We start from the raw sequence: 56,481 nt of genomic DNA, 5'->3' as shown, positions 1-56,481 counted from the left end.
GGGTCAATCTGTGGCTGCAGAAATATATCGCTGGCACCGATTATGTCATCGAAGGCCTCGAGAATATTCCGCACGGTGCTTATATTGTAGCGCCCAAGCATCAGTCGGCGTGGGATACGTATGCTTTTCTGCCGCAGCTTGACGATCCGGTGCTCATTCTCAAGCGTGAGCTTATGCGCATACCGCTGTTTGGCTGGTATGTTGCCAAGATGGAGATGATCCCCGTTGACCGCGGATCACGCGTGAAAGCGCTGCATTCCATCACCAAGGGGGCTCAGAAGGCGATCGCTGAGGGCCGCCAGATTCTTATCTATCCTGAAGGGACGCGTCGCTCGCCCGGTGCGCCGCCGCAATACAAATACGGCATTGTGCATCTTTATGAAGCGCTCAACCTTCCGGTTCTGCCGATTGCGCATAATGCCGGGCTTTATTGGCCGCGCCGTAAATTCCTGCGTTTTCCGGGAACCATTCGTTGTCGCGTCCTGCCGCTGATCCCGGCAGGGCTTGAGAAAGAAGAATTCCTGCGTCGATTGATCGAGACGACGGAAAACGCCTGCGATGACCTTCTGGTCGCAGCAAGCCGTGACGCAAATGCTCCGCCGATGCCACCGACAGCCGTTCAGCGGCTTAAAGAGCTTGGTGAATAATCCTCACAACAACCCAATCATCCCCATCCGCTCTGTTTCGTCTGACGAGAATGACAATTCGCCGCGTTTTGTTGAACTTTCGTTTTTCTTGCACGCAATCATGAAACCCGTTATCAGAGCGCGACACGAAAGGACCCATCATGAATATTGATGCTATCTCCATCGGCAACAATCCGCCAGAAGACGTCAACGTGATCATCGAAGTGCCGGTCGGCGGACAGCCGATCAAGTACGAGATGGACAAGAAGGCTGGCGCCCTGATTGTGGACCGTTTCCTCTATACGCCTATGACCTATCCGGGCAATTACGGCTTCGTGCCGCACACGCTTTCGGAAGATGGCGACCCGATCGACGTTCTGGTTTGCAATACCCGTCCCTTGATCCCTGGTTGCGTGATCAATGTTCGCCCAATCGGCGTTCTGGTCATGGAAGACAATTCCGGCAAGGACGAGAAGATTATTGCCGTTCCTTCGCCAAACCTCACGCAGCGTTATGCAAAGGTGCATGATTACTCCGATCTTCCGGAAATCACGCTCAAGCAGATCGCGCATTTCTTCGAGCACTATAAGGATCTGGAACCTGGCAAGTGGGTGAAGATCGGTGACTGGGGTGATGAAGATTACGCGCGCAAGTTCATCGTTGAAGCGATTGAACGCGCCAAGGGCAAGTAATCTCTCTTATATGTTTTAAACAAAAACGCCCGGATGAAAGTCCGGGCGTTTTTGTTGGCTGGGTACGTTGTCGGCCTCTTACAGAAGGGCCGGAAGTAGCGTCGTCCACATAAACTGGCGGATGAAGAAGATAATCAGCAAAAGCACGACCGGTGAAATATCGATGCCACCGAGATTGGGCAGGATATTGCGGATTGGGCGCAGAACCGGTTCGGTGACTTTGTAAAGAAATTCACCGATGGATGCGACAAACCGATTGGAAGAATTGACCACGTTGAACGCATAGAGCCATGAGAAAACGGCGCTTGCGATGATGATCCACGTGTAGATATCGAGCGCCAAATCAATGGTGCGAAAAAATGCGATCATAAAAATAGTCTCCTTGAAAGCCTGCCGAGATGTAGCGGTTGCATTGGGCGAGAACAAGGGTTGAGGCATCGTTCAGTTCAAATTTTCAGTCCGGGACTATGGCTTGCTCCTTCGAAATCTGAACTTGTCGTAGAAAATAACAATCAGCGCTCATCACGCTTATGGTTTTCAATGTTTTGGCGCACAAGGTCTGTCACATGCTCCAGCGCCGGATCGCGTACACGCATATTGCGCAGGTGTTCGAGCGTGTTTGCAACATAATCGACATTGGCGCCGGATTCGCCACGCGCCGTGGCGACGATTGCTGCCGCATCCTGCGCTGTGAGTGATCCCGCATATTGGGTATGACGGCGGTCTGCAACATAGGTTACGGCTTTCACGTCGCGACCATCAGCAAGGCGCAGGCCAAGCCATTTTTCATGATAAACGTTGTTCGACATTTCGCGTTCGCGCAAATAGACCATAACTTCCTCCGTCATATCGCCCGGAACACGGAAAGCGATGCCAAGGCACGACCCTCCTGCATCCAGTCCCAGCACAAGGCCGGGATGGTCTGGTGTTCCGCGATGGACGTGTGAATAGATGCACAGGCTGCGACGATAACCATGCAGGCGTGCACGCATGGTTTCGACATGCGCAAAGCCCGGCCTCCACATCAATGAGCCGTAACCAAATACCCAGAAATCGTTCATTCGTTGTTCGTCGGTCTGCATTGTCATGATGGACATCAATATATGTTCTATTATGGCGAGTTTTTATCGGGATTCTCAGGATATAACTCTTTTTTATTCGGCGAAACTTTGCATGACTCATTCCTGCCATAATATGAACACCACTTGGCGGGAACAGAAACAGATATAATCGTTTATGCGTATTGGTGACGTGTTCCGATACGTCTGATACTTATGATGAAACGGGGCTTTTTCGATGGTGCATGCTGGAATTGAATACAAGAAATCCAGAAAGCGCCCAATCACGATTGCGGTTATCGTCCTTGTGCTGGTTGCTGCCTATACGGCAGGCTGGTTCTATGTGGCAGGCAAGATTGAAGCGCGCGCCAAGGCCGATATGGCCAAGCTTGCTTCGCAGGGTGTCGGCGTGCAGTGCGAAGATCTGCATATGGGCGGCTATCCATTGCGCGTGAATGTGATTTGCTCCAGCGTCTCATGGCAGAAGCCCTCTGAAGGCATGTCATTGCGTGCCGGTCGCTTTACGTCCGGTTCACCGGTCTATGCGCCGTATTCGCTCAGCAATGCACTAACTGGTCCGGCCTTTGTCGAGTTTCCCGGTATCAAGCCGCTTGAAGTCAACTGGAATACATTCACCTCCAACACGCGTCTTGAACGACCCTTCCCGACCGAGATCGAGTTGAATGCGCGCGATGTTCAGGTCGGCTTGCGAACCGAAACCACGAAAACGGAACAGATCAGCAAGCTTGAGCAGATGAATTTCCGCATGAGCAGCGAAGATGACCAGCTTAAGATCAATGGACGTTTTGCGGCGCTGAAGCTTGAGCCATCCGTTATTGGCAATGCCAAAAGCCCCGAAATTGATGGTCTGGTCGATATGGAAGTTGCCAATGCCGCAACATTCCTGGCTCCCAGCCCGTCGCCGTTCAATGAGCGCATGCGCGGCCATAGCGGCTTGATCAATCAGGCATTCTTATCGATGCCCAATGGTGCCATGCTTTCGGTTTCAGGACCGTTTTCGATCGATATGGAAGGGGAGATTGATGCGGACCTTAAGGTTACGATGATCAATCCCCAATCCTTTGCGCAGGCTGGACAGACGGTTTTCCCGGAGCAGGGCGGCAATATCGCGACTGTTCTGTTTGCTCTTTCTGCCATGCCGAAAGACGAAAACGGCAATCCCGTTATCGAGATTGCAGTTCGCAAGGGAAAAGCCAGTGCCGGATTTATTCCGCTTGGCCGGTTGCCCAGTCTGTAGCCTTAGCCTTTTGGCGGGTTCGCTGCCTGACGGCCGAAGTTTGGTGCGTCGACTTCCTGACCTGCATCGATGATGCTGCGACGAATAGCACGCGTGCGCGTGAAGAGGTCGAAGAGTGCGTCGCCATCGCCCCAGCGGATTGAGCGTTGCAGCGATGCAAGATCTTCCGAAAAGCGCGCCAGCATTTCAAGGATTGCATCCTTGTTATGCAGGCAGACATCGCGCCACATGGTCGGATCGGATGACGCCAGACGTGTGAAATCACGGAAACCGGAAGCTGAATATTTGATGACTTCCGATTTTGTGACCTGTTCCAGATCGCTGGCTGTGCCAACGATGTTATAGGCGATGATATGCGGCAGGTGCGAGACGATGGCCAGCACCAGATCGTGGTGCTGCGGGTCCATCTGGTCAAGGCGCGAGCCGCAGGCCGTCCAGAAGGCGGAAAGCTTATCGATGGCCGTTTGGTCCGTGTCAGGCAGGGGCGTGAGAATGCACCAGCGATTGGTGAACAGCTCTGCAAAACCCGCATCGGGCCCCGAATATTCCGTTCCGGCCAGCGGGTGGCCCGGAATGAAGTGGACGTTGCCGGGCAATTCCGGCTGCATCTGCGCAATTACCGATGCCTTTGTCGAGCCGACGTCGGTGACAATGGCACCGGGCTTCAGATGTGCTGAAATCTGTTTTGCAACGGTGCCGGACGACCCTACCGGCACCGAGATGATCACAAGATCAGCGTCTTTGACGGCTGCCGCACTGTCAGTAAAGTAGCTGTCGCCGAGGTTTAGCTCCTCGGCGCGTTTGAGTGTTTCGGCACTGCGTGTGGCAATGGCGATATGATTGGCCAGTCCCTCACGACGGATGATGCGCGCCAGCGACGAGCCAATAAGGCCGATGCCAATAAGCGCGATTTTCTCAAAATGGGTTGTAGACATTGCTCTATTTTAAAAACTCAGTGAGAGCGGCGATAACGCCGCGATTGGCCTCTTCCGTGCCGATGCTCATGCGCAATGCATTGGGGAAGCCGTAGCTGCCAACGCGTCGCAGGATGTAACCGCGCTTCGAAAGATACGCATCTGCCTTGTCTGCCGAATGTTCGGCATCGTCCGGGAAATGGACCAGCAGAAAGTTGGTCACTGACGGGGTGACACGAAGACCAAGCTTTGTGAATTCTTCAACCAGCCATGACCGCCATTTTTCGTTGAATTCGGCCGATTTTTCCACATGAGCGCGATCGCGGATTGCTGCTGCACCCGCAGCAATGGCTGCCGAATTCATGTTGAAGGGGCCACGGATACGATTGACCGCATCAATGATGTGCAAGGGCGCATACATCCAGCCAATCCGCAGGCCCGGCAGGCCGTGAATCTTCGAAAAGGTGCGCGTCATGACGACGTTTTCGTTTGACGATACCAGTTCAAGGCCGGATTCATAATCGTTGCGGCGCACATATTCGGCATAGGCTCCATCAAGAACCAGCACGACATGTTTCGGCAGGCCGGCATGCAGGCGGCGCACTTCCTCAAACGGCAGATAGGTGCCGGTCGGGTTGGCAGGATTGGCGATGAAGACCATTTTTGTGTGTTCTGTAACGCCAGCGAGGATCGCATCGACATCAAGACGCTCGTCTTTTTCTTTCACCGTCACAGGCGTTGCGCCTGCGCCAAGCGTCTGGATTTTATAAACGGCAAAGCCATGCTGGGTGATGATGGCTTCATCACCCGGTGCCAGATAGGTCTGGCAGAGAAGGCCGAGCAACTCATCTGAGCCATTGCCACACATGATATTGCCGATGTTCAGGCCCTGCGATTCAGCAATGGCTTCGCGCAGCACAAGTGCCTGTCCGTCGGGATATATCGCCAGATGATCGGCCCAATATCGATAGGCGTCAACCGCATGAGGGCTGGGACCGATCGGGGTCTCGTTGGAGGAGAGCTTATAGACCTTTGCTACGCCTTCAACATGTTCCTTGCCTGGCACATAGGCTGCAATGTCGAGCAGACCGGCTTTAGGCTGGGGACGGGAGAGGTTTTGCATATTGGTCATGATTTTGGCTCCGCCAAAAGGACTGATGTTAAGGTTACGCAGCGGGCATAAACCGCCGCAGCGTTCAAGTCGAGAAAAACCTTGCTGTCAAAGCGTGCAACGCTATTTTTGGGGTTCTTGCGTCGGGGTTTTTCTCATGCCACTGACCGGTGTTCCCTGTGGCGCCAGAACCGGCACAAAGACGCGGCGCGATGAACGTTGTGCAACAGGCAGCCCTTGATAAAGCCGCTTTTGTGCCTCTACGACCAGGACGCCTGCAAAAAGCGGCCAGAACTTGCGTCCCAATCCTTCAACCGCCATGCATGGGCGCATCATCCAGCGGCGTTTGACAGGTGGAAAATGCAACGCATTGCTGATCGTGTTGACGCTGAAATTGGCTTCACGCAGCAAGGTTATAAGCTGGGTGCGGCTGTAAGGCCGACCGCTGCCAAATGGGGTGCGGTCCAGACGTGCCCATACGCCGCGCCGGTTGGGAACAACGATCACCAGCCTGCCATTGGGGGCGAGCACGCGCCACATTTCTTTGAGCGATTCAGCGGCATTTTCCGAATATTCCAGCGCATGAACCATCAAGATGCGATCAATGGAGGAATCCGGCAAAGGCAGCTCTTCATCAAAAACCAGCGCGGTCGCCGATTTTTCCGGGTTTGGCCATGCAATTGCGCCCTGACCCGCTGGCATGAAAGCAAAGCTGCGTTCGGTGTCCGCGCTGAAACGGTCGAGATAAGGCAGACTATAGCCAAGGCCGACAAGGCGCTCTCCCGGCACACGTCCCCAGAGCGCTGCCAGCGCCATGCGGATGGAGCGCTCAGTCAGATGACCCAGCGTCGTATCGTAAAAAGAGCGCAGTTCGATGATGTCTGTGTGCATGGGATTCACGCTATATCAAATCAATCAAATGGCAAATGGCAAATGGTGCAATTGTGCGAAAGCATGGTATAGAGCGTGCCTTTCAAAGCAATTTTATGCTTAAAAATCAGGAGACGCAGCAGATGCCTCAGGTCGGCGGCAAAACCATTGACGTGCTTTTCAGCCCGGAGGAAATTGCTGCGCGCAATCTCGCGCTTGCAAAGGAAATTGCCAAGCGCGATTTTCACAATCTTCTGACGATTTCGATCCTCAAGGGATCCTTTATCTTCGCAGCCGATCTTATTCGCGCCATGCACGATGCAGGGGTTGAACCGGATGTCGAATTCATCACTGTTTCCAGCTATGGCAAGGGCACGACCAGCACGGAAGTGCGTTTGCTGCGCGATATAGACAGCGATGTAAAAGATCGCGATGTGCTGCTGATTGATGACATTCTCGAATCAGGCAAGACGCTCAAATTCGTGCGGGAACTGATGATTGAACGTGGTGCGCGCAGCGTCAGCATTGCTGTGCTGCTTGATAAGAGCGTGCGCCGCAAGGTCGATCTTAATGCCGATTTTGTTGCTTTCGAATGCCCCGACTATTTCGTTGTCGGCTATGGCATGGATGTTGGACATTCCTTCCGCCAACTGCCTTATGTCGGGCATGTGAAGGAATAGTACCAAATTTCGAGCTGCTGTTTTGGTATCAATCGAACTGCAACAGCCGCTGGAGATATTCCTTCTCCATCTGTGGCGTCAGCGCGTTGCCAAGCTTGCGGCGGATTTCGTCAAGAATTTCGCGTGCGCGCTGAATATCGATTTCGCCCGGAATCTTGACGCCATCACCGTCGGACAAACCATTGCTGCCTTGTTGACGACCAAGCGGATCACGGCCATTTTGACCACTTTGGCCCTGACCATTCTGTCCCATGGCCTGTTGCATTTGTTTCATCATATCACGGCCGCCGCGACGCAGGGCTTCGAGCGCGCTGCCTTGCTGATCACCTGCTTCCGAGCCTTCGTTGCGGCCCAGTGCATCGGCAGCATTGCCCATTGATTTGTCCGCATCAGAAAGATCCTGATTGGGATCAATGCCCATGCCCTTGAGGTCCTTGTTGAACGTTTTGAGTTCGTCTTGAAGGGCCTGTTGCTGCTGTTGCAGCTTGCGCATGGCTTCAGCGAGATCTGTCGGTATATCGCTTGGCTGCCCACCTTGTTGTGACTCGCCTCTTCCCATAGAGCCGTTATCGCCGGGAAGCTGATCATCCCAGAATTCACCTTCACCATTGCCATATTGCTGCTGCTGCATCTGCTGATCGAGTTTGAAGGTCTCGTTCATCATCTGCTGCTGGCGGCGCATCAGATCGCCCAGCTTGTTCATCTGCTGCTGCATCTGATTGGCCTGGCCCTGACCTTGTCCCTGCTGGCCCGGTTGCCCCTGTTGACCCATCTGAAGATTGTTCATCAGGTCTTGCAGCTGCGACAGAAGCTGTTCAGCCTGATCTCGCGAACCCTGACGCGCCAGATTTTCAATCTGGTCCATCATGCGCTGTAAATCTTTGTCGGTCAGCATACGGGCATTCGGGTCTATTGGCTGATTACGGGCATTGGGGTTCTGTTGCTGACGCTGGGCGAATTCACGCAGAAAATCCTGCATTGCCTTGCGCAGTTCCGCAGTCAGCTTTTCTATCTGTTCCTGTGAGGCGCCATTTTGTAGTGCGCTGCGCAATGCTTCCTGTGCCTGACGCAGGCGGCGTTCTGCTGCGGACAAATTGCCGTCTTCGATGCCAAGCGCCACCTGCCACATATAATCAGCCGTATCACGCAAGGAATCGTCGCTGGTTGCGAGCTTGAGCCGCGTGCGGATGGTGACGAGACCAAGGTAATGGGCTTTGTCCTTTATCGTCTCTTCCGGGCGGATCATGAGTGCTGAAAGCATATCGCGCACATGGTCGCGCTGCGTGGCGTCAAGGGCGAGAATGCGTCGCTGCTCGGCAACGGCCTTGGCCAGTGGATTGGCAAAGGGGCGTTCGGGCAGGGTGATGATCTTGGTTTCGCTGCGCGCACTCTTGCCGCCAGCATCGGTCACAACCAGCGTGAGCGCTACCTTTTGACCGGCCCATGGATGCTGGGTCAGGTCCTTGGATGTTGTCGCTTCTTTTGTTCCACGGCGCGGCAATGCAAGCGGCAGATCAGGGGCGTCGTAAAGAGGAACCGTTTCCTCGTCTTCGTGGTCGATATTAAGGGGTACAATTTCGCCATAGGCTTTTGCCGCACCGTAATCGTCGGTAATTTCATAGCTGAGCTGCAATGTGCCGTTCAGCGCATGGCTCGGCTCTTTGGTAAAATGGATGGTTGGCGGATTGTCGGGCGTGACGGAAAAACTCCAGTGCGCATCAGTGCCGGACAGCATCAGCGTCTGATCCTGTTGCAGATCGTAACGGAAGTTACGGCTGCCATCGACAAGGTCCTGCTGGTTTTCGCCTTCTTTGGCGGCAACGGGCTGAATGTCACTGCGATGGCCGGTCGAATCGGTCGTGGTCAGCCGTTCAGAACGGCCACCGATGACCCGGATATTGACGATGCTGCCCTGCGGTACGGTGATGGGTTTGGCGGTGGCTGCCGCATCTGTCGTGGTGCTGAGGAAAACCGGCGCGCGGTCCGTATATTGCGGTGGCGTTACCCATGCATCAATGCGCGCAACGGCTGTGGTGCCACCGGCGCGAATATGAAATGCATCCGCAATACGACCGCTGTTCGGGCTAAGACTATAGGCAGAGGCGGTCACAAACAGCAGCGCCACGATGGCACGCAGCGCAAAAGGATCGCGTTCTGGAATGCGCGGGCGGGGAACACCTGATTGCAGATTTTTCAGCCGCTCAGCCATGCGGCGCTTATGTTCCTGCCAGAGAGCGATGGCAAAAGGGTCCTTGCTGCCGGTCGCCATTTGGCTGGTCTGCACGGCCAACGGCTCGTGGATCAGGCCATTTACATCTTCAATGCGTGCGGTGATGGTATTTTCATCAGGCAGGCGAAAGCGGAACGGCAGACAGAGCGCAACCAGTGCTGCAAAGGCAAAGAACCCAAGCACACCCAGATGCAGCCAGCGCGGCATGAGTGCAAAAAGCCCAAGCCAGCTTAAGCTTGCAAAAAGCGCAATCAGCAGAATCAGCGGCAGAACGAGTGGCCATAGGCGCTCGAAACTGATTGTCAGAAAATTTTGCAGGCGAAGGCGGCGCAGGGCAGCGCCTTCACCGGAAAACAGGCGGAAAAACGCATCGCGCTTGCGGGCTGGCAAGTCTTTGCTGTCTTTTCTCTGTTTTGTCATCGTGGCTTTCTGATGCGTGTAACGCCTATGGGTTGTTCATAGAATAACACGCATCATGGCAAAGACGAGGCTTTCGCTTTAATTTATAACCAGTCCGGCACGGAATCGAGCGCAAGCAGCTCTTCATAGGTCCGGCGTGGGCGAATGACGTGATAGCGGTCGCCATCAACCAGCACTTCGGGGATCAGAAGGCGGCTGTTATAGGTACTCGACAGAACCGCGCCATAAGCACCTGTCGTGCAGACGGCAATCAGATCGCCCGGAGCAGGCTTTGCCACTTCGCGGTCAAGGCCGAGATAATCGCCGGTTTCACACACAGGGCCGACAAAATCAGCGCGGATGCGTGGGGTACTATCCTTGGCTTCCATGACTGGCTTGATGTCGTGGAAAGCTTCGTAAAGGGTCGGGCGAATGAGATCGTTCATTGCCGCATCAACAATGATAAAATTCTTGGCGTCGCCTTCTTTTACGAAAATGACTTCTGTTATCAGAAGACCGGCATTGCCGACGATCAGACGCCCCGGTTCAAATACGGTTTTAAGGCCCAGCGGCTTGATGTGCTTTGCGACGATTTCCGCATAGGCTGCGGGCAGCGGCGGCGGGTTGTTGTCGGTGCGATAGGGAATGCCCAAGCCCCCGCCAACATCGACGTGGCGGATATTGTGACCATCAGCGCGCAATTCCTCAACCAGCTGCGCCATCAGCGCAAATGCGTTGTCGAATGGCTCAAGATCAATGATCTGGCTGCCGATATGCATGTCGATACCGACAACATCGATACCCGGAAGACTTGCAGCTCGTGCATAGGCCTGACGGGCTTTCACACGGGGAATGCCGAACTTGTTTTCGGATTTTCCGGTTGAGATTTTGGCATGGGTCTTGGCATCAACATCGGGATTGATGCGAAGCGAAACGGATGCAACCTTGCCAGCCTTGAGCGCGCGCGCCGAAAGAATTTCCAGCTCGGGTTCGGATTCGACATTAAAGCAGTAAATGCCTGCTTGAAGCGCGAAATCCATTTCATGCGGGGTTTTGCCAACGCCGGAAAACACGATTTTGTTCGCCGGAATACCGGCAGCCAAAGCGCGGCGGATTTCGCCTTCCGAAACCGTGTCGGCGCCTGCGCCAAGCTTGGCGAGCGTTTTCAGCACGGCCAGATTGGAATTGGCCTTCAGCGCGTAAGTGACCAGCGTTTCCATATCGGCAAAGGCTTCGCTGAAGACGCGGAAATGGCGCTCAATCGTGGCACGCGAATAGACATAGAACGGCGTGCCAACTTCTTTTGCGATGTCGGGCAGGCTTACATTTTCGGCGTGAAGAACGCCGTTGCGATATTCAAAATGATTCACGGGAAACAATCCGAATGGGGGATTACAGGATTTTGTCGAGGATGAAGGGCTTGTCTTCCTTCGGTTTCTCTACCGTGCGCCCCTGTTCATTGGTGATCATCTGCGCAGGCGGCGGCTCAAGCGGGCCTTTTCGTCCGCAAGCGGCAAGAGTGGCAGCAAGGGCTGCGATCAGAAGCACGGAAGAAATGGCGGAGCGGCCTGTCATCAGCTTTGGTTCCCGGAATTTGTCCTATGGGGCTGGTCTAACCCAAAATGCTTGAAAGTGAAATCACTCCTTCAGGAGCGATTTCACCACGATCGTTAGCTTATGCCTTTGCGATGCGATTTTTCCAGTAAGAAATCTGGTTTCGCACCTGTTGTGGTGCAGTGCCACCGAATGACTGGCGGCTTTCGACCGACTGCTCGACCGTCAGATAGCCGAAAATCGCATCGGTAATGCCCGGATTGATCGACTGAAGATCTGCGAGCGTGAGTTCTGCGAGGTCAATCTGCTTGCTTTCAGCCAGAGCCACGGCGCGGCCCGTCACATGGTGCGCATCGCGGAATGGAAGGCCCAATTCACGCACCAGCCAGTCAGCGAGATCCGTTGCGGTGGAATAGCCGGAACCGGCTGCTTTTTTCATGGAAGCGACATTGACGGTCAGGTCACGCACCATGCCAGACATGGCAGCGATGGCGAGTTCCAGATTTTCGGCAGCGTCGAAAACCTGTTCCTTGTCTTCCTGCATATCTTTTGAATAGGCGAGCGGCAGACCTTTCATGATGGTAAGAAGGGCTACCAGCGAGCCATTGATGCGGCCCGTTTTGGCGCGCACCAGTTCGGCAGCGTCCGGGTTCTTCTTCTGTGGCATGATCGATGAGCCGGTCGAGAAAGCATCAGACAGGCGCACGAAATTGAATTGCGGCGTTGACCAGATGACGATTTCTTCAGCGAGACGCGACAGGTGCCCCGCACAGATGGCGGCAAGCGACAGGAATTCGAGCGCATAGTCGCGGTCAGAAACGCTATCAAGCGAGTTGCGGGTTGGTTCGCGGAAACCAAGTGCCTGCGCCGTCATGTGACGATCAATCGGGAAGCCGGTGCCTGCAAGGGCTGCGGCACCCAGAGGCGATTCGTCCATACGTTCAATCGCATCGCGCACGCGCGACAGATCGCGGCCAAACATTTCCACATAGGCCATGCAATGATGACCGAAAGTGACAGGCTGTGCCGTCTGCAAATGCGTGAAGCCCGGCATGACGGTTGCAGCATGCTCTTCTGCGCGCTCCAGAAATGCTTCGATCAGGCCTTTGAGTGCAATCGCTGTTTTCTGCATCTCCTGCTTGACCCAAAGGCGGAAATCGACAGCCACCTGATCGTTGCGCGAGCGGGCGGTGTGCAGGCGTCCGGCGGATGGACCGATGAGGTCGGCAAGGCGCGCTTCGATATTCATATGAATGTCTTCGAGCTTGCGCGAGAAGGTGAATTTACCCTCTTCAATTTCCTTGAGGATGGTTTTCAGGCCCTCTTCGATCTTTTTATGATCGTCTGCCGCAATGATGCCAGTCTTTGCAAGCATGGCAGCATGGGCGAGCGAGCCCTGAATATCCTGCGCATAGAGCTTGCGGTCGAAGCCAATCGATGCATTGATCTCTTCCATGATCGCATCGGGTCCTGAGGCAAAACGGCCGCCCCACATCTGATTGCTTGATTTTTGTTCGCTCATGCTCGTATGCCTCGGATGCAAGACTAAGGGAAAGTGACGCGAGATGGCAAAAGACAACGATAAGGCAAAGTCAGGAAACCGGAAGATCGTCCTTCTTGCAGCACTTGCCGGTGTCATCGCCGGTATAGGCGCGGTATACGTGATGGAACGGCCTTCTGGCAATGCACCCGTCAGCAAAGTTTACGTTCAAAGTGATGAGGCTTCCGCACAATGTGCGTTGAAGGCCGATAGTCTGAAAGCTCTTGATGCAGCGGCGACGGGTAGTGTTGCTGCGATGCGGGCTGCTGAAAAGCCTATTTCTGTTGCCCATATCGCTTTTACCGGCCCTGACGGCAAGCAGATGACACTTGGCGATTACAAGGGTAAGACGCTGCTTGTTAATCTCTGGGCGACATGGTGCGCGCCGTGCCGCGAAGAAATGCCCGAGCTTGATCATCTTCAGGCTCAAAAGGGCGGAGGCGATTTTGATGTCGTCGCGATCAACATTGATACCGGATCGGACGAGAAACCGAAAAAGTTTCTCGAAGAGATTGGCGTGAAGAGCTTGAGCCTTAATCGCGATGCCAGCATGTCGAGCTTCAATGAATTAAAGCGCAAAAATCTCGCTTTCGGTCTTCCTGTGACATTGCTGGTCGATAAAGACGGCTGTCAGATTGCTTCAATGAACGGCCCAGCTCCGTGGGATAGCCCGGATGCAATCAAGCTGATCGAAGCGGCACAAAAACTTTAGATAGACAAGTTTCACGTTTGGTGGCTTCCTTATGCTCATAAAGGGGGACATTGCCGATGAGCATGGAAGTCTGGCTGGCATTCTCTGCCGCATCAATCGTTATGTTGATTATTCCGGGACCGACGGTTTTGCTGGTGGTGTCCTATGCGCTGGGGCAGGGCTGGAAGGCCGCCCTTCCGATGGCCATTGGTGTGGCGCTTGGTGATTTCACCGCCATGACGCTTTCCATGCTGGGGGTTGGTGCACTTCTTGCCGCTTCAGCAACCGTTTTTACTGCGGTTAAATGGATGGGGGCTGCCTATCTTATCTGGCTGGGCATAAAGTTGTTTCGATCCGGCGGCGCGATGAATGCCAAGGCGCGGCATGATCAGGTGAAGCCGGTCAAAATGCTGCTTCATGCTTGGCTGGTAACGGCGCTCAATCCGAAAAGCATTACGTTTTTCGTGGCTTTCCTGCCGCAGTTTTTAAGCCCGCATCGTGATTTCATGACGCAGATGCTGGTCTTTGAAAGCACGTTCCTCGCGCTGGCATTTCTCAATGCTTTTGCTTATGCGCTGATTGCCACACGTGCGCGACGTTTCTTCGCCAATGAGCGTGCCTTGCGTATTTTCAACCGTGCCGGCGGCACTATGCTGATTGGCGCAGGGGTAGCGACCGCTTCGATGCGCTCAAGCTGATACGAAACCGGCGCGTTTCAACTGGACAATGGCCAGTTCAAGCGCCGACAGGAATGCCGAGCGGTCTTTGGGTGAAAAGGGGGCTGGCCCGCGTGTAACTTCCCCGGCAGAACGCAGTGAATCCATCAGATTGCGCGTTGCAAGCGTGTTGCCAATCGTGCTTGCCGTGTGCACTTTGCCATTGGGTGCGATAACCGATGCGCCCTTTTCAATGGACCGGCTTACGAGCGGAATATCCGCCGTGATGACGACAATGCCGGGACGGGAATTTTCTGCAATCCAATCATCTGCCGCATCAAGCTTGTCCGAGACGATGACACGTTCAACGCGTTCTGCATCGCGTGGGATGGCGATATAGCTGTTGGCAACCAGCACAACAGGCAGGCCATGGCGTTCGGCCACGCGATAGATTTCCGCCTTCACCGGGCAGGCGTCGGCATCAACAAAAATGCGGATTGTGTTGTTTTCAGCGTCCATGCTGTTTCATAGGCAGAACTGCGGCATTTGGCAAATTGATCGCAGCATTGAGATTTATGCGATAGCGGAATCGCATGAGGAAGACTATTGCAGGCAAAACAAGAAAGTCTGCATCATGGCCACCCGCTTTTTCCCGATCATGTTTGTGCTGCTCTGGGCCACTGGCTTTATTGGGGCCGGGCTTTCCATGCCCTATGCGGAACCGTTCAGCTTCATGGCGGTGCGCTTTTCCATTGCAGCGCTCATCATGATCCTCTGGGCTTTGGCAAGTCATAGCGTTTGGCCGAAGGGCAGGGGGCTGATCAATGCAGCCATTGCCGGGTGTCTGATCCATGGCGTTTATCTTTCAGCGCTTTTCTGGGCTGTGCATCACGGATTGCCGGCTGGCATGTCGGGCCTTGTTGCGGGGCTTCAGCCCATGCTGACCACACTGATTGCAGCACTTCTTTTGGGGGAGCGCGCAAGCGGTCGGCAATGGCTGGGGTTGCTGATCGGTTTTGTTGGTGTTGCAATGGTGGTGGGGCCGAAATTTTCTGGCCACAGCGGCGTCGACCCGCAAAGCCTGGCAGCAGCATTTGTGGCGGTTCTGGCGATCAGCACCGGAACGGTTTGGCAGAAACGCTTTGGTACGGCGGCGGATTTGAAGACTGGGACGGCGGTGCAGTATATTGCTGCTGCCGCTTTGACAGCGATTTGTGCTTTTGCCTTTGAAACACGCGTGATGGTCTGGTCGCCGCAGCTTATCTTTGCGCTGGTCTGGCTGACATTGGCGATTTCCATCGGCGCAATTCTGGCACTTCTGGTGATGATCCGCGAAGGCGCGATGTCGAAAGTTGCATCGCTTTTCTATCTGGTGCCTGGAACCGCTGCGATCATGGCTTATCTGATTTTTGGCGAAACGCTGGGACCTATTCAGATTGCGGGCATGGTTGTGACAACCTTTGGCGTGGCGCTGACTACTTTGCGTCGATAAGTCCGGGCTGTTGTTCGCGCTTGCGGAAAATCATGATGGCCGCGTTGATTTCTGCGCCAATGATGAAGATTGCCGATAGCATATAGAGAAATACGATTGCCACCATGATCGAGGCGAGGCCTGCATAGGTGGTGACGTAATTGGCAAATGTTTCGAGATATTTTGCAAAGGCCGTTGCGGCAGCAAGCCATGCAATCAGCGTGATGCCGATGCCCGGCAGAATGTCGCTCAAGCGGCGTTTTCCGGCTGGCAGCCAGATATGCACGATGAACAGCGCCAAGACGAGAACGATGACAGTAATCGTATAGCGCCATATGGCGATTGTTCCGGTGAAAGGTGCGATGTCCGGAAACCATTGTTCTGCCAGCCGCACGGCAAGCGGCGCCAGAACCAGCAGAAAGCTGATCGCCATCAGGCTGATTGTACCGATCAGCACAAAACCTAAGCTTTGCAAGCGGCAGAAAATGATCGAGCGCTGGTCGCTGACACGATAGGCACGGTTCAGCGACATGCGCAGCGCTTCCACACCATTGGAGGCAAAATAAGCGGCGGCGATCACACTCAGCGTCAGAAGTCCGCTGCGCTGAACGGTCAGAACATTCATCACTTCATTGGCGATGGGAGCGGCGATATTGGAAGGCCACATATCAAAAATGACGTGCACCGCATTGTTGGCAAATTCTTTGGTGCCAAGAAAACCGGCGAGTGTGGTTGCAAAGATCAAAAACGGAAACAGCGCCATCAGTCCTGACAGGGCTATATGAGAGGCAAAGGCCCAACCATCGTCGCTGCTGAAATGCCCGTAAACATCGAAGGTGATCTGACGGAGAAAACGTCGTATTTTTCGCATCCGCAGATTTGTCTCTCTTTGGCTCATTTATTGGATTTCAAGGCCTTCAATCTAGTATCGAATTGGGAAATGCAAGGGGCGGACTGTTTTAAACCTTTTGCGAATCAAGCACTCTGGCCAAAATCCTACTGTAGGAAGAAAGCAATGGCTCCACAAAATGCAAAGCGCAATATCCTGATAACCGGGTGTTCTTCGGGGATTGGGGCTTATTGTGCAGAGGCTTTGCATAGGGCCAACTGGCGCGTATTGGCCACGGCGCGTAAAGATGCGGATATTGCAGCGTTGAAAGCCAAAGGCATTGAGGCTTTCTATCTTGATTATACGCAACCACAGTCGATTGAAGCGCTGGTCAAGCAAGTTTTGCGTGCAACCGATGGAAAGCTGGATGCGCTTTTCAACAATGGCGCCTATGCGCAACCGGGCGCCGTTGAAGATTTGCCGGTGGATGCTTTGCGCGCGCAATTTGAAGCCAATTTCTTTGGCTGGCATGATCTCACACGCCGCATCATTCCCACCATGCGCGCGCAGGGCCATGGCCGTATCGTGCATTGCTCATCGATCTTAGGTCTTGTGCCGATGAAATGGCGTGGCGCTTATGTGGCGTCGAAATTTGCGCTCGAAGGGTTGATGCTCGCGCAACGCATGGAACTCGAAGGTTCAGGCATTGCGGTGTCTATGATTGAACCCGGGCCGATTGCGTCGCAATTTACCTATAATGCAGCCTTACATGCGCGGGCCAATATCGATCTTGAGCATTCCGTGCATCGCGAATTATACCAACGCCAGATGGCAAAGCTTGAAGGTGGTGGTACAAAATCTAAAAACAAGCTTGGCCCGGAAGCGGTTTACGCGGTACTTGTGCATGCCTTGGAAGCGCACAACCCGCGTCCGCATTACGCCGTTACACGACCGGCGAAACTGGGTATTCTGGCACGACGCCTGCTACCATCGCGCTGGCTCTATAAAATGCTGTCCGACCAGTCTTGACCAAAAAAGACGGCGGATTATGGGAGGAAAGTAAATGGACGTTCTGTTCAAGGGCGCGGCTCTGGTGGCGATGTTTGCCGTGGCGATTGTGCTCATTATCGGCTTGCGCAATATGATGCGCGGTGGCGACGGTAATTTTTCAAACAGGATGATGCAGTTGCGCGTGCTTTTGCAGTTTGTCGCGATTGTGTTGATCGTTGCAGCGGTCTATTTCGCACGCCATACGGGTGGACAATAAGATGGTCAGGCTCAACAAGATTTATACCCGCACGGGGGATGATGGCACCACAGGTCTGACGAGCGGACCGCGGCGGCTCAAATCGGATTTGCGCGTTGAATCCTATGGCACGGTTGATGAAACCAATGCCTGTATCGGCCTTGTGCGCATTCATACCACGAGCGTGGATTATACGCATATTGATGTGATGCTTGCGCGTATCCAGAATGACCTGTTCGATCTTGGTGCCGACCTTTCAACGCCGGATGATGGGCAGCCTCTAAGCTATGAACCGCTGCGTATTGTTGAGCAACAGGTTAAAAGGCTGGAATCCGATATTGATTATCTGAATGTCGATATTCCACCACTGCGCTCGTTTATTCTGCCGGGCGGTTCGGCAGCGTCGGCAGCGCTGCATCTGGCACGTACTGTTTCACGCCGCGCTGAGCGTCTGATGGTGGCGCTTGCAAAGACCGAAGGCGAAGTGGTTTCGAAAGAGGCGTTGCAATATATCAACCGCCTCTCTGATTTCCTGTTTGTCGCTGCCCGCGCCGTCAATGAAAACGGCGCGAAGGATGTGTTGTGGGTGCCTGGACAAAACAGGTAGTTCAAACCCCGCGCTTATTGCCCCAGATCAGCACATGAAGCTGGGGCAGCACATGCGCCTCAAACCAGCGGTCGGCCATTACCTTGTCGACCAGCCATTCCATGCGGTTCATGATGCCGTCCATGTCAATGCGGGCATTGTCATTTTCGGGCGGCGGCGGTGTGTGGTTGCCCGGCTGAAGGTAGACAACCAAATGCGGGTGCCGCGCTGATGCGGCCTTTGCAAAGGCATAGTCTGCATCGTCGAAAACCACGAATTTGAGGACTGTTTTCGGCTTTGATCCTGCCGCATCAATGCAGGCGGCAAGCGCATCCCAATCCGTTACCATGCCGCTTGATGGCGGCTTTGGGCTTAAAACCAGCGTGTCGAGCTTCGCAAACCAGTCTTTCGCCACCGATCCCTGAGTTTCCAGCGCAAAACGATAGGCTTGCGCGTGACCATGATCGATCAGTGGTCCAAGAGGCTGGATGGCTGGATTGCCACCTGAAAGTGACACTGTTATGGGCCTTTTTCCAGAAAGTGCCGTCACTTCATGCCAGATTGCATCGACGCTCATTGGCTTCCAGTCATGACGAAAGCGGCTGTCAACAGCGTGCAGACTGTCACACCATGCGCAGCGATAGTCGCAGCCGCCCGTGCGCACAAAAACAGTCGGCTCGCCGCTTAATACGCCTTCGCCCTGAATGGTTGGGCCGAAAATCTCGCTGATGCGAATTTCGGGTTCGATCTTCATGGCTGATGTCCGGGCCGATACTCAGCCCATGTTTTTGGCGTTTCGCTGACCCGCACCGCCGTCACTTCCTGCCAGCGGCTCTTGCACCATTCAAAGAGATGACATGCCAGCACTTCCGCCGTCACGCGATTATGGCCAAGCACATCATTGAGATGGCGGTGATCGAGCTCATCATCAATATAGCGCTTGAGCGGTGCCAACTCGTGATAATCACGCACAAAACCGTGTTCATCGAGAACCGAAGCGGAAAGCTCGACTTCCACGATGTAATTGTGCCCGTGCAGCCGCGCACACTGATGATCGGCTGGCAGTTCGGTTAACTGATGCGAGGCGGAGAAATGAAATTCCTTGGTGATGCGAAACATCAGGCACCCCCTCTTTCGATGGCGGCACGCCAGAAATCAGCATCTTCGTAGAGCGTTGGATCTTGGATCCCGGCCAGATGAAAGGCCTCGCGGCGTTCCACGCATGTGCCGCAGCGTCCGCAATGATGCGCACCGCCTTTGTAGCAGGACCATGTTGCCTCAAATGGTGTTTTGTATTTCGCACCATCCACGACGATGTCGCTTTTTGTCTTTTGCACATAGGGTGCGAGCAGCCTGACATCGGCATAGCCTTCCAGCGCATGATCCTGCATGGTCTGGAAAGCATTGATAAAGCCGGGGCGGCAATCGGGATAGATGAAGTGATCGCCGCCGTGAACGGCAAGCGCCACGGCTTCAGCTTTTTGTGCTGCCGCCACACCAAAGGCAATTGCCAGCATAATGGCATTGCGGTTGGGAACGACCGTGATTTTCATTGTTTCTTCGGCATAATGGCCGTCAGGAACATCAACATCGTCGGTTAGGGCCGAACCGGTGAGGCTTGAACCAATCGGGCGAATATCGATGATCTGATGAGGGACATTGAGCCGCTTTGCACAAGAGGCCGCAAAGTCGAGTTCTTTTTTGTGCCGCTGGCCATAATCAAAAGAGATCAGGCCAGTGAGCTGATGTTCCGCCGCAATTTTATAGCTAAGCGAAACAGAGTCCAATCCGCCGGAGCAGATGACGAGTGTTTTCATCGTTTGAGTCCTTGTTTTGACCGGGTAGGCTGCGACCGGATGTTTACGGGGTTCTCCTAACCCACAAGATTGGGGTTGTAAACGCTATGAAGTTGGGATGCCTCTGATCGTGCAGGACGAAACATGGTGGAAAGCATCACTGGGACCAGATGCGATCGGGGTTAGTGCGAAAACGGAATGACTACCTGTAACAATAAATTCATTTAAATCGATATTGCCGCCCATCCGTGATTGACGTGCACGTCAACCGTCTTTAGGTTTCGGTCCGGTTCCTGACGCTGCGGGGAGGTGCCGGTTTCACGGCGTTTGTGTCAGCAGCGTTTTCATGTCGGATTCTGACATGTGGGCAGAGATTCATGGCGGCATAGTCGCGCCGCAAAAGTCATTGAAGAGGTAATCGCGGATGAAAGTCCTTGTCGCAGTAAAGCGGGTTGTAGATTACAACGTAAAGATCCGGGTCAAGGGTGATGGCTCTGGCGTTGAGCTTGCCAATGTCAAGATGTCGATGAACCCGTTTGACGAGATTGCAGTTGAAGAAGCGCTGCGCCTGAAAGAAGCGGGCAAGGTCTCGGAAATCGTTGTGGTCTCGATTGGTCCGGCACAGGCGCAGGAAACCATCCGCACGGCTCTTGCCATGGGTGCTGATCGCGGCATTCTGGTTAAGGTTGAAGAAACCGTCGAGCCGCTTGGCGTGGCCAAGGTTTTGAAGGGGGTTGTTGAAGCTGAACAGCCAGACCTCGTGTTTCTCGGCAAGCAGGCGATTGACGATGATGCCAACCAGACCGGCCAGATGCTTTCAGCGCTGCTTAACTGGAGCCAGGCAACCTTTGCGTCCAAGGTTGAACTGGGCGATGGTTCTGCCAAGATAACACGCGAAGTCGATGGCGGTCTTCAGACCATTGATGTGAAACTGCCTGCGATTGTGACCGTTGATCTTCGTCTGAACCAGCCGCGCTATGCTTCGCTGCCAAACATCATGAAGGCCAAGAAGAAGCCGCTCGAGGAAAAGTCACCGGCTGATTTTGGCGCCGATATTGCACCGCGTCTTAAGGTTTTGAAGACCGAAGAACCCGGTGGCCGTAAGGCTGGCATCAAGGTTGGTTCGGTTTCTGAACTGGTTGAGAAGCTCAAAGCTGACGGCGTTCTGTAAGAAATCGGAAAGGACAAACACATGGCTATTCTTCTTATTGCCGAACACGACAATGCAAGCCTTTCTGATCAGACGGCAAAGGCTCTGACGGCCGCGGCACAGATCGGCGGCGACGTCGATGTGCTCGTTGCAGGCAAGGGCGCAAAAGCTGCGGCTGATGCAGCTGCCAAGCTTTCCGGCGTGCGCAAGGTTCTGCTTGCTGAAGGCGATGCGCTGGAAAACCAGCTGGCAGAGCCAGTGGCAGCGCTCATCGTTGAACTCGCTGGCAATTACGACACGATCATTGCACCAGCCACCACATCGGCCAAGAATATTCTGCCGCGCGTGGCAGCCCTTCTTGATGTGATGCAGTTGTCTGAAATCATGGAAGTTGTCTCAAGCGACACCTTCAAGCGTCCGATCTATGCCGGCAATGCGGTCCAGACCGTGCAGTCGACTGATGCCAAGAAGGTGATCACCGTGCGCACGGCTTCGTTCTCGGCTACCGGCGAAGGTGGTTCGGCTGCGGTTGAGAGCGTGAATGCAGCGAGCGATCCGGGTCTGTCGCGCTTTGTTGAAAATGCGCTTTCGGGCGGTGATCGTCCAGAACTGACTTCCGCCAAGATCATCATCTCGGGTGGTCGTGCGCTTGGGTCGTCGGAAAAGTTCGAGGAAGTGATCCTGCCGGTTGCTGACAAGCTTGGCGCAGCGGTTGGTGCCAGCCGTGCAGCAGTTGATGCGGGTTATGCACCAAACGACTGGCAGGTTGGCCAGACGGGTAAGGTGGTTGCGCCTGAGCTTTACATTGCGGTTGGTATTTCCGGCGCGATCCAGCATCTGGCGGGCATGAAAGACAGCCGCGTGATCGTCGCGATCAACAAGGATGAAGAAGCACCGATCTTCCAGGTGGCCGATTATGGCCTCGTCGGTGATCTCTTCACGATCCTGCCAGAGCTTGAAAAAGCGCTTTGATTTAAAAGGCGGCAGGGATGACCTGCCGCTTTCTTCTTCTAAGAGCGTTTCGCGTTTTGATGGACCCACGCGAAACGCTCCGAGTCGTTTTTATCGCATTATCTTACGCAACAAAACTTATGCATTTTTGCTGGAAATGCTCTGGTCCTGCGACAATGGCGAGTGGGGCGGCGAATGTGATTGTCTTGCATTTTCTGCCTATAGCTGTCTTGGTAGGTGAGCGTTTTTATAAGCGTGAATGCTTGGCATGAAGGAGTTGGTACTGTGGCAATCAAGACAGTCGGTATTGTTGGCGCGGGGCAGATGGGCAGCGGTATTGCACATGTCTGCGCATTGGCAGGTTACGACGTGCTGCTGCATGATGCGGCTGCGGACAGGCTCGAAAAGGGCATTGCCACCATCAACGGCAACATGGCGCGGCAGGTCTCGTCGGGAAAGCTCGAAGAACAGCAGCGCGCTGATGCGATGAAGCTGATCCGTGCCGCCAATTCCATGCAGGATCTGGCGGGCGTCGATCTGGCCATTGAAGCCGCAACAGAAGATGAAACCGTCAAGCGCAAGATTTTTGCGCAGCTTTGCCCGGTGCTGAACCCGGAAGCGATCGTTGCGACCAATACGTCATCAATCTCCATCACGCGCCTTGCATCTACCACGGATCGCCCGGAGCGTTTCATCGGCATTCATTTCATGAATCCGGTGCCGCTGATGAAGCTGGTTGAACTGGTGCGCGGTATTGCGACCGAGGAAGATACATTCCGCAAGTCAAAGGACTTTGTGACGGCGCTTGGCAAGACCGTCACGGTGGCAGAAGATTTTCCGGCCTTCATCGTTAATCGTATTTTGTTGCCGATGATTAATGAGGCGATCTACACGCTTTATGAGGGTGTTGGCAGTGTGGAAGCCATTGATACGGCCATGAAGCTTGGTGCCAATCATCCGATGGGACCTTTGCAGCTTGCCGATTTCATCGGGCTTGATACCTGTCTTTCGATTATGCAGGTGCTGCATGACGGCCTGTCAGATTCGAAATACCGCCCATGTCCCCTTCTGGTCAAATATGTCGAAGCGGGATGGCTGGGCCGCAAAACGGGTCGTGGCTTTTATGATTATCGCGGAGAGCATCCCGTTCCGACCCGCTGATCAAGTCTTTGTTTTCTCCAAAGCCGGTATTTCGATACCGGCTTTTTTAGTTGTGTCTAATTTCCCACGCCTGTGGAAAACTTGAATATCCTTACTGTTAACTTAACCTTAACCACGACGCTTCAGGAGTTATTCATCTTTAATGGTTAAAGTTTTCATTAAGATGTTCGGAAGCGAAAAGCATTCAACAGAGCTTAAACGTTTCAATATCGGGCATTATTTTTCGAGCAGCAAATTCGTGATGAGGTGAAGACGATGAACATTATCGTTCAGCTACGTGACAGCGTTAATGTCATCCGTGAATTCGTCGCACCAAGCTACAGGCCAGAGCGCCATTATATGCGCGGACCTGGCCCGGCTTGCGCGGCACGCACGGTCAATTAGAATCGAAAAACCGGTTCGCACTTTTGATGGAAATGCTCTAGTTCCAGAATTTTGTTCTGGTTTCAGGCAACAGAAAAGCCAGAGTGGGTGACCACTCTGGCTTTTTGTTTAGCGCTTTTGCTTATTCCAAGCCTTCAAACAGTGCCGTTGAAAGATAGCGTTCTGCGAAGGATGGAATGATGATGACGATGTTCTTGCCCTTGTTTTCAGGACGTTTGCCAATTTCGATGGCAGCGGTGAGGGCGGCACCTGAAGAAATGCCGACCGGAATGCCTTCAAGACGTGCAATCAGACGGGCGTTGGCAAAGGAATCTTCGTTGGAGACGGTAACAATTTCGTCATAGATGCTTGTGTCGAGGGTCTTTGGTGCAAAGCCGGCACCGATGCCCTGAATTTTATGCGGGCCGGGTGTTCCGCCGGAAAGAATGGGCGAGTCTTTTGGCTCGACAGCAACCACTTTGAAAGACGGTTTGCGCGCCTTGATGACCTGGCCAACGCCGGTGATCGTGCCGCCGGTGCCGATGCCTGAGATCAGAATATCGGCTTCGCCATTGGTGTCGTTCCAGATTTCCTCAGCCGTCGTGAGGCGATGAATTTCTGGATTTGCCGGGTTTTCAAACTGCTGTGGAATGATCGCATTTGGATTGCCTTCAGCAATTTCTTCAGCCTTTGTGATCGCGCCTTTCATGCCTTTTGCACCCTCGGTCAAAACGAGTTCAGCACCCAAAAGCTTGAGCAACTTGCGGCGTTCAACCGACATGGTTTCAGGCATGGTCAGCACAAGGCGGTAACCCTTTGCTGCGGCTGCAAAGGCCAGCGCGATACCGGTGTTGCCGGATGTCGGCTCGACAAAAACAGTTTTTCCCGGAACGGCCTTGCCCTGTGCCTCAAGCGCTTCGATCAGTGCCAGACCGATGCGGTCCTTGACGCTTGCCAGCGGATTGAAGAATTCCAGCTTTACCAGCAGATTGGCTTCAACGCCGTTTTCCTTGGCGAATTTGTCGATGCGCACGAGCGGTGTGTCGCCGATTGTATCGAGAATGGAATTATAGATGCGACCGCGCCCTGCGGGTTCACCGTTTTTTCCGCCAAGTGGCTTGCTCATGGAATAATCTCCTTCTGTTGAGGGCGAAGTTTATGAGGAAATGGCGCAAAAGCATAGCTGCTTCCATGCTTCTGATTGGATAATAATGGAATTATATTCTAAAAATTTCTCTTTGCTAGAAGAAGATTCCAGGCTGTTGCGTGCCGTTAAAGCGCATGATCATTTGTTGGAAAATCGCGCAATGCTCAAGTGAAAACAGATCGCGTGCTCTTTCGATCAGCCTCTTATGTCTGTAAGCTTTTGGCGTCTGATTGATCCGCATCAATGTTCTTTTTGCGACGAGCGCACATGATCGGGTCGTGATCGCAAACTGGAGGCATGGGCCGTGTATAAGACAATTCTGATTGCAACCGATGGGTCTGAACTTGCCGATAAGGGCATTGAACAGGGCGTGGCGCTGGCCAAGAAGTTTGGCTCGAAAGTGCTGCTCGTTTCTGTGACCGAGCTTCTGCCATCCTATGGGATCGTGGTTGCTGCAGAATGGGCCTCAAGCCCTGCTGCTTTTCAGGAATATCGTGAGGCAATCACCAAAGCGGCGACAGAATTGCTCTTGAAAGCCAAAGCCAAGGCGGAAGCCGCAGGCGTTCATGCCGAAACTTTACACATTGAGAATCAGTCGCCAGCGCAGGGCATCATTGAAGCCGCCAAGCAGACAGGCAGTGACCTGATCGTTATCGCATCGCATGGCCGCCGTGGTGTCAATAAGCTGCTTCTTGGCAGTCAGGCTGCTGAAATCCTCTCTTTAAGCTCTGTACCTGTGCTTGTGGTCAAATAAATCACGCAATCTGCAAAATGCTAAACACAGGACAATGTTCGCTCACAGTCGCATAAGAGACTAACAACGCAAGAAGATTGCCCCATATCTCTGTTAGACTTCTCTGGCCTCTAAGGGCAGGAGAAGTTTTTCAGGAGATTATCATGACCGCGCCGCGTCCATCGAAGACCAGCATTGGCAATCATCTGCTTCATCCCGAAACACAGATGCTTAATTATGGTTACGATCCCGAGCTATCCGAGGGAGCTGTCAAACCGCCTGTTTTTCTGACATCGACCTTTGTGTTCAAAAGCGCTGAAGATGGGCGCGACTTTTTTGATTTTGTTTCCGGGCGCAAAGAGCCTCCCGCTGGCGTTGGGGCGGGGCTCGTTTATTCGCGTTTCAACCATCCTAACAGCGAGATCGTAGAAGATCGCCTGGCTGTTTATGAAGGCACGGAAAGCGGTGCGCTGTTTTCCTCCGGTATGTCGGCGATTGCCACGACCCTCTTTGCATTCACTCGGCCCGGTGATGTGATTCTGCATTCGCAGCCGCTTTATGGCGGCACAGAAACGCTGCTTGCCAAGACATTCCATAATTTCGGTGTTGAGGCTGTGGCCTTTGCTGACGGTGTCCACGAGACTTCTATCCAAGAGGCAACCGATAGGGCGGTACAGAAGGGGCGCGTGTCGGTTATTCTGATTGAAACGCCTGCCAATCCAACCAACAGCCTTGTCGATATTGCTGCGATCCGGCGCGTTGCAGAAAAGATCGCCGCCAAGCAGAATGGCCACCGCCCTGTGATCGTGTGCGATAACACATTGCTTGGCCCGGTTTTTCAGAAGCCGCTTGATCACGGTGCAGACCTGTCACTCTATTCGCTGACGAAATATGTCGGTGGCCATTCCGATCTGATTGCCGGTGCCGTTCTTGGCGCGAAGGCGGTTGTCAAACAGGTGAAAGCGCTGCGTGGCGCCATTGGCACACAGCTTGATCCGCATTCGTGCTGGATGCTGGGGCGATCGCTCGAAACACTTGGTATTCGTATGGAACGTGCGAACAACAACGCACGCGCGGTTGCGGATTTCCTGCGGGGGCACCCCAGGGTCGAAAAACTGCATTATCTGCCTTTTGAGGATGAAAATTCGGCGGCTGGGCAATTGTTCAAGCGCCAATGCACCGGAGCGGGTTCGACTTTCTCCTTTGATATCAAAGGCGGTCAAGCGGCAGCATTTCGCTTCCTCAATGCACTGGAAATATTGAAGCTGGCCGTTAGCCTCGGCGGAACGGAATCGCTGGCTAGCCATCCGGCGGCAATGACGCATTCCGGTGTTCCGGTGGATGTGCGTGAACGCATCGGTGTATTGGAAACAACCATAAGACTGTCGATTGGTATTGAACACCCGGACGACTTGATCGCTGATCTTGCTCAGGCGCTTGAAGCAGTTTGATTGATATGGTGCGGGTGGTCGGAATCGAACCGACACTCCTTTCGGAACCGGATTTTGAGTCCGGCGCGTCTACCAGTTCCACCACACCCGCACGTGACTGCTTAAGCAGTTTGATATGGTCCAAAAACGGACAGCGGGGAGGGATATACCGGCTAAACGAAACAACGTCAATCGCCGTCGGGCGGTTGACTGATTATAGTTTCAGGTTTTTCACGACGCGCAGTCCACAGTCTCCTGATCGCTCGTCAGTCCGGTTGAAACAGATCGGCGTTCTGATTGTCTGTTTGATCGCGCAGCGTGTTTAAAAACTGTTTCACACATATCATCACGCGCTCGAAGGTGTAAATTGCTTCCTTCGCTTAAAGCATTTCCTGTTTTGATTAAACTATTGGAAATGCTCTATCTGTTTGTTTTCACGCATGCCATTCTCGGATCGTAGCGCGAATAGAAATCAGACCGGCGGACGGATTTCTCCGCGAAGGCGGTTCCCACTTTTTCGCGACATGCTCTAGCGGCGGATATTGTGCTCGACAATATTCCAGCAGACCAGACATGCAATGAGGCCCAACACGATGAGGTCAAGTGTTTTCAGGTATGAAAGATATTCCAACATAGCGCATCTCCTTCCCACAGGAGGCGCTTTGGTTTTTGTGAAGCAGCGAAAGAGGGGCGTGTTTATATTTTTACTTGATTGCTTTCGAGTAAAACCCGGAGCCAATCAATTTATACCCTCAATTTCACCTGCCAAAATAGTTTACAGGCGCTCTCCTGAAACAAATGATAGCACAGCTTTTTGATTTCTCAAGTAAATGTGACTTTTATTTCCGATCGGTAAAATTGCGGATTCTATTTCGAATAATCCGGGTGAGATTGCGCGTGCGCTGATAAAGATGAATTTGCGCCGCCGCCTGACGAACATGCTTGTCTGCGCCCGGATGAAGTCCGACAACAAGCGTTTCAATGGTTTCACGCTCCTCAAACAAGCGCGACATAACCGGGTGGTCGGGCACCGCACAGGAATCGGTGCGTGTGATGTTGGGGTCTTCGAGATGGTTTTTCACCACTTCAATCATCAGCAGCATGCCGGGCGAATAGGCTTGAAGCGTTTCATCAAAGGCCGTTTTCCAGGTCCATGCTTCGCCTGAAACCGTGAAGACGATCAGGATCGCAATCACGCGACCATTGAATTCAAGTGTGTGGATGCGCACGCAATCGCGCTCGGCCAGATTGTTGACCGCCTCACGTGCGAAAGCCGCGCGGAAACGGTCGACCGCCATGGCCGTGCCGCGCCGCCCTTTCCAGCCGCTCGCTTCAAGCGTCAGAAAATGCTCGAATGTGTGGCGCACTTCGTCAGGCTTTCTTGCGATGCGATAGGCGAGTTCGCCTTTCTCGGCAAGACGACGCCACAGCCGGGCATATTCGCGGCGATGATGCGGGCCAATGGCTTGCTTGACATAGGTCTCACCATCAAGATCGCTCTTAAGGAATGGCCGCTCTTTTCGCTCAATGGAGACAATCGGCAATTGCCGTCCGACAGCCACGGAACGGATCAGTTTTGCAACCGGGCCGTCAGCGCGCATTTCTGGCAGTACAAGCACTTCCGGCATTTTGATATGATCGCGGGCCAGAATATCGAACAGATCTTCAAGAACGCCCAAAGGATCGTCATGATCGATTAGCGGAGTGCCCTGAGGGCCAAATGGTGTGGCCCATGCGCGAATAACGGGCGATGACAGGGGAAAGCCGGGGCGCTCAATCGTATAAGGCATGACGAAACGCAGGCGGCTGCGCACGTCATTTTCGTCACGCATAACCATGAAGCGCACTTCGCGATCTTCAAGGCGCGGCATAGCGGGCGCGAGAAAGCGTGCATTAAAGAAGATGTTCGGCTCTATTGTTCGGTTGCTCAGATGATCAAGCTCGTCGCGCAGTTCAAAGCCTGCGGATGCGCCATAGATTGCGAGCTTGCGCGGAATGGCGCGGCTGCTAAGGCTTTCCTCCAGCCGTTTGGTCGCATCCCTGGCAGGCAGTGTTTCAGAGAGTTGCGAAATAATGCGTGCGGTGTGTCCACCTGCGGATTCCTCGAGCAAAGGTTTTGCTGCCATTACAAACTCTCCTCAGAGGTATTGCTGCGGGCATTTGCTGCCATTGCAAAGCGCATGAACACCGCCAGCAGCGATAAACGCTGAGCGCGCATCGACGTCCTTGGAAACAGCAAAACACGATCGACCCGCCCTGTCACAGAACGATGTTTCGTTGCGATCCTGCCAGATAAATTCCGGCTTGCTGCATTCGCGGCAGATAAACGCACTTGTTGCCAACCCTGTTTGTTGCGACCTTTATTTCAGGCCCATTCTTTCCGGTGATCTTCTGAAGGATCACCGTTTTACCGCATCCCGTATTTTTCGGCCTGCGATGGCTGAACATTAGATGCCAGTTCTTTATAAAGGTAAAAAGAAAAGGCCTCCTGTGTGAAAGTGAAGCCAAAATTTTGAAATGGTAATTACTTCGTGAATATATCGGTGATTTCGCAATTTCTAATTAACAAGGCGGACTACCATGATGCTTATAATAAAAACCCGGCGATTGTGCGCCGGGTTTTGGTTTTAAGGAGCATGTTTCGGGCGTGGCTTAGTCAAACGCGCCGTGGCAATGCTTGTATTTCTTGCCAGAGCCGCACGGGCAGGCTTCGTTGCGGCTGATCTTGCCCCAGGTCCTTGGATCGGCGGGATCGCGTTCACTGGCGGGAATGATACGCTCATCCTGCTGATGTTCGGCCCATGAATTCTCATCAAAATCATTCTCGCCGGTGGTTCCATCGATGTGGACGCCAGTCATTGGCGGAAGCTCGGGCTCTGGTGGGGCTTCGCGCACGATTTCGACGCGCATCAGCTGGGTAATGACCACTTCACGCAGGTTTGCAAGCAGGGCCTGAAACAGTTCGAAGCCTTCCGTCTTGTACTCGTTCAGCGGATCGCGCTGTGCATAGCCACGGAAACCAACGACCGAACGTAAATGGTCGAGATTGACCAGATGTTCGCGCCAGAGGTTATCGAGTGACTGCATGATCACTGACTTTTCGATGTATGTCATGATCTGCGGGCCGAAGCGTTCTGCCTTCTCGGCTGCGGCCTTGTCCGCGGCTTCCTTGATCCGGGCTTCAAACTCTTCTTCGGCGATACCTTCTTCCTTGGCCCATTCGTCCACAGGAAGAGCGAGGTTCAACTTGGTGAGAATGTCGTCCTTGAGGCCGGCAATATCCCATTTTTCAGCGTAAGCATCTTTCGGGATCCGAAGCGCGACCATATCTTCGATCACTTCGTGACGCATCTCCGCAACGGTATCGGTCAGGTCTTCGTCGTCCATGATTTCAAGGCGCTGCTCGAAGATTACCTTACGCTGATCATTCATCACGTCATCGTATTTGAGCAGGTTCTTGCGGATTTCGAAGTTCCGCGCTTCCACCTTGGTCTGCGCCTTTTCAAGCGCCTTGTTGATCCATGGATGCACGATCGCTTCGTCTTCCTTGAGACCCAGCTTCTGCAGCATGCCGTCCATACGGTCGGAGCCGAAGATACGCATCAAATCATCCTGAAGCGACAGGAAGAATTTTGAACGGCCCGGATCGCCCTGACGGCCGGAACGACCGCGCAGCTGGTTATCGATGCGGCGGCTTTCATGGCGTTCTGTGGCAAGAACATACAGGCCGCCTGCAGCCAGTGCCTTTTCCTTCAGCCTTGCAATATCGGCCTTGAGTTCGGCAATTTTGGCAGTGCGTTCGGGACCTTCCGGTACATCTGAAAGCTCGCGCTGCACGCGCATTTCAAGATTGCCGCCAAGCTGAATATCCGTACCGCGACCAGCCATATTGGTGGCAATCGTAATTGCACCCGGAACACCGGCCTGTGCAATGATGAAAGCTTCCTGCTCATGGTAACGGGCGTTGAGAACCTGGAAGTCTTTGATGCCGTCTTTGCGCAGGCGCTCAGCCAGAAGTTCCGACTTTTCAATCGAAGTCGTGCCGACAAGAACAGGCTGGCCTTTTTCGTGGGAGGCGCGAATGTCACGCACGATGGCTTTGTATTTCTCTTCGACGGTGCGATAGACTTCGTCGTCTTCATCAATGCGCTTGACCGGCAGGTTGGTCGGAATTTCAAGAACGTCGAGACTGTAAATATTGCCGAACTCTTCCGCTTCCGTGGCAGCCGTACCGGTCATGCCGGAGAGCTTGGTATACATGCGGAAGTAGTTCTGGAAGGTGATCGAAGCCAGCGTCTGATTTTCAGGCTGGATGGTCACATGTTCCTTGGCTTCCAGTGCCTGATGCAGACCTTCCGAGAAGCGGCGGCCCGGCATCATGCGGCCGGTGAATTCGTCAATGATGATGATTTCATCATTGCGGACGATATAGTCCTTGTCACGCTGGAACAGCTTGTGCGCGCGAAGGGCATTGTTGAGGTGATGAACAACCGAAACATTTTCGATGTCGTAGAGGCTTTCGCCTTTGAGATGGCCAGCAGCTTCCAGAAGCTGCTCAACCTTTTCAGTTCCGACTTCGGTGAAGATTGCGGTCTTCTGTTTTTCATCGATTTCAAAATCTTCCGGCTCAAGTGCCGGAATGAATGTGTCGATGAGATTGTAAAAGTCTGAACGATCCTCCAGCGGGCCGGAAATAATCAGCGGGGTGCGTGCTTCGTCGATGAGGATCGAATCCACTTCGTCGACGATGGCGTAGTTGTGACCGCGCTGCACCATCTGGCCACGCTCATATTTCATATTATCGCGCAGATAATCGAAACCGAGTTCGTTGTTGGTGGCGTAGGTGATGTCACAGGCGTAAGCAGCCTGACGCTCATTGTCATCGAGGCCGTGCTTGATGACACCGACGGTCAGCCCCAGGAAGTTATAAAGCTTTCCCATGGTTTCGGCATCGCGGCTGGCAAGGTAATCATTGACTGTCACCACATGCACGCCCTTGCCTTCAAGAGCGTTGAGGTAGACAGGCAGCGTTGCCATCAGCGTCTTGCCTTCACCGGTGCGCATTTCGGCGATACCGCGTTCGTGCAGAACCATGCCGCCGATCAGCTGGACATCGAACGGGCGCATACCGAGCACACGCTTGGCCGCTTCACGCGCCGTTGCAAAAGCGTCGGGAAGCAGTGCATCCAGCTTTTTGCCCTGAGCGAGTTCTGCACGGAATTCCGCAGTCTTCGCCTGTAGCTGTTCGTCGGTTAGGGCTTCGTAATTCTTCTCAAGCGCAGTAATCTGTTCCGCACGAACGCGCAATGATTTCACATGGCGGTCGTTGGATGAACCGAATATCTTGCGGGCGAGGCCGCCAAAGCTGACCATTCCTGGTCCTTTCCTGTCCGTTCAGCCGGAAGCGCTTCCGGCGTCATGGCCTCTCTCGATTTCACCGAAATTCGCGAAAGGCTCTAACTCTTTGTTTTGTCGCATTTTCGAACGCAAAACCGCTGCGCACTTTTGCTGATAATGCTTTGTCGAATGCTTTATTCACGCGTATTGAAACAAATGCAAGAAAACTACGCTGTCAACGCTGCCAGAAACGGCGCGTTTTAGCGCAATTCGCCCGGTCGCTTACTGGACGACAAGACGAAGGACAGATAAGAGGGGCTTCGAGCGATGTCAATGTTGCTCGATAAGACGGAAAACCTGTCTTTTCTCACTAATAAGTGTGTTTCAGGGCCAAATTCTGCCGCATTAATGGGGCCGTTAGGTGGTCTCGAAGGAGAGAATCTCATATGAAAGCCATTCTCAAAGCCCCTTATCGCAAGGCACTTGCCGTTCTTGCAACCTCGGTTGCACTCGCTGGTTTTTCCAGTTCGGCTGTCTTTGCACAGGATGCAGCGAAACCCGCAGAGGCAGCACAGTCTGCGGCTGCTTCCGAAGATCCGGCAAAGGTTCTGGCCACCGTCGGCGGTAAGGACATTACTGTCGGTGACGTTGATCAGGCTGCAGGGGATCTTGATCCGCAGTTTGCACGTCTTCCAGCCGAGCAGCGCCGTCTGGCCGCTCTTGCAGCGCTCATCGACATCAAGGCGATGGCTGGAGAAGCCGTGAAAGAAAAGCTCGATCAGAGCGAGGATTTCAAGAAGCGCATGGAATTCCTGCGTGAACGTGCTCTGCACAATGAATATTTCAAGGATGCGATTGTCGACAAGATTTCCGATGCCGATGTTCGTGCGCGTTACGACAAGGAAATCGCGGCCATTCCTCCACAGACTGAAGTGCGTGCTCGTCACATTCTCGTCAAGACCAAGGAAGAAGCGGAAGCCATCATCAAGAAGCTTGAAGGTGGTGCGAAGTTTGAAGATCTCGCCAAAGAAAACTCCACCGATGGCACTGCCGCCAATGGTGGTGATCTTGGTTATTTCTCCGAAGGCCAGATGGTTCCGGAATTTGAAAAGGCCGCTTTTGCCCTCAAGCCGGGTGAATACACCAAGGAGCCGGTGCAGACGCAGTTTGGCTTCCACGTCATTCAGCTTGAAGATCGCCGCACCAAGCAGCCGCCGGCATTTGATCAGGTTTCCGACCAGATTCGTTCGATCATCATGCGTGAGCGTTATGTCGAGGCCGTCAAGAAGCTGCGCGATGGCTTGAAGATCGAATATAAGGATCCTGCCGTCGATAAAGCGATGAAGGAAGCGGCCGCCGCTCAGGAAGCGGCGGATAAAGGCGATTCGCCTGATGCCGCTCAACCACAGCAGTAAATTATGAATTCACAAAGCGCCCCGGAAGTCCGGGGCGTTTTTTGTTGAACGTTAGTTAAAGCTTGATTTTGTGCTGCAAACCTTTCCAATGCGACAGAATCAAATCGCATCTGTTCAGAGGCAATCATGTCTGCGTCCGTATCACCGCTCGCCCCCAAACATTATCCATCCATGCCTGTTATTCACGGCGTCCGCATCGCGACGGCTGCAGCCGGTATCAAATATAAGGGCCGCACGGATGTCATGCTGATGGTCTTTGACAAGCCTGCGGAGGCAGCCGGTGTTTTCACCCGTTCGCTCTGCCCGTCTGCACCGGTTGATTTCTGCCGCCAGAACCTGGTGCATGGCAAGGCGCGTGCGGTTGTGGTCAATTCAGGCAATGCCAATGCCTTCACAGGTCTCAAAGGTCGGGCGGCCACGCAAGCAACCGCAGAGGCTGCCGCCAAGGCTGTTGGATGCAAGACGACAGATGTGTTTCTTGCCTCCACCGGTGTGATCGGCGAGCCGCTGGATGCGTCGAAGTTCTCGGGTCTTCTGGGTGACATGGCAAAATCTGCCAGCGACGATCTCTGGACAGAAGCCGCCAAGGCCATCATGACAACCGATACTTATCCGAAAGTGGCGACCGAAACGGTGCTGCTCGGCCAGGTTCCGGTGACGATCAATGGCATTGCCAAGGGTGCGGGCATGATCGCACCTGACATGGCAACCATGCTTTCTTTTGTCGTTACCGATGCACCGATCAAGGCGGATGTCTTGCAGAGCCTGCTTTCCAAGGGCGTTGGTTCGACGTTCAATGCGGTAACAGTTGATAGTGATACATCCACTTCTGATACGCTGATGCTGTTTGCAACAGGATCGGCTGCAGAACGCGGTGCACCCGAAATTACCGATGCTTCCGACAAGCGTCTGGGTGATTTCAAAAAGGCGCTGGCGCGCGTTTTGAAGTCGCTGGCACTTCAGGTCGTGCGTGATGGCGAAGGTGCGCGCAAGATGATCGAAATTGAAGTGAGCGGTGCAAAGTCCGCCGCTTCTGCGAAGAAAATCGCGCTTTCAATTGCCAATTCACCCTTGGTCAAAACGGCGGTTGCCGGTGAAGATGCCAATTGGGGCCGTGTGGTCATGGCTGTTGGTAAAGCGGGTGAACCGGCTGATCGCGATCTGCTGGCGATCTGGTTTGGCGATATTCGCGTGGCGCATCAGGGCGAACGCGATCCGGCTTATTCGGAAGAGGCAACGTCTGCTTATATGCAGGGCGAGGATATTCTCATTCGCGTCGATCTGGGGATCGGGAAGGGCAAGGCGACCGTCTGGACCTGCGATCTGACCAAGGAATATGTGGCGATCAACGGCGACTATCGCAGCTAAGCTTGGAGAGAGTTTGAATATGTCAAATCTTGCTATCGTTCGCCAGCTGGAGGCCGTTGGCTTTCGCGCATGGCCTGCCACGTCCGTTCATTATGACGGAACGTGGGCGATACGCATGACGGCTGCACATCCTTCAAAGCGGCTCAATTCGGTTAATCCGCTTGATCCGGGTGATACGCGCGATATTCCGGCGCGTATCGAACAGGCATCGCAGCGTTTTCGCGTTTACGGACGGGTGCCGTGTTTCAGGCTTTCGCCACTCGCACCTGTCGAGCTTGAAGATTATCTTGAAGGTCTGGGATGGGAGCGTCGCGATGAAACCATCGTCATGACTTCCAATCTGGATGATATTGATCTCTCGCAGGAGCGCGATCAGATTCCGCTCAAAGATATTGGCCGCTTCGTCGAGGCTTCGCTCATCATTCACGGGCGCCCCGCTGAACTTCGTCCGGGTTTCTGCGAGCTGCTGGATGGCATTCGCCCCAACAAGGGTATGTTTATTCTCGAAGAGGACGGACGGGCGGTCTCCAATGTGCTTTGCGTGCAGGATGGTGTCATGGCGGGGCTGTTCGATGTTGGGACTTTGCCGGATGCACGCCGCGCCGGTCATGGTCGCGCTATCATCGGCGCGACGCTCAAATGGGCAAAGCAACTCGGTGCCCAAAAAGCCTGGCTTCAGATTGAGGCGGATAATGTTGCCGGACTGGCGCTTTACGAGCGCTTTGGCTTTCAGGAAGCCTATCGTTACGCTTATCGGGAGAGCAATGAGAAATGAGCGAGATAAAAGCCCGGCGCATCGTGCTGGTGGCCGCCTGCGCGCTTGTGGATGCTGATGGGCGTGTGCTTCTCGCGCAGCGCCCGCAAGGCAAGTCTCTGGCAGGTCTCTGGGAGTTTCCCGGAGGCAAGGTCGAAGCTGGTGAAACGCCGGAAGAAACGCTGATCCGTGAACTCGAAGAAGAAATTGGCGTGACGACCAAGGTGGCCTGTCTGGCGCCGCTGACCTTTGCCAGCCACACATATGATGATTTTCATCTTCTGATGCCGCTTTATGTCTGCCGTCGCTTTGAAGGTGTTGCGCAAGGGCTGGAAGGACAAGCCCTGAAATGGGTGCGTCCGAAGGATATGCGCGATTATCCGATGCCGCCAGCCGATGAGCCGCTGATCCCGTTTTTGATTGATCTGCTTTGAGCCTGTGGAAAGCTTCAAAATAGCTGACAAATCGTTGACGTTAACCTTCTGCGTTAATCGATGATTCACTCCGCTGCGGCATTGTTTAAAACAAGTGCCTCGGAGTTTATGTCATGAGTTTTGACAACAATTATTTTAGTGCAGATCATAACGAATATAAGCCGGGCCCACTCTCAAAAGCGGGCGGCAGCATTTTACGCGTTGTCTTGCTGTTTGGGTCGGCTGCGGTCGCGTTGGCGTTGATTATTGTTCCGGTTTTAGACGATCAGGCAAACAAGGTTGCATCGCAATCAGTACTGCCTGCCGGTGTCGATCGCACCATGACCGGATCAGTCAAGCGTGACACTTACGTCGCCCGCAAGGCACCCGTTCGCCCAATCTGCGTGATTGATCCAGATGGCACGCATAGTGGCGACTGCTGAAAGATTCATTCCACATTCTTTAATGCATCGGCCAGTGAAGCCTTGGCAGAGCCGGGCTTTAATGGCTTTTGCTGCGATTCATGTGGTGCCCAGCCTGACAGCCAGACTGTCGAGAAGGTTGCACGAATACGCCCATCGGGATCGCTGAACCGCTCGGCATAAATTTCTGCTGCACGCAGGAACAGTTTTTTCGAGACTGGTTTGCGCGAGCGATCGCGCAACACATTCTGCATGCCCATGGCGCGCAGATCGGCCATCAGGTTGAAAATGCTGTCATAGCGGACCGTCACATTATCCACGTCTGTTACCGGCAGCGCAAAACCTGCGCGTTGCAAAAGACCGCCGACATCACGCACATCTGCAAAAGGGAATATGCGCGGACTTGCGCCACCCGTCAGTTCAATTTCCGCCTGCAAAAGGCTTTCCCGCAATTCGCCCAATGTTCCATTGCCGCTGAGTGCAGCAAGAAACAGGCCATCCGGTTTCAACGCGCGGGCGATTTGTATCATGGCGCCCGGCGTATCATTGGTTGAATGCAGCGACAGCAGTGAAACAATCAGATCGGCACTTTGGGGTTTCAGTGGCAGGGCTTCTTCATCGGCGACAATGGCCGGAAAAGGACCGGAGAGAAAAGCTGCATCGCGTTCGATGCGTAAAATCATGTCTGCTTTGCCTGAATGAGCAAGAGCGCCTGCTGCAAGACCGTTGTGACCGGCAAGATCAATGGCAACGGAGAAGTGGCGCTCGACAGCAGCAAGCCGGTCTTCCAGATCGTCAGCCACTCTGCGCAACAAAAAGTCTGCACCCTTCACAGCATGCCTGAAAGCGCGGCGGCGGAACGCCAGCTGGAGGTCGCGATCAAAAATCGCATTTTCTGACGATTGAGCGGATGAGGGGGCTGCCATTGCGATTCCGTCTTCTCTTTCGGATATGCGTCGGTAATATGGATAAGGGCGTAGATGCATTCGAACGGGGGCGAATGCAATGGTTGATGACGACAGGTCGCATCAAAGCTTGGTGTTGAGGCTGAAAACGACGGCGTTTAACGCGGTGCGTGTTGGTTTGCGCCGTTCTGCGGATATTCTGTTTCCAGCAAGCTGTATCGGTTGCCGCATAGAGGTTTCCGAACCCGGAACGCTTTGCCCTGAGTGCTGGTCACAGCTGCGGTTTATCGAAAAGCCTTACTGCCCGGTGCTTGGCATTCCGTTTAATCATGATTTTGGCGAGAATTTCATGAGCGCGGAAGCAATCGCCAATCCGCCGCCGTTTCGGCGTCTGCGCTCTGCGGTGCTTCACAGAGGGGCTGCGCAGCGCATGGCTGTCTCGCTTAAGTTTCATGACCGCACGGATTTAGCATCATGGATGGCACGCTGGATGCAGCGTGCCGGACGGGAATTGCTGGATGAGTGCGATGTCATTTTGCCGGTGCCGTTGCACAAATGGCGTTTCTGGTCGCGGCGGTTTAACCAGTCGGCAGAGCTGGCGCGCAGCTTGGCGCAACTCAGTGGCAAGCCTTATGAACCACAGGCCATAAGGCGTATTCGTCAGACAAATCAGCAGATCGGGCTTGGTTTGAAAGAGCGAAAGCGCAATGTCGACGGTGCTTTCCGCGTGCCAAAGGAGCACGATATTCATGTGCGCGGACGGAGGGTCTTGTTGATCGATGATGTTTATACGACAGGATCAACGGCGAAAGCTGCAACACGTGCGCTCTTGCGCGGTGGCGCAAAAAGCGTGGATGTGCTGACATTCAGCCGGGTTCTACCGGATTCGTGAACGCATCAGGGGCTTCCAGATCGTTGTTTTGCCATTATATAGAGGCCAACGAATGGAGTTTTACATGACTGATGTCACCATCTATACCCGCCCTGGCTGCCCATATTGCACGCGTGCAGTCGGTCTTTTGAAGAACAAGGGCGTTGCGTTTAGCGAAATTAATGCAGGCGCTACACCTGAACTGCGTGCGGAAATGCAGCAGCGTTCGGGCCGCAATACCTTCCCGCAGATTTTTGTCGGTTCGGTGCATGTGGGCGGTTGCGATGATCTGTTTGCTCTCGATAATGCAGGCAAGCTTGATGGTCTGCTTGCGACTGGCGAACTGAATTAAGATTATGAAGGGGGAGACACTTATGAGCACTTTTCGCGCTGCTGCGGTTCAGATGCGTTCGGGCACGGATGTGGCCCGCAATGTCGAGGCGATGGAAAAACTGGTTTCCGATGCTGCGGCAAAGGGTGCTCACTATGTGCAGACCCCGGAAATGACCGGCGCGCTGATGCGTGATCGTGCAGCGCTTTTTGCAAGTCTGCGCGATGAAAAGGAAGATCTGGTCTTTAAGGCCGCGTCAGAACTTGCAAAGAAGTACGGCATTTATCTGCATATTGGTTCGACGGCGATTGCCGCCGGTGACGGCAAGATTGCCAATCGTGGCGGCATCTTTGCGCCATCGGGTGAGAAGATCGCAACCTATGACAAGGTGCATATGTTCGATGTTGATCTCGACAACGGCGAAAGCTGGCGCGAATCAGCAACCTATGAGCCGGGCAAGGAAACGGTGATTGCCGAACTGCCTTTTGCTCATGTTGGCATGGCGGTGTGCTATGATATCCGTTTTCCGCAACTGTTTCGTGCGCAGGCGCTGGCAGGCGCCAATGTGATTACCGGGCCTGCTGCATTCACGCGTCAGACCGGTGAAGCGCACTGGCATGTTTTGCAGCGTGCGCGTGCGATTGAAAATGGCGCGTTCCTGATTTCGGCTGCGCAAGGTGGTGTGCATGAGGATGGTCGCGAGACCTATGGGCATTCGCTGATCGTTTCCCCTTGGGGCAAGGTCTTGGCAGAAGCGGCGCATGATGAGCCGGGTGTCATTGTTGCCGATATTGATGTGAGCGAGAGTGCCGCCGCACGCGCCAAGGTTCCGAACCTCAAGAATGCACGTGAGTTTTCTGTGAAGGTTGTTCAAGAGAAAGAGGACGTATAATCCATGATCCGCTTTTCGCTTCATTGCGATCACGGCCATGAATTTGAAGGCTGGTTTCGTGACAATGCCGACTTCGATCGGCAGTCGGAGCGCAAACTCGTCTCTTGCCCTGTCTGCAATTCGCCTGAAATTCGAAAATCGCTGATGGCGCCTGCCGTCTCCACCAGCCGCTCAAAAGAGCAGGTGGCGATTGCCCTCGGTGAGGCGCAGAAGCAGGCGCTTGAACAAATGCGCGCGTTGAGCCGCAAGGTTCGCGAAAATGCGGATTATGTTGGCGATAAATTTGCGGAAGAAGCGCGTAAAATCCACTTTGGTGAAACCGAAGCGCGGGGCATTTACGGAGAAGCGTCCAAAGAAGACGTTCATTCTCTCATTGAAGATGGCGTCGATGTGATGCCATTGCCTGTCTTCCCGGAAGATAAAAACTGATACTTAAAGACTTTGATTGCGTGAGAGGATATGGCGCATGAAACTGATGGATTCCGCGCCTTTCTTGCTGCTTGCCACAGGCACGCTTCTGGGGCTTATTTTGCCTCTTGGAAAAATCGCCGCTGAAGCGGGGGTTCCGCCGACAATCTGGACATTTTTGTTTTCAGCCAGTGCCGGAGTTATTCTGCTTGTGGCTTTGCTTTTGAGCAAAAAGCGGGTCGGCATTTCCGGCCACAGGTTGCGCTATTACATTTGTACGGCTGCGATTTCCTATGCGGCTCCTAATCTGCTGATCCTGTCGGCGATTCCGCGACTTGGAGCCGGATTTACCGGCATCATGTACACGCTGTCGCCGGTGATCACGCTTCTGATCTCGATGGGCTTTGGCCTTCGTCGCCCCAATGCGCTCGGCATTGCAGGGATTATCGTGGGCTTTATCGGTGCCATTATGGTGGCAATGACGCGTGGCGAAATCGGCAAGCCTGCCGATCCGCTCTGGATTGGATTAGCGCTTCTCATTCCGGTGTTTCTGGCGATGGGAAATGTCTATCGCACGCTTGACTGGCCGAAAAATGCTGATCCGACGGAGCTTGCTTCAGGCAGTCATCTGGCCGCGGCTGTGATGCTGTTGATTGGTATGTTGTTGTTTAACGGCGATTTTCCGATTGAGACACTGGCGCTTGCGCCGCTCACTGCTGTGGCGCAAGGGGTTGCGGCAGCAGGCATGTTTGCTTTGTTTTTTCGCTTACAGGCGGTCGGCGGGCCGGTTTATCTCAGCCAGATCGGCTATGTGGCCGCAGCGCTTGGGCTGATTTCCGGCACGCTGTTTCTGGGCGAAAACTATCCGTTGCTCACATGGATAGGTGCTGTCGTCATCGCCTTTGGTGTGGCACTGACGACAAAAGCTCAGAAGCGTTGATTAAAGCGCGATGCGCTTTGTTTCTTTTGTACAAACATGTCGTTATCAGAAAACCGGTTCCCACTTTTCTGCGACATGTTTCATGCGGGCCGTTCCGCAAGAACCATGTAGTTCACATCGGTATCGCGTGAACGGTTCCAGCTATCGGCAAGTGGGTTATAGGTTACGCCCAGCTTGTCGATCAGATTGAGGCCCGCTTTGCAAAGAGCTGCTTCGAGTTCTTCTGGACGCACCAGCTTTTCATATTGATGCGTGCCGCGCGGAAGCCAGCGCAGCACATATTCCGCACCGATGATTGCCAGACCATAGGCTTTGAACGTGCGGTTGATGGTGGCAACAAACATCAACCCACCCGGCTTTACCATTTCGCTGGTCGCAGACATGAAAAGATCGACATCAGAGACGTGTTCGACCACTTCCATGTTGAGCACGACATCGAACTTCTCGCCCGCTTCGGCCAGAGCTTCGGCAGTGGTTGCGCGATAGTCGACTTCAACGCCGCTTTGGGCCGCGTGAATTTTTGCAACTTCAATATTGGTTTCGGATGCATCCGCACCGATGACCGTTGCACCAAGGCGCGCCATCGGTTCGCACAACAGGCCACCACCGCAGCCAATATCAAGAAAGCGCAGGCCTTCAAACGGGCGCGGACTATTGGCATCAAGCTTGAATTTTTCGCAGACCTTTTCCTTGATATAGGCAAGGCGTGTCGGATTGAATTTATGCAGTGGACGAAATTTGCCCTGCGGGTTCCACCACTCGGCGGCAATGCGCGAAAAATGCTCGATTTCAGAAGCATCAATCGTGGTGCGGGCAGTCTCGGTCATGTCAATCTCCTGCGAAGGCAATGTGCCGTTCTGCTCTCAAGGTAGCGCTTTAAAGTCAAGGATCAAATCAAATTCCTGATTCCAAAGCCTTCATTATTGTTTCACGGGAATCCCACCCTTGCGGAAGCGCGACATTTTAGCTATGTGACCCCCGGTTTGTCTGTCGCAAGAAAATAATGTTTCGGCAGGCTAAAGTGTAATTTTGCAAAAGACGGGACGTAACCTTAAATGGCGCGCATCGTGATGAAATTCGGCGGCACTTCTGTGGCTGATCTGGAACGCATCTCCAATGTGGCGCGCCACGTCAAACGTGAAGTCGATGCCGGCAACCAGGTGGCTGTTGTCGTCTCAGCCATGTCGGGCAAAACGAACGAACTGGTCAGCTGGGTGCAGAACATGCCCAAGGTTGCCGGTGGCACCTCGCCTTTTTACGATGCACGTGAATATGATGCCATTGTTGCTTCCGGCGAGCAGGTGACAAGCGGCCTTCTGGCCATTGCGTTGCAGTCCATTGGTGTTGACGCGCGTTCGTGGCAGGGCTGGCAGATTCCGATCCAGACAGACAATGCGCATGGTGCAGCCCGTATTCAAGAAATCGACGGCTCTGAAATTATCCGTCGCATGGAAATGGGACAGGTTGCCGTTGTTGCCGGTTTCCAGGGCATTGGTCCTGATAACCGCATCGCAACACTGGGCCGTGGCGGTTCGGATACGTCTGCTGTCGCGATTGCGGCTGGTGTAAAGGCCGATCGTTGCGACATCTATACCGATGTCGATGGTGTTTATACGACCGATCCACGCATTGAACCGAAGGCAAAGCGCCTTTCCCGCATTACATTTGAAGAAATGCTGGAAATGGCTTCGCTGGGTGCCAAGGTTCTTCAGGTGCGCTCGGTTGAGCTTGCCATGGTACATAAAGTTCGCACCTTCGTGCGCTCCAGTTTTACGGACCCCAATGCACCGGGCATGGATGATCCGATCAACCCGCCCGGAACGCTCATTTGCGACGAGGAAGAAATCGTGGAACAGCAGGTCGTCACAGGTATCGCTTATGCGAAGGATGAAGCTCAGATTTCGCTCCGGCGTGTGGCCGACCGGCCCGGTATCTCGGCAGCGATTTTTGGGCCTCTCGCCGAAGAGCACATCAATGTCGATATGATCGTACAGAATGTGTCGGAAGACGGTTCGAAAACCGATATGACGTTTACGATTCCGACCGGCGATATTGATAAGGCACTGCGCGTTCTTGATAAAGTGAAGGCAGAAATCGGCTCGGATCATATCCAGTCGGAAACCGGTCTTGCCAAGATTTCGGTAATCGGTATCGGTATGCGCAGCCATGCCGGTGTTGCAGCGACTGCTTTTAAGGCCCTGGCTGAAAAGGGCATCAATATCCGCGCGATCACCACGTCTGAGATCAAAATCTCGATCCTGATTGATGGTCCTTATGCCGAACTCGCAGTCCGCACGCTGCATGGCGTCTATGGTCTTGATAAGTAATTAGCCGGCTTTATCTGGTTCGTTTTGAAACAATGCCGCTCGCTAGAAATAGCGTGCGGCATTGGCTTATTGTACGACTTCTCATATTTTCGAACGATTGGACTAGACGTAGGTGTCAAAAATGCTCACAAAGGATTCGGCGTAACGCTTCGCAGGCGGGTAATGGGAACTGGCTTTGCGTGAGGCGGGGCCTGTACCAAATGAGGAGCCTCCGACGATCATGCGTGATCTGACAACTGGTCCCCGCGTGCTGCTGAAGCGGTTGCGCGAATTGATGGCGGAATCACTTGAGCCGCAGGAACGCCTTGACCGGATCGTCCGTGAAATCGCGCAAAATATGGTCGCGGAAGTTTGCTCTTTCTATATTCTGCGCGCCGATGGCGTGCTTGAGCTTTATGCGACTGAAGGTCTTAATCCTCAATCTGTTCACCTTGCACAGCTGCGTCTGGGGCAGGGACTTGTCGGCACGATTGCCGCCAGCGCGCGCCCGTTAAACCTGACCGATGCGCAGAGCCATCCTGCCTTTGCCTATCTGCCTGAAACCGGCGAAGAAGCCTATAATTCGTTCCTTGGTGTGCCTGTGCTTCGTGCTGGCCGCACTTTGGGCGTTCTTGTTGTCCAGAATCAGACCAAGCGCGCTTATCGTGAGGATGAGGTTGAGGCACTTGAAACGACAGCAATGGTTCTGGCCGAGATTATCGCGACCGGCGATGGTCTGCGTCTTGCCCGCCCCGGTATCGAACTGGATCTTGGCCGTCCGATGAGCGTGACGGGCAATGCGCTCAATGACGGTATCGGGCTTGGTCATGTCGTGCTGCATGAGCCGCGTATCGTTGTCACCAACCTGTTTAATGAAGACAGCCAGGCTGAACTGGCCCGGCTGGAAGAAGCTGTTGGCTCATTGCGCATTTCCATCGATGATATGCTTTCGCGCCGCGATGTGGCTGTGGAAGGCGAGCATCGTGAAGTGCTCGAAGCCTATCGCATGTTTGCGCATGATCGCGGCTGGGTGCGGCGTCTGGAAGAAGCCATTCACAATGGTCTGACGGCGGAAGCCGCGGTCGAGAAGGTGCAGAGCGACACGCGTGCGCGCATGGTGCATCTGACCGATCCTTATATGCGCGAACGTCTGTCCGATTTTGATGATCTGGCAAACCGCCTGCTGCGTCAGCTGATGGGGCGCGATGTCAAGACTATCGCCGAATCACTGGCAAAGGATGCCATTATCGTTGCGCGCACCATGGGCGCTGCCGAACTGCTTGACTATCCGCGCGAGCGTTTGCGTGGCGTGGTGCTCGAAGATGGTGCCGCGACCAGCCATGTGGTGATTGTTGCGCGGGCGATGGGCATTCCCGTGGTCGGTCAGGCCAAGGGCGCTGTTTCCATGGCGGAAAACAATGATGCGGCTATCGTTGATGGTGATGAGGGCATTGTGCATCTGCGTCCACAGGCGGATGTGGAATTGGCTTATGCCGAAAAAGTCCGCTTCCGTGCGCGTCGTCAGGCGCATTATCGCGAATTGCGCGACAAGCCAGCGCTGACGCAGGATGGCGTTGAGATTTCGCTTTTGATGAATGCGGGTCTTCTGGTTGATCTGCCGCAGCTTTCGGCATCGGGCGCTGCCGGCATTGGGTTGTTCCGCACCGAGCTTCAGTTCATGGTGGCATCGACCTTCCCGCGTGCAGAACAGCAGGAACGTCTTTATCGCTCTGTGATTGAGGCTGCGGGCAGCAAGCCTGTAACCTTCCGCACACTCGATATTGGTGGTGACAAGGTTCTTCCTTATTTCCGCGCAACCGGTCAGGAAGAAAATCCAGCTCTTGGCTGGCGCGCGATCCGCCTGACGCTGGATCGTCCGGGCCTGCTGCGCACCCAGTTGCGCGCACTTCTGAAAGCGGCCGGTGGCCGTGAGCTGAAACTTATGTTGCCGATGGTGACGGAAGTGTCGGAAGTGAAGGCTGCACGCGAGATTATCGATCGTGAAGTGCGCCATCTGTCACGCTTTGCACACACGCTGCCGCTTAATCTCAAGCTTGGTGCGATGATCGAAGTGCCTGCGCTTTTGTGGCAGCTTGATGAGTTGATGTCGATTGTGGACTTTGTGTCTGTCGGTTCCAACGACCTGTTCCAGTTTCTGATGGCTGTCGATCGCGGGAACTCGCTGATTTCGGGTCGTTTTGATCAGTTGTCGCCTGCGTTCCTGCGCACATTGCGTCACATTGTTGATGCAGGCAAACGGCATGGAAAGCCGGTGACACTGTGCGGTGAAATGGCCGGACGTCCGCTGACGGCGATGGCGCTGATTGGCCTTGGTTTCCGCTCGATTTCGATGTCAGCGGCAAGTATTGGTCCGGTTAAGGCAATGCTGGGAGCGCTTGACGCGGGCAAGCTCAATGCTTTGCTTAATGAGAAGCTCGACAAGCCAAATGGTGCACATTCGCTGCGTGAGTTGCTGCTTCAGTTTGCCGAAGACAACGATATTCCGCTATAGCGTAGAAAATTGCATGAAATGTTTGGGTGTCGCGCCTTGTGCGCGGCCCTTAATACTGCTTATTCGCGCTGCTATTAAAGTTTTCAGGATATACCAATGATCGCATTGCCACAGGACCGGATGGACCAGCTTTTGAAGCGGTTCTCGATGATTGAAAGCCAGATGGCGAACAATCCGGATTCGGAAACCTATGTGAAGCTTGCTTCAGAATATTCCGAGCTTCAGGAGGTCGTCGGAAAAATCCGGGAGCTGACCGATGCGCGTAATGAAGCCCGTGATCTGACTGCTATGCGCGATGATGCCTCAACCGATGCCGAAATGCGCGCATTGGCAGTGGAAGAATTGCCAGACGTTGAAAAGCGCATTGAAGGTCTTGAACAGGAAGTCCAGATTCTGCTTCTGCCCAAAGACGCTGCCGATGAAAAGAATGCGATCCTTGAAATCCGTGCCGGTACGGGTGGACTTGAAGCGGCGCTGTTTGCTGGCGACCTCTTTCGCATGTATGAGCGTTTTGCTTCCGAAAAAGGCTGGCGCGTTGAGCTTGTTTCGTCAAGCGAGGGCGATGCCGGTGGTTACAAGGAAATTATTGCCACTGTTTCGGGCAAGGGCGTGTTTTCCAAGCTGAAGTTCGAATCCGGTGTGCACCGCGTGCAACGTGTGCCGGAAACCGAAGCGGGTGGGCGTATCCATACGTCTGCGGCAACGGTTGCCGTGCTTCCAGAAGCCGAAGACATTGATATCGAAATTCGCAACGAAGATATCCGCATTGATACAATGCGCGCTTCGGGTGCGGGTGGTCAGCACGTCAACACGACTGACTCGGCAGTGCGCATCACGCATATTCCAACAGGCATCATGGTGGTGCAGGCCGAAAAATCGCAGCACCAGAACCGCGCCCGTGCCATGCAGATCCTGCGCGCGCGTCTTTATGATATGGAGCGGCAAAAGGCTGAGTCAGAACGCTCAGAATCACGCCGCAGCCAGGTGGGGTCGGGCGACCGTTCCGAGCGTATCCGCACCTATAACTTCCCACAGGGGCGCGTGACCGATCATCGCATCAACCTCACGCTTTATAAGCTTGACCGGGTGATGATGGGGGAACTTGATGAACTGGTCGACGCGCTGATTTCAGACCATCAGACGGCGCTGTTGATGGAAATGGGCGAAAACGCGTGAGTGGTGAACGTCTTGATCATCTGATGGCGCAAGCCCGCGCACGATTGCGGGGTGCGGGTGTTAATACGCCTGATCTTGATGCGCAGTTGCTGCTTGAATGGACAACCGGCGCGACACGGCTTGATATGATTGTGTCACCGGAAAAGATGATGGATGAGGAACAGGTCGCGAAATTAAACGATGCGCTTGAGCGCCGCGCCGAAGGGGAGCCTGTGCACCGCATTATCGGTATGCGTGAGTTCTATGGTTTGCCGTTCAGGCTTTCGCCCGAAACACTCGAACCACGCCCGGATACGGAGGCGCTTGTCGAGCTTGTTTCGCCCTATATTGAAAAGCTGATTGCGCTATATGGTCGGGCGCTGATGCTTGATATGGGGACAGGAACGGGCGCAATTGCGATTTCACTCCTGCATAAATTTGAGAAGCTCAATGCGATCGGGCTTGATGTGGCTGATGGTGCGCTGGCCATGGCGCGGATCAATGCGGCAGCCAATGGGGTGAGTGAGAGATTTGCGGCATTGAAAAGCGACTGGTTTGCGAATGTCAGCGGAAAGTTTCATCTCATTGTTTCAAACCCGCCCTATATTCCGCATGAAGAGATTGCTGCTCTCTCAGCTGATGTGCGCGAGCATGATCCGATGGCAGCCCTTGATGGTGGGGCGGACGGGCTTGATTTCTATCGCGCCCTTGCACTTGAGGCTCGTGCATACCTACATAAAGGTGGTATTGTTGCCGTCGAAATTGGCGTGGGCCAGTTTGACGATGTCGGCGCCATTTTTGAAAGCGCCAATTTCCATTTGATCAATTCTGCAAGCGATTTGGGTGGCCACAGAAGGGCCATGGTTTTCATGCATGAAGACATTATGCCAAGGCGCTAAGATGCTGACGCGTCATGCCTTGAAACTGTTCAATCGCCACACAGGCTTAACCAAGTATCCACGAAACATGATTACCGGTATTTGGAATTGCAAGTGTTTGATGTGTCATAAGTAAAAAAACACGCGACGACCTCAAAAAAGCGCTTGGAATTTGCGGCGAAGCCGGTTAGTTTCCAGCCACCGTATACAGCCAGAATGGTTTTGCCCGCTTGAGGGCGGTGGCGGAAATACTCCATGACGAATTAGGGTCATGCTCCTATGAGGTTTTTCTCAAGGGATGGTTTGTACGGAAATGCTCGACTTTCAAAAATAGTTCCGAAGGGTTTTCTTTTCGGGAGGTCTTGCAAATACCAAGCCAAAAAGTTCGCGTTGTCCTTTGTGGACGGTGCGGAACTCTGAACAATTCGATGTGTGGGAAGTTTTAGGGTGTGCTTCCTCCATGGCTCGATAATGCGAAGCCGGTGGCTTTAAGCCGCGGGAATTTGACGCCCTTTAATCTGAAAAGAGAAGACGATGAGGCCAGCACAGCAGAACAGGCGCATGCGCGGACGGGGAAATAACAATAATAACAACAACAACAACCGCAAGGGCCCCAATCCTCTGTCGCGTAATTATGAAAGCAATGGACCGGATGTAAAAATCCGCGGCAATGCTCAACATATTGCAGAAAAATATACGACTTTGGCCCGTGACGCACAGGCGTCCGGTGATCGGGTCATGGCTGAAAATTACCTTCAGCACGCAGAACATTACAATCGCATCATCATGGCTGCCATGGCGCAGCAGAACATTCCGTATCAGCGCGAAGAAAACTTCGACAATGACGGTGGTGATGAAGATGAAAGCGGCTATGCCCCAGCAGCGCCAGCGCCACAGCCAGTCAATGGTTCCGGGCCGCAGCCGGTGATTGAAGGCACGCCAGCTGAAGTTGTTTATGGTGAAGAGAGCAGCGAAGGCCGCGCGGACAACCGCCCTGACAATCGTTCGCAGCCCCGTGATGGTCGCGATGGACGGGATCAGCGCCGTCTCGGTCGCGGTCGCCGCCCTCAGCGCGAACGCTTCAATGCAGGCGAAACTTCCGAACAGCCTGTCATCGAGGCCGCTGTTGCGGCGCTAGCCGATGAACAGCCAGCTCCGACGCCTGTTGTTGAGCCGGTTGCTGAAAAGCCCGCCGCTCAAAAGCCAGTGCGTGCTGAACGGCCTGCCAAAGTTGCGGAAGAAGTAGCACCGGCTGTTGAAAAGTCGGCGCCTGCGGTTGAAGCAGCGGTTGAGGCTTCGGTTAAAGAAGAAGCGCCAGCCCGCGTCACGCGGCGCCCCGGTCGCCCGCGTCGTGTTCCCAAGGATGAAGTTGCTGAACCTGCGGATTCCGATGCGTAATTGCTGAACTCGCAAGACGATAGATTTTAAAAAATGGCGCGGTTTTCCGCGCCATTTTTATTTGCATTTTAAGGCGCTTTCCGGGCTTGCCGAAATCGTTCCATACTCCCATATTCCTTCTTGGATAAGGAGCCAGCTGATAAGGGGGCTCCGTCACCAGAAGTCTTCCGATGCCGATACGGGTCGGAGGGAAAAGGAGACATTATGAATATTGAGAAATATACCGAACGGGTTCGGGGCTTTATCCAGTCTGCCCAGACATTTGCCCTTTCTTCCAGCAATCAGCAGTTTACACCTGAGCATCTTCTCAAAGTCCTCGTTGATGACGATGAAGGGCTGGTCGCGTCGCTGATTGAGCGTGCTGGCGGTCGTATCGCCGATGTGCGCATGGGCTTGCAGACAGCACTCGAAAAATTGCCGAAAGTAAGCGGTGGTAATGATCAGCTTTATCTTGCGCAACCATTGGCGAAGGTTTTCACCCTTGCCGAAGAGCTTGCGACCAAGGCGGGTGACAGCTTTGTCACGGTTGAACGCCTGTTGACTGCGCTTGCTATTGAGAAGTCTGCAAAAACGTCTGAAATTCTTGCTGCTGCCGGTGTGACACCGACCGCGCTCAACAAGGTTATTAATGATATGCGTAAAGGCCGCACAGCCGATTCTGCTTCCGCTGAAAGCAATTACGATGCGTTGAAGAAATATGCGCGCGATCTGACGGAAGATGCGCGTGCAGGCAAGCTTGATCCGGTTATCGGCCGCGATGAAGAAATTCGCCGCACGATTCAGGTACTGTCGCGCCGCACCAAGAACAATCCGGTGCTGATCGGTGAGCCAGGCGTTGGTAAGACAGCGATTGCCGAGGGCCTGGCGCTGCGCATTGTGAATGGCGATGTGCCAGAATCGCTCAAAGACAAGCAACTGATGGCGCTCGATATGGGTGCGCTGATTGCCGGTGCGAAATATCGCGGTGAATTTGAAGAGCGTCTGAAGGCTGTGCTTTCGGAGGTGCAGACGGCTGCCGGTGAGATCATTCTTTTCATCGATGAAATGCATACGCTGGTTGGTGCCGGAAAGTCCGATGGTGCGATGGATGCATCCAATCTGCTCAAGCCCGCATTGGCGCGCGGTGAGTTGCACTGTGTGGGTGCGACCACGCTTGAGGAATATCGCAAATATGTTGAAAAGGACGCAGCACTTGCGCGTCGTTTCCAGCCGGTATTTGTCGATGAGCCGACAGTTGAGGACACGATTTCGATCCTTCGTGGTTTGAAGGAGAAATATGAGCAGCACCATAAGGTCCGTGTTTCTGACTCGGCACTTGTTGCGGCTGCAACGCTTTCAAACCGTTATATCACCGACCGTTTCCTGCCGGATAAGGCAATTGACCTTGTCGATGAAGCCGCATCGCGTCTGCGTATGCAGGTGGATTCAAAGCCGGAAGAACTCGACGAAATTGATCGTCGCGCCATGCAGCTCAAAATCGAGCGCGAAGCGCTGAAGGTCGAAACGGATACGGCTTCCAAAGATCGTTTACAGCGTCTTGAAAAAGAGCTGTCCGATCTGGAAGAGGAATCAGCGGAGCTGACGGCAAAGTGGCAGGCTGAAAAGCAGAAGCTTGGCCTTGCTGCTGATTTGAAGCGTCAGTTGGAAGAAGCACGCAATGCTTTGGCGATTGCACAGCGCAGCGGTGAATTCCAGAAGGCTGGCGAGCTGGCTTATGGAACAATCCCTCAGCTTGAGAAGCAGCTTGCCGATTCTGAAAGCATCGAAAATAAGGGCTCCCTCCTTGAGGAAACCGTAACACCTGAACATGTTGCGCAGGTTGTTGGGCGCTGGACCGGCATTCCGGTTGAGCGGATGCTGGAAGGTGAACGCGAAAAGCTTTTGCGTATGGAAGACGAACTCGCAAAGCGGGTCGTTGGACAGGGCGAGGCTGTTCAGGCTGTTTCCAAGGCCGTCCGTCGTGCGCGCGCAGGCCTTCAGGATCCAAACAGGCCAATCGGCTCGTTCATCTTCCTTGGACCAACGGGTGTGGGCAAGACCGAGCTGACCAAGGCGCTGGCTTCGTTCCTGTTTCAGGACGACACGGCAATGGTGCGCATTGATATGTCGGAATTCATGGAGAAGCACTCCGTAAGCCGACTGATCGGTGCCCCTCCCGGCTATGTCGGCTATGAGGAAGGCGGCGTTCTGACGGAAGCTGTACGGCGCAGACCCTATCAGGTGATCCTGTTCGACGAGATCGAAAAGGCGCACCCGGATGTGTTCAACGTGTTGCTTCAGGTTCTCGATGATGGTCGTCTGACCGATGGTCAGGGCCGCACGGTCGATTTCCGCAATACTGTCATTATCATGACCTCGAACCTTGGCGCTGAATATCTCGTCAATCTTGGCGAGAACGATGATGTTGAAACTGTGCGTGATGAGGTGATGGGTGTTGTAAGGGCGTCGTTCCGTCCAGAGTTCCTCAACCGCGTCGATGAAATTATCCTGTTCCACAGGCTGCGTCGTGACGATATGGGATCGATTGTCGATATCCAGCTCAAGCGTTTGCAGGCTCTGTTGCATGATCGCAAGATTACTTTGGAACTCGAAGATGATGCGCGCGAGTGGTTGGCAAACAAAGGATACGATCCGGCTTATGGTGCGCGTCCGTTGAAGCGGGTTATTCAGAAAGAAGTTCAGGACCCGTTGGCCGAACGAATTCTGGTTGGCGATATTCTTGACGGTTCGATCGTCAAGATTTTGCCTGGCTCGGACCGACTCAACTTTCGTCCTATCCGTGTGATGGGTGAAGGTGAACCGGTGCAGGAAGACGAAAAGGCCTAAGTCTTAAACTATGTCGCAAACGGCGCCGCACTCGTTTGAGTGCGGCGCTTTTTTCTTTTTGAACAGGATGTTCAGGCCATCTTCATGTCCAGTTCATCTGGCATTTGCTGTTATTGGGTAATTAATTGTTAACCATATAGTTGCATTCCTTGTCTCAAGGTAATTCAGGGTTTCTTGTATGTCGCATCTCTTACGCATGCTTCGCTTCGGATTGTTCGGGTTTGCAAGTATTTTTACCGGCATTCTTGCTGTAGGCGGTTCAGCCTTTGCGCAAACAAGTGATGCGGCAATTCATGTTTCGCAGCCAACGCAGCTCGCGCAGCTCTTTGATTGGGGGCACGATCGCGGACGCGACAGGGGCGTGCGCGTTTATACTGATGAATATGGTCGGCAGGTAACGGTTGATCGTCGCGGACGTGTTTTGCATATCGAAGACCCGCGCGATTCCGGGCGCTATGCAAGTGGTCGCCAACAGAATGAGGGCTGGTCCGATGGTCCTGTGGGCGGTGGCGCGCCCTATGACGGCTTTGGCAATGTGCCTGAAGATCCGAATTATTATCCAGAAGCGCCCGCCGCGCCCGGTTATGATTATAACCGGGACGGTCAGGTCCAGCGCTCGGAATTGCCGCCGGCAGGCACCGAATATCCGGACACCGAATCGCCAACAGCCAGCATCAATCGCGATCCCGGTTATCAACAGCCAGGGACGCAGCCGCAGGCTGTTCCGCATGTCGATGATATGACGCCAGCCATCGAAATGCCGAAAGGGCAGGGCGCAAAGCAGAAGATTGCGGCCTATCAGGTGTTGCTTGATCGCGCAGGTGCATCCCCCGGTGTGATTGATGGTCGCTCTGGCAGCAATGTGGACAAGGCTGCCGCCGCCTATAGCGAAATGACGGGTAAATTTCTCAATCCGAGTGATGAGGCTGCAATCAATGCCGAGCTTGAAGCCACCGGCGGCCCGGCTTTCACCGACTATACGATTACCAACGAAGATGTTGGCCGCCAGTATGTTGCATCCATTCCCGATGATTATGCCCATAAAGCACAGCTTCCGGCGATGGCCTATACATCCGTGACTGAAATGCTCGGTGAGAAGTTTCACATTGATGAAGCCTATCTCAAGGAGATCAATCCGGGTGTGAACTTCAATCAGCCGGGTTCTGTCGTAAAGGTTCCGAACCTTGGCAAAGCTGTTCGATCGAAGGTTGCACGAATCATTGCCGACAAGGCGCGGAAGCAAGTGCGCGGCTATGACGAGAACGGCAAACTAGTCGTTGCCTATCCGTCAACAATTGGCTCGTCTGATACGCCGTCACCATCGGGTATCGTGCAAGTCCAGCGCATCGCGATCAATCCGAACTATACATATAATCCGAAGCTTAACTTCAAGCAGGGTAACAATGACAAGGTTCTGACCATTCCGCCGGGTCCAAACGGTCCGGTCGGCACAGTGTGGATTGCACTGTCAAAGCCAACATATGGTATTCACGGAACGCCTGAACCCTCGCGCATCGGCAAAACATCCAGCCATGGCTGTGTGCGTTTGACCAATTGGGATGCGGAAGAGCTGGCGAAGCTTGTGAAACCGGGCGTAACGGTTGAATTCACCGATTAGAGCGCATTTTGCTTCTGATTGGATCAGATCGGCGCTCTAATCCTTTGTTCTAACGCGCATCTTTTCCAAAAACCGTGTGACAGGCAACGAAAGCATATTCATAACAATATGCTTTCGTTTTGCGTTTTTAAGCTCGCTTGTTTGAAGAATCAGCTCTTTGCCGAACCGCTGGATGCAAGTTTGGTGCCTGCATCATCTGTATTTAACAGTGTATCGATACGATCGCGCTCTTGCTTAAAGGCTTCCAGTTCCGGTCCTTTAAGCGCTTTATTATCTGGCAAACGAATACGAAGCGGGTCAACCTTGGTTCCATTAACGATCAGCTCGTAATGAAGGTGTGGACCGGTTGAAAGGCCGGTTGAGCCAACATAGCCAATCACTTGTCCCTGACGCACACGCTGACCGGCGCTTATGCCACGTGCAATTGCATTTTGATGGCTGTAGCTGCTGACATAACCATTGGCGTGACGAATCAAAGTCTGGTTGCCATAGCCATTCGTCCATCCAGCCTTTTCAACAACACCATTGCCCGAAGCAATAATCGGCGTGCCGCGTGGTGCTGCCCAATCAACACCGGTATGCATGCGGCTGTAGCCAAGAATCGGATGTCGGCGCATTCCAAAAGGAGAGCGGAATACGCCATTGGGCACCGGATTGCGCAATAGGAACTGTTTGGCACTCTTGCCGTCTTCATTGAAGTAATCGATGCTGCCATCGGGTGCCTGATAGCGGTAGAACTTTCGCGTCGTTCCGCTGAAGGTCGCTGCGACGAAAAGAAGATGGGAATCACCGTCTGGTTTTTCCGGGTCGTCCGGCAAGGAGAAAAAAGCATCGATTTTGTCGTTCGGCGAAAGGCGAGCCTGAAGATCGACATCGCTCGCCAGCATTTTGACGAGGTTTTCGCGCATGGTTTCGGTCATACCATAGGCAAGGGCTGCGCGGCTGATACCATCATATGCACTTGGCAGATTGCCGCGGATGGCGGTTGGCGGCGCATCGCCATCGAACGCAGACGCGAGCAGCGGTGTTTCTTCTGGCTGATCGGACGGCACATATTGCATACGATCATTCAGCGACACCGTCACCAGATGTGTGGTTCGATGATAAACACTCGCTCTGACAACGCGGTCTTCGCCATTTTGTGTTTCGGTCCCGATACGCAGGACGCTACCTTCTTTAAGGCGCGGCGAATTGAGCAGTTTGATAAGCGCATCCGCCATATGAGAGACGTCTTCTCCCGTGTAACCCGCATCTTGCAGCGCCTGTTTGATGTCCATCGTCCGGCGGAAAGGAATCAGTTCTTCCGAGAAACCGTCGGCGGCTTCTTCATCATCGGCACGCAGCGCAACGCTGACATTTTCCTGGGTGATTTTTACACCGAGAGCGGGGCTAAGCGCAAAAGACGAATCGGTTCCACCGAAACGCGCCGGGTCCACATAGTGTAAAGAGGCAACCTGGACATCACCGTCGGTTAGCAGCGCGCCGGTGTCGCGGACGACTTTTTCAACTTCATCAACAGTCAGATCATTGGATGCGTCGAAAGTCGTGCTGTTGAGTGGAAAATCGGCAACTTGCAGGCTGACTTCACTTTCAACTTTTGCACCGTAAATCTGCCCGGTATCGGTAGGTTGCGGTGCCGCCGGACCTTCCGAGAAAATAGACATCGCATCAAATGCCGGGTACTTGCGACTTGTTGGATGGTCAACGGCCAAAGCCATATGCACCAGCTCAAAGGGTCTTGTGCGGATAACCTCGCGCTCGCCAACCTTTTGCATCGTTGAAAGGTCGAAGCGACGGCGATCTGTGGCTTTCTGCTTTGAAATCGTGCTGACGAGGCGGGCGCCTTTGGTGACGTTCGTATCATTGACGATGCCGGGCATGTCATTGCGCGCGAGAATTTCCGGTGGCGTTGCCAATTGTTCGCGGCCATCTAGGGCGGCAAACAAAGCCACACCAATGAGCATGCAAGACGTAACGCCTGTAAGAAATGTGCCTGCAAGCCAACGTGCTGAAACTTCACGCCGGTCAGGGGGGCGGCGGCGTCCGCCTACCGTCAGCGGGGGCTCGTCACCCGGATCCAGATTGTTGGGCCCCAATTCTTTCATGCTGCTTTTGTTGGCCCTTCTGCAAATCTGGCCGCACCCGAAGGTGCGTGAACATCATTTTCCAGAAAGCAGCGGGACCGCGATCTGATGTATGGTGTCTTCCCTTAATTATGGAAGTCCCTCAAACGGGATTTTGAGTTTTGCCTGCCGTAACGCCTTAAGTCAACGATAAGCGGACCAGCTTTCGTTATCCACAGCATCCAGCCAGCCGCTTTTTGATTTGCGGGAAGGCTATTTCAATAATGAGGCCGGTTTGTGACCCCATCAGGCTATCTCTTAGGGGCTTTGTTAGAGGGGTATATATAAGCGTATATCGTGAAAACCCTGCTAATTGGGGAGAATTGTCAAAAAAGTTTCAAATAAGACAGTTTTGCCGTTGACAGTTTTGTTGAGTGGGGTCTATATGGCGCCACAACGAGGGCGGCGACGCTGCTAGCGGCAGACTGGTTCGTCCCTTGAGTTGGCAGATTGAGTTTGACAGCGAT

53 protein-coding genes and 1 tRNA gene (1 of these 54 only partly in view) are annotated in these 56,481 nt (G+C 53.8%); 33 read left to right on the top strand and 21 right to left on the bottom strand.

What is annotated here, in order from left to right; translation table 11 throughout:
• Together ABE530_RS12735 and ppa are read left to right on the top strand one after the other, a co-directional pair.
• Window positions 1–647: the 3' portion of a lysophospholipid acyltransferase family protein gene (locus ABE530_RS12735; RefSeq protein ID WP_499694740.1), read on the top strand. Its footprint begins 136 nt before the window's first position; 647 of the gene's 783 nt are visible here — the last part of the coding sequence; the start codon falls outside the window, past its left edge; the stop codon is at window positions 645–647.
• A 140-nt stretch (window positions 648–787) separates the two neighbouring features.
• Window positions 788–1,318 carry an inorganic diphosphatase gene (gene ppa / locus ABE530_RS12730; protein WP_024898574.1) on the top strand — a complete coding sequence of 177 codons (531 nt, stop codon included), beginning with the start codon at window positions 788–790 and terminating at the stop codon, window positions 1,316–1,318.
• A 78-nt stretch (window positions 1,319–1,396) separates the two neighbouring features.
• On the opposite strand, the gene ABE530_RS12725 is transcribed toward ppa, so the two are convergent.
• Together ABE530_RS12725 and ABE530_RS12720 are read right to left on the bottom strand one after the other, a co-directional pair.
• The gene (locus ABE530_RS12725; protein ID WP_265982329.1) at window positions 1,397–1,687 is read right to left on the bottom strand and encodes a YggT family protein; all 291 of its coding nucleotides are present in this window, start codon (window positions 1,685–1,687) and stop codon (window positions 1,397–1,399) included.
• Window positions 1,688–1,830: 143 nt separating this feature from the next.
• On the bottom strand, window positions 1,831–2,400 hold the full coding sequence (locus ABE530_RS12720) for a gamma-glutamylcyclotransferase (protein WP_499694802.1): 570 nt from the start codon (window positions 2,398–2,400) through the stop codon (window positions 1,831–1,833).
• Window positions 2,401–2,614: 214 nt separating this feature from the next.
• Between ABE530_RS12720 and ABE530_RS12715 the strand changes: the two genes are divergently transcribed.
• Window positions 2,615–3,634 carry a DUF2125 domain-containing protein gene (locus ABE530_RS12715; RefSeq protein WP_265982328.1) on the top strand — a complete coding sequence of 340 codons (1,020 nt, stop codon included), beginning with the start codon at window positions 2,615–2,617 and terminating at the stop codon, window positions 3,632–3,634.
• Between the two features lie 2 nt (window positions 3,635–3,636).
• Here the strand turns inward: ABE530_RS12715 and ABE530_RS12710 are convergent, their stop codons facing one another.
• The 3 genes from ABE530_RS12710 to ABE530_RS12700 all read right to left on the bottom strand — a co-directional run bounded on the left by ABE530_RS12710 (window position 3,637) and on the right by ABE530_RS12700 (window position 6,550).
• Window positions 3,637–4,569 (bottom strand): prephenate/arogenate dehydrogenase family protein, encoded by a 933-nt coding sequence (locus tag ABE530_RS12710; protein ID WP_265982327.1) that lies wholly within the window; start codon window positions 4,567–4,569, stop codon window positions 3,637–3,639.
• A gap of 4 nt (window positions 4,570–4,573) precedes the next feature.
• On the bottom strand, window positions 4,574–5,680 hold the full coding sequence (gene hisC, locus ABE530_RS12705; protein WP_499694739.1) for a histidinol-phosphate transaminase: 1,107 nt from the start codon (window positions 5,678–5,680) through the stop codon (window positions 4,574–4,576).
• A 102-nt stretch (window positions 5,681–5,782) separates the two neighbouring features.
• The gene (locus tag ABE530_RS12700; protein ID WP_499694738.1) at window positions 5,783–6,550 is read right to left on the bottom strand and encodes a class I SAM-dependent methyltransferase; all 768 of its coding nucleotides are present in this window, start codon (window positions 6,548–6,550) and stop codon (window positions 5,783–5,785) included.
• A 122-nt stretch (window positions 6,551–6,672) separates the two neighbouring features.
• On the opposite strand from ABE530_RS12700, the gene hpt reads away from it, so the two are divergent.
• A complete protein-coding gene (gene hpt / locus ABE530_RS12695) occupies window positions 6,673–7,209 on the top strand; it encodes a hypoxanthine phosphoribosyltransferase (RefSeq protein WP_499694737.1) in 537 nt (178 codons plus the stop codon).
• A gap of 28 nt (window positions 7,210–7,237) precedes the next feature.
• Here hpt and ABE530_RS12690 read toward each other — a convergent pair whose 3' ends face one another.
• The 4 genes from ABE530_RS12690 to argH all read right to left on the bottom strand — a co-directional run bounded on the left by ABE530_RS12690 (window position 7,238) and on the right by argH (window position 12,914).
• Window positions 7,238–9,859 (bottom strand): TIGR02302 family protein, encoded by a 2,622-nt coding sequence (locus ABE530_RS12690; RefSeq protein WP_499694736.1) that lies wholly within the window; start codon window positions 9,857–9,859, stop codon window positions 7,238–7,240.
• 83 nt (window positions 9,860–9,942) lie between these two features.
• A complete protein-coding gene (lysA, locus tag ABE530_RS12685; protein ID WP_265982322.1) occupies window positions 9,943–11,208 on the bottom strand; it encodes a diaminopimelate decarboxylase in 1,266 nt (421 codons plus the stop codon).
• A 22-nt stretch (window positions 11,209–11,230) separates the two neighbouring features.
• Window positions 11,231–11,413: an LPS translocon maturation chaperone LptM gene (gene lptM, locus ABE530_RS12680; protein ID WP_024898585.1), complete on the bottom strand. Its 183-nt coding sequence runs from the start codon at window positions 11,411–11,413 to the stop codon at window positions 11,231–11,233.
• Window positions 11,414–11,513: 100 nt separating this feature from the next.
• Entirely contained in the window at window positions 11,514–12,914 is a 1,401-nt protein-coding gene (gene argH / locus ABE530_RS12675) for an argininosuccinate lyase (protein ID WP_499694735.1), read from the bottom strand.
• Between the two features lie 43 nt (window positions 12,915–12,957).
• Between argH and tlpA the strand changes: the two genes are divergently transcribed.
• Window positions 12,958–13,644 (top strand): thiol:disulfide interchange protein TlpA, encoded by a 687-nt coding sequence (tlpA, locus tag ABE530_RS12670; protein ID WP_265982320.1) that lies wholly within the window; start codon window positions 12,958–12,960, stop codon window positions 13,642–13,644.
• 56 nt (window positions 13,645–13,700) lie between these two features.
• Window positions 13,701–14,321 (top strand): LysE family translocator, encoded by a 621-nt coding sequence (locus ABE530_RS12665; protein ID WP_265982319.1) that lies wholly within the window; start codon window positions 13,701–13,703, stop codon window positions 14,319–14,321.
• On the opposite strand, the gene ABE530_RS12660 is transcribed toward ABE530_RS12665, so the two are convergent.
• Window positions 14,313–14,798 carry a YaiI/YqxD family protein gene (locus ABE530_RS12660; protein WP_265982318.1) on the bottom strand — a complete coding sequence of 162 codons (486 nt, stop codon included), beginning with the start codon at window positions 14,796–14,798 and terminating at the stop codon, window positions 14,313–14,315. The two genes, ABE530_RS12665 and ABE530_RS12660, sit on opposite strands and share 9 nt — an antisense overlap.
• 115 nt (window positions 14,799–14,913) lie before the next feature.
• On the opposite strand from ABE530_RS12660, the gene ABE530_RS12655 reads away from it, so the two are divergent.
• Window positions 14,914–15,771, top strand: coding sequence for a DMT family transporter (locus ABE530_RS12655; protein ID WP_265982317.1), 858 nt, complete (start codon window positions 14,914–14,916; stop codon window positions 15,769–15,771).
• Here the strand turns inward: ABE530_RS12655 and ABE530_RS12650 are convergent.
• On the bottom strand, window positions 15,755–16,621 hold the full coding sequence (locus ABE530_RS12650) for a YihY/virulence factor BrkB family protein (protein ID WP_265982316.1): 867 nt from the start codon (window positions 16,619–16,621) through the stop codon (window positions 15,755–15,757). The two genes, ABE530_RS12655 and ABE530_RS12650, sit on opposite strands and share 17 nt — an antisense overlap.
• A 144-nt stretch (window positions 16,622–16,765) precedes the next feature.
• On the opposite strand from ABE530_RS12650, the gene ABE530_RS12645 reads away from it, so the two are divergent.
• Genes ABE530_RS12645 through ABE530_RS12635 form a run of 3 tightly spaced genes read left to right on the top strand, consistent with a single transcriptional unit; the run spans window position 16,766 to window position 18,432 of the window.
• Entirely contained in the window at window positions 16,766–17,608 is an 843-nt protein-coding gene (locus ABE530_RS12645) for an SDR family oxidoreductase (protein ID WP_499694734.1), read from the top strand.
• Between the two features lie 34 nt (window positions 17,609–17,642).
• A complete protein-coding gene (locus ABE530_RS12640; protein ID WP_499694733.1) occupies window positions 17,643–17,846 on the top strand; it encodes a twin transmembrane helix small protein in 204 nt (67 codons plus the stop codon).
• Window position 17,847: 1 nt separating this feature from the next.
• The gene (locus ABE530_RS12635; protein WP_265982310.1) at window positions 17,848–18,432 is read left to right on the top strand and encodes a cob(I)yrinic acid a,c-diamide adenosyltransferase; all 585 of its coding nucleotides are present in this window, start codon (window positions 17,848–17,850) and stop codon (window positions 18,430–18,432) included.
• Between the two features lies 1 nt (window position 18,433).
• On the opposite strand, the gene queE is transcribed toward ABE530_RS12635, so the two are convergent.
• Genes queE through queC form a run of 3 tightly spaced genes read right to left on the bottom strand, consistent with a single transcriptional unit; the run spans window position 18,434 to window position 20,228 of the window.
• Window positions 18,434–19,165: a 7-carboxy-7-deazaguanine synthase QueE gene (queE, locus tag ABE530_RS12630; RefSeq protein ID WP_499694732.1), complete on the bottom strand. Its 732-nt coding sequence runs from the start codon at window positions 19,163–19,165 to the stop codon at window positions 18,434–18,436.
• Window positions 19,162–19,530 (bottom strand): 6-carboxytetrahydropterin synthase QueD, encoded by a 369-nt coding sequence (gene queD / locus ABE530_RS12625; protein ID WP_499694731.1) that lies wholly within the window; start codon window positions 19,528–19,530, stop codon window positions 19,162–19,164. The genes queE and queD overlap by 4 nt, the downstream gene beginning before the upstream one ends.
• The gene (gene queC / locus ABE530_RS12620; protein WP_265982307.1) at window positions 19,530–20,228 is read right to left on the bottom strand and encodes a 7-cyano-7-deazaguanine synthase QueC; all 699 of its coding nucleotides are present in this window, start codon (window positions 20,226–20,228) and stop codon (window positions 19,530–19,532) included. Before queC ends, queD begins: the two co-directional genes overlap by 1 nt.
• 403 nt (window positions 20,229–20,631) lie before the next feature.
• Here queC and ABE530_RS12615 point away from each other — a divergent pair, with 403 nt between their 5' ends.
• From ABE530_RS12615 to ABE530_RS12600, 4 genes are all read left to right on the top strand, one after another.
• Complete coding sequence (locus ABE530_RS12615) at window positions 20,632–21,378, top strand: electron transfer flavoprotein subunit beta/FixA family protein (RefSeq protein ID WP_265982306.1); 747 nt, start codon at window positions 20,632–20,634, stop codon at window positions 21,376–21,378.
• A 21-nt stretch (window positions 21,379–21,399) separates the two neighbouring features.
• Window positions 21,400–22,329 carry an electron transfer flavoprotein subunit alpha/FixB family protein gene (locus tag ABE530_RS12610; protein WP_499694730.1) on the top strand — a complete coding sequence of 310 codons (930 nt, stop codon included), beginning with the start codon at window positions 21,400–21,402 and terminating at the stop codon, window positions 22,327–22,329.
• Between the two features lie 264 nt (window positions 22,330–22,593).
• A complete protein-coding gene (locus tag ABE530_RS12605) occupies window positions 22,594–23,469 on the top strand; it encodes a 3-hydroxybutyryl-CoA dehydrogenase (protein WP_265982303.1) in 876 nt (291 codons plus the stop codon).
• Window positions 23,470–23,724: 255 nt separating this feature from the next.
• Window positions 23,725–23,853, top strand: a complete 129-nt coding sequence (locus ABE530_RS12600) for a hypothetical protein (protein ID WP_260525696.1) — start codon at window positions 23,725–23,727, stop codon at window positions 23,851–23,853.
• A gap of 121 nt (window positions 23,854–23,974) precedes the next feature.
• On the opposite strand, the gene cysK is transcribed toward ABE530_RS12600, so the two are convergent.
• Entirely contained in the window at window positions 23,975–24,958 is a 984-nt protein-coding gene (gene cysK / locus ABE530_RS12595) for a cysteine synthase A (RefSeq protein ID WP_499694729.1), read from the bottom strand.
• 325 nt (window positions 24,959–25,283) lie between these two features.
• Between cysK and ABE530_RS12590 the strand changes: the two genes are divergently transcribed.
• Both ABE530_RS12590 and ABE530_RS12585 read left to right on the top strand, forming a co-directional pair.
• Window positions 25,284–25,733, top strand: coding sequence for a universal stress protein (locus ABE530_RS12590; protein ID WP_265982300.1), 450 nt, complete (start codon window positions 25,284–25,286; stop codon window positions 25,731–25,733).
• A gap of 143 nt (window positions 25,734–25,876) precedes the next feature.
• Window positions 25,877–27,163, top strand: a complete 1,287-nt coding sequence (locus ABE530_RS12585; protein ID WP_499694728.1) for a cystathionine gamma-synthase family protein — start codon at window positions 25,877–25,879, stop codon at window positions 27,161–27,163.
• 6 nt (window positions 27,164–27,169) lie between these two features.
• Here the strand turns inward: ABE530_RS12585 and ABE530_RS12580 are convergent.
• The 3 genes from ABE530_RS12580 to secA all read right to left on the bottom strand — a co-directional run bounded on the left by ABE530_RS12580 (window position 27,170) and on the right by secA (window position 32,515).
• Window positions 27,170–27,254, bottom strand: a tRNA-Leu gene (locus ABE530_RS12580).
• Between the two features lie 727 nt (window positions 27,255–27,981).
• Window positions 27,982–29,268, bottom strand: a complete 1,287-nt coding sequence (gene bspF / locus ABE530_RS12575) for a type IV secretion system effector crotonyl transferase BspF (RefSeq protein ID WP_499694727.1) — start codon at window positions 29,266–29,268, stop codon at window positions 27,982–27,984.
• Window positions 29,269–29,794: 526 nt separating this feature from the next.
• A complete protein-coding gene (gene secA, locus ABE530_RS12570) occupies window positions 29,795–32,515 on the bottom strand; it encodes a preprotein translocase subunit SecA (protein ID WP_265986930.1) in 2,721 nt (906 codons plus the stop codon).
• Between the two features lie 410 nt (window positions 32,516–32,925).
• On the opposite strand from secA, the gene ABE530_RS12565 reads away from it, so the two are divergent.
• From ABE530_RS12565 to ABE530_RS12545, 5 genes are all read left to right on the top strand, one after another.
• Window positions 32,926–33,894: a peptidylprolyl isomerase gene (locus ABE530_RS12565; protein WP_265986929.1), complete on the top strand. Its 969-nt coding sequence runs from the start codon at window positions 32,926–32,928 to the stop codon at window positions 33,892–33,894.
• A 126-nt stretch (window positions 33,895–34,020) separates the two neighbouring features.
• Window positions 34,021–35,262: a bifunctional glutamate N-acetyltransferase/amino-acid acetyltransferase ArgJ gene (gene argJ, locus ABE530_RS12560; protein WP_499694726.1), complete on the top strand. Its 1,242-nt coding sequence runs from the start codon at window positions 34,021–34,023 to the stop codon at window positions 35,260–35,262.
• Between the two features lie 19 nt (window positions 35,263–35,281).
• A complete protein-coding gene (locus ABE530_RS12555; RefSeq protein WP_265986925.1) occupies window positions 35,282–36,037 on the top strand; it encodes a GNAT family N-acetyltransferase in 756 nt (251 codons plus the stop codon).
• Entirely contained in the window at window positions 36,034–36,450 is a 417-nt protein-coding gene (locus tag ABE530_RS12550) for a (deoxy)nucleoside triphosphate pyrophosphohydrolase (RefSeq protein WP_265986923.1), read from the top strand. Before ABE530_RS12555 ends, ABE530_RS12550 begins: the two co-directional genes overlap by 4 nt.
• A 113-nt stretch (window positions 36,451–36,563) precedes the next feature.
• Window positions 36,564–36,872 carry a hypothetical protein gene (locus ABE530_RS12545; RefSeq protein WP_499694725.1) on the top strand — a complete coding sequence of 103 codons (309 nt, stop codon included), beginning with the start codon at window positions 36,564–36,566 and terminating at the stop codon, window positions 36,870–36,872.
• Between the two features lie 5 nt (window positions 36,873–36,877).
• On the opposite strand, the gene ABE530_RS12540 is transcribed toward ABE530_RS12545, so the two are convergent.
• Window positions 36,878–37,777: a methyltransferase domain-containing protein gene (locus ABE530_RS12540; RefSeq protein WP_265986921.1), complete on the bottom strand. Its 900-nt coding sequence runs from the start codon at window positions 37,775–37,777 to the stop codon at window positions 36,878–36,880.
• 79 nt (window positions 37,778–37,856) lie between these two features.
• Here ABE530_RS12540 and ABE530_RS12535 point away from each other — a divergent pair, with 79 nt between their 5' ends.
• The 5 genes from ABE530_RS12535 to ABE530_RS12515 all read left to right on the top strand — a co-directional run bounded on the left by ABE530_RS12535 (window position 37,857) and on the right by ABE530_RS12515 (window position 41,198).
• On the top strand, window positions 37,857–38,648 hold the full coding sequence (locus ABE530_RS12535; protein WP_499694724.1) for a ComF family protein: 792 nt from the start codon (window positions 37,857–37,859) through the stop codon (window positions 38,646–38,648).
• A gap of 64 nt (window positions 38,649–38,712) precedes the next feature.
• Window positions 38,713–38,979, top strand: coding sequence for a glutaredoxin 3 (gene grxC / locus ABE530_RS12530; protein WP_499694723.1), 267 nt, complete (start codon window positions 38,713–38,715; stop codon window positions 38,977–38,979).
• A gap of 22 nt (window positions 38,980–39,001) precedes the next feature.
• On the top strand, window positions 39,002–39,850 hold the full coding sequence (locus tag ABE530_RS12525; protein WP_265986918.1) for a carbon-nitrogen hydrolase family protein: 849 nt from the start codon (window positions 39,002–39,004) through the stop codon (window positions 39,848–39,850).
• Between the two features lie 3 nt (window positions 39,851–39,853).
• Complete coding sequence (locus ABE530_RS12520) at window positions 39,854–40,279, top strand: DUF1178 family protein (RefSeq protein WP_265986917.1); 426 nt, start codon at window positions 39,854–39,856, stop codon at window positions 40,277–40,279.
• 37 nt (window positions 40,280–40,316) lie between these two features.
• Complete coding sequence (locus ABE530_RS12515) at window positions 40,317–41,198, top strand: DMT family transporter (RefSeq protein WP_499694722.1); 882 nt, start codon at window positions 40,317–40,319, stop codon at window positions 41,196–41,198.
• Between the two features lie 80 nt (window positions 41,199–41,278).
• On the opposite strand, the gene ubiG is transcribed toward ABE530_RS12515, so the two are convergent.
• Complete coding sequence (ubiG, locus tag ABE530_RS12510; protein WP_499694721.1) at window positions 41,279–42,025, bottom strand: bifunctional 2-polyprenyl-6-hydroxyphenol methylase/3-demethylubiquinol 3-O-methyltransferase UbiG; 747 nt, start codon at window positions 42,023–42,025, stop codon at window positions 41,279–41,281.
• A gap of 228 nt (window positions 42,026–42,253) precedes the next feature.
• Here ubiG and ABE530_RS12505 point away from each other — a divergent pair, with 228 nt between their 5' ends.
• The 7 genes from ABE530_RS12505 (at window position 42,254) to ABE530_RS12475 (ending at window position 53,891) form a co-directional block, all read left to right on the top strand.
• Window positions 42,254–43,525: an aspartate kinase gene (locus ABE530_RS12505; RefSeq protein WP_265986913.1), complete on the top strand. Its 1,272-nt coding sequence runs from the start codon at window positions 42,254–42,256 to the stop codon at window positions 43,523–43,525.
• A gap of 220 nt (window positions 43,526–43,745) precedes the next feature.
• Window positions 43,746–46,016, top strand: a complete 2,271-nt coding sequence (gene ptsP / locus ABE530_RS12500) for a phosphoenolpyruvate--protein phosphotransferase (protein ID WP_499694720.1) — start codon at window positions 43,746–43,748, stop codon at window positions 46,014–46,016.
• Between the two features lie 96 nt (window positions 46,017–46,112).
• Window positions 46,113–47,192, top strand: a complete 1,080-nt coding sequence (gene prfA, locus ABE530_RS12495; protein ID WP_499694719.1) for a peptide chain release factor 1 — start codon at window positions 46,113–46,115, stop codon at window positions 47,190–47,192.
• 23 nt (window positions 47,193–47,215) lie between these two features.
• Entirely contained in the window at window positions 47,216–48,070 is an 855-nt protein-coding gene (prmC, locus tag ABE530_RS12490; RefSeq protein WP_499694801.1) for a peptide chain release factor N(5)-glutamine methyltransferase, read from the top strand.
• 513 nt (window positions 48,071–48,583) lie between these two features.
• Window positions 48,584–49,447, top strand: coding sequence for a DUF4167 domain-containing protein (locus tag ABE530_RS12485; protein ID WP_499694718.1), 864 nt, complete (start codon window positions 48,584–48,586; stop codon window positions 49,445–49,447).
• 204 nt (window positions 49,448–49,651) lie between these two features.
• Window positions 49,652–52,273: an ATP-dependent chaperone ClpB gene (clpB, locus tag ABE530_RS12480; protein WP_499694717.1), complete on the top strand. Its 2,622-nt coding sequence runs from the start codon at window positions 49,652–49,654 to the stop codon at window positions 52,271–52,273.
• Window positions 52,274–52,451: 178 nt separating this feature from the next.
• Complete coding sequence (locus ABE530_RS12475; RefSeq protein ID WP_499694716.1) at window positions 52,452–53,891, top strand: L,D-transpeptidase; 1,440 nt, start codon at window positions 52,452–52,454, stop codon at window positions 53,889–53,891.
• A 149-nt stretch (window positions 53,892–54,040) separates the two neighbouring features.
• Here ABE530_RS12475 and ABE530_RS12470 read toward each other — a convergent pair whose 3' ends face one another.
• Window positions 54,041–55,996, bottom strand: a complete 1,956-nt coding sequence (locus ABE530_RS12470) for a M23 family metallopeptidase (protein ID WP_499694715.1) — start codon at window positions 55,994–55,996, stop codon at window positions 54,041–54,043.
• Between the last annotated feature and the right edge of the window lie 485 nt (window positions 55,997–56,481).

It is taken from the genome of Brucella sp. TWI559 (assembly GCF_039674265.1).
Lineage (GTDB): Bacteria > Pseudomonadota > Alphaproteobacteria > Rhizobiales > Rhizobiaceae > Brucella > Brucella chromiisoli.
The sequence above is the reverse complement of the archived record's forward strand: the minus strand, read 5'-3'. Positions and strand labels throughout refer to the sequence as shown.

Excerpts from the sequence above, each read along its gene's own strand:
- ppa (WP_024898574.1), top strand. The coding sequence starts at position 788 with ATGAATATTGATGCTATCTCCATCGGCAACAATCCGCCAGAAGACGTC.
- ABE530_RS12725 (WP_265982329.1), bottom strand. The coding sequence starts at position 1,687 with ATGATCGCATTTTTTCGCACCATTGATTTGGCGCTCGATATCTACACG.
- ABE530_RS12720 (WP_499694802.1), bottom strand. The coding sequence starts at position 2,400 with ATGCAGACCGACGAACAACGAATGAACGATTTCTGGGTATTTGGTTAC.
- ABE530_RS12715 (WP_265982328.1), top strand. The coding sequence starts at position 2,615 with ATGGTGCATGCTGGAATTGAATACAAGAAATCCAGAAAGCGCCCAATC.
- ABE530_RS12710 (WP_265982327.1), bottom strand. The coding sequence starts at position 4,569 with ATGTCTACAACCCATTTTGAGAAAATCGCGCTTATTGGCATCGGCCTT.
- hisC (WP_499694739.1), bottom strand. The coding sequence starts at position 5,680 with ATGACCAATATGCAAAACCTCTCCCGTCCCCAGCCTAAAGCCGGTCTG.
- ABE530_RS12700 (WP_499694738.1), bottom strand. The coding sequence starts at position 6,550 with ATGCACACAGACATCATCGAACTGCGCTCTTTTTACGATACGACGCTG.
- hpt (WP_499694737.1), top strand. The coding sequence starts at position 6,673 with ATGCCTCAGGTCGGCGGCAAAACCATTGACGTGCTTTTCAGCCCGGAG.
- ABE530_RS12690 (WP_499694736.1), bottom strand. The coding sequence starts at position 9,859 with ATGACAAAACAGAGAAAAGACAGCAAAGACTTGCCAGCCCGCAAGCGC.
- lptM (WP_024898585.1), bottom strand. The coding sequence starts at position 11,413 with ATGACAGGCCGCTCCGCCATTTCTTCCGTGCTTCTGATCGCAGCCCTT.
- argH (WP_499694735.1), bottom strand. The coding sequence starts at position 12,914 with ATGAGCGAACAAAAATCAAGCAATCAGATGTGGGGCGGCCGTTTTGCC.
- tlpA (WP_265982320.1), top strand. The coding sequence starts at position 12,958 with ATGGCAAAAGACAACGATAAGGCAAAGTCAGGAAACCGGAAGATCGTC.
- ABE530_RS12665 (WP_265982319.1), top strand. The coding sequence starts at position 13,701 with ATGAGCATGGAAGTCTGGCTGGCATTCTCTGCCGCATCAATCGTTATG.
- ABE530_RS12660 (WP_265982318.1), bottom strand. The coding sequence starts at position 14,798 with ATGGACGCTGAAAACAACACAATCCGCATTTTTGTTGATGCCGACGCC.
- ABE530_RS12655 (WP_265982317.1), top strand. The coding sequence starts at position 14,914 with ATGGCCACCCGCTTTTTCCCGATCATGTTTGTGCTGCTCTGGGCCACT.
- ABE530_RS12650 (WP_265982316.1), bottom strand. The coding sequence starts at position 16,621 with ATGCGAAAAATACGACGTTTTCTCCGTCAGATCACCTTCGATGTTTAC.
- ABE530_RS12645 (WP_499694734.1), top strand. The coding sequence starts at position 16,766 with ATGGCTCCACAAAATGCAAAGCGCAATATCCTGATAACCGGGTGTTCT.
- ABE530_RS12640 (WP_499694733.1), top strand. The coding sequence starts at position 17,643 with ATGGACGTTCTGTTCAAGGGCGCGGCTCTGGTGGCGATGTTTGCCGTG.
- ABE530_RS12635 (WP_265982310.1), top strand. The coding sequence starts at position 17,848 with ATGGTCAGGCTCAACAAGATTTATACCCGCACGGGGGATGATGGCACC.
- queE (WP_499694732.1), bottom strand. The coding sequence starts at position 19,165 with ATGAAGATCGAACCCGAAATTCGCATCAGCGAGATTTTCGGCCCAACC.
- queD (WP_499694731.1), bottom strand. The coding sequence starts at position 19,530 with ATGTTTCGCATCACCAAGGAATTTCATTTCTCCGCCTCGCATCAGTTA.
- queC (WP_265982307.1), bottom strand. The coding sequence starts at position 20,228 with ATGAAAACACTCGTCATCTGCTCCGGCGGATTGGACTCTGTTTCGCTT.
- ABE530_RS12615 (WP_265982306.1), top strand. The coding sequence starts at position 20,632 with ATGAAAGTCCTTGTCGCAGTAAAGCGGGTTGTAGATTACAACGTAAAG.
- ABE530_RS12610 (WP_499694730.1), top strand. The coding sequence starts at position 21,400 with ATGGCTATTCTTCTTATTGCCGAACACGACAATGCAAGCCTTTCTGAT.
- ABE530_RS12600 (WP_260525696.1), top strand. The coding sequence starts at position 23,725 with ATGAACATTATCGTTCAGCTACGTGACAGCGTTAATGTCATCCGTGAA.
- cysK (WP_499694729.1), bottom strand. The coding sequence starts at position 24,958 with ATGAGCAAGCCACTTGGCGGAAAAAACGGTGAACCCGCAGGGCGCGGT.
- ABE530_RS12585 (WP_499694728.1), top strand. The coding sequence starts at position 25,877 with ATGACCGCGCCGCGTCCATCGAAGACCAGCATTGGCAATCATCTGCTT.
- bspF (WP_499694727.1), bottom strand. The coding sequence starts at position 29,268 with ATGGCAGCAAAACCTTTGCTCGAGGAATCCGCAGGTGGACACACCGCA.
- secA (WP_265986930.1), bottom strand. The coding sequence starts at position 32,515 with ATGGTCAGCTTTGGCGGCCTCGCCCGCAAGATATTCGGTTCATCCAAC.
- ABE530_RS12565 (WP_265986929.1), top strand. The coding sequence starts at position 32,926 with ATGAAAGCCATTCTCAAAGCCCCTTATCGCAAGGCACTTGCCGTTCTT.
- argJ (WP_499694726.1), top strand. The coding sequence starts at position 34,021 with ATGTCTGCGTCCGTATCACCGCTCGCCCCCAAACATTATCCATCCATG.
- ABE530_RS12555 (WP_265986925.1), top strand. The coding sequence starts at position 35,282 with ATGTCAAATCTTGCTATCGTTCGCCAGCTGGAGGCCGTTGGCTTTCGC.
- ABE530_RS12550 (WP_265986923.1), top strand. The coding sequence starts at position 36,034 with ATGAGCGAGATAAAAGCCCGGCGCATCGTGCTGGTGGCCGCCTGCGCG.
- ABE530_RS12545 (WP_499694725.1), top strand. The coding sequence starts at position 36,564 with ATGAGTTTTGACAACAATTATTTTAGTGCAGATCATAACGAATATAAG.
- ABE530_RS12540 (WP_265986921.1), bottom strand. The coding sequence starts at position 37,777 with ATGGCAGCCCCCTCATCCGCTCAATCGTCAGAAAATGCGATTTTTGAT.
- ABE530_RS12535 (WP_499694724.1), top strand. The coding sequence starts at position 37,857 with ATGGTTGATGACGACAGGTCGCATCAAAGCTTGGTGTTGAGGCTGAAA.
- grxC (WP_499694723.1), top strand. The coding sequence starts at position 38,713 with ATGACTGATGTCACCATCTATACCCGCCCTGGCTGCCCATATTGCACG.
- ABE530_RS12525 (WP_265986918.1), top strand. The coding sequence starts at position 39,002 with ATGAGCACTTTTCGCGCTGCTGCGGTTCAGATGCGTTCGGGCACGGAT.
- ABE530_RS12520 (WP_265986917.1), top strand. The coding sequence starts at position 39,854 with ATGATCCGCTTTTCGCTTCATTGCGATCACGGCCATGAATTTGAAGGC.
- ABE530_RS12515 (WP_499694722.1), top strand. The coding sequence starts at position 40,317 with ATGAAACTGATGGATTCCGCGCCTTTCTTGCTGCTTGCCACAGGCACG.
- ubiG (WP_499694721.1), bottom strand. The coding sequence starts at position 42,025 with ATGACCGAGACTGCCCGCACCACGATTGATGCTTCTGAAATCGAGCAT.
- ABE530_RS12505 (WP_265986913.1), top strand. The coding sequence starts at position 42,254 with ATGGCGCGCATCGTGATGAAATTCGGCGGCACTTCTGTGGCTGATCTG.
- ptsP (WP_499694720.1), top strand. The coding sequence starts at position 43,746 with ATGCGTGATCTGACAACTGGTCCCCGCGTGCTGCTGAAGCGGTTGCGC.
- prfA (WP_499694719.1), top strand. The coding sequence starts at position 46,113 with ATGATCGCATTGCCACAGGACCGGATGGACCAGCTTTTGAAGCGGTTC.
- prmC (WP_499694801.1), top strand. The coding sequence starts at position 47,216 with ATGGCGCAAGCCCGCGCACGATTGCGGGGTGCGGGTGTTAATACGCCT.
- ABE530_RS12485 (WP_499694718.1), top strand. The coding sequence starts at position 48,584 with ATGAGGCCAGCACAGCAGAACAGGCGCATGCGCGGACGGGGAAATAAC.
- clpB (WP_499694717.1), top strand. The coding sequence starts at position 49,652 with ATGAATATTGAGAAATATACCGAACGGGTTCGGGGCTTTATCCAGTCT.
- ABE530_RS12475 (WP_499694716.1), top strand. The coding sequence starts at position 52,452 with ATGTCGCATCTCTTACGCATGCTTCGCTTCGGATTGTTCGGGTTTGCA.
- ABE530_RS12470 (WP_499694715.1), bottom strand. The coding sequence starts at position 55,996 with ATGAAAGAATTGGGGCCCAACAATCTGGATCCGGGTGACGAGCCCCCG.